General features: G+C 71.7%; 44 protein-coding genes and 6 pseudogenes (2 of these 50 only partly in view). 17 read left to right on the top strand and 33 right to left on the bottom strand.

Going from position 1 to position 57,337, the window contains the following annotated elements:
- Together ACIRP7_RS21415 and ACIRP7_RS21410 are read right to left on the bottom strand one after the other, a co-directional pair.
- Positions 1 to 51 carry the 5' end (the start) of an extracellular solute-binding protein gene (locus ACIRP7_RS21415; protein WP_403661645.1) on the bottom strand. The gene continues 1,359 nt to the left of window position 1, outside the view, so the window shows 51 of its 1,410 coding nt (coding positions 1-51); the start codon lies at positions 49 to 51; its stop codon lies beyond the left edge, outside the window.
- A gap of 187 nt (positions 52 to 238) precedes the next feature.
- The gene (locus ACIRP7_RS21410) at positions 239 to 865 is read right to left on the bottom strand and encodes a hypothetical protein (RefSeq protein ID WP_403661642.1); all 627 of its coding nucleotides are present in this window, start codon (positions 863 to 865) and stop codon (positions 239 to 241) included.
- An 84-nt stretch (positions 866 to 949) separates the two neighbouring features.
- On the opposite strand from ACIRP7_RS21410, the gene ACIRP7_RS21405 reads away from it, so the two are divergent.
- Positions 950 to 1,915 (top strand): TauD/TfdA dioxygenase family protein, encoded by a 966-nt coding sequence (locus tag ACIRP7_RS21405; protein WP_403661639.1) that lies wholly within the window; start codon positions 950 to 952, stop codon positions 1,913 to 1,915.
- Between the two features lie 659 nt (positions 1,916 to 2,574).
- Here ACIRP7_RS21405 and ACIRP7_RS21400 read toward each other — a convergent pair.
- The 3 genes from ACIRP7_RS21400 to ACIRP7_RS21390 form a co-directional block, all read right to left on the bottom strand.
- Entirely contained in the window at positions 2,575 to 3,603 is a 1,029-nt protein-coding gene (locus tag ACIRP7_RS21400; protein ID WP_403661636.1) for an LLM class flavin-dependent oxidoreductase, read from the bottom strand.
- A gap of 103 nt (positions 3,604 to 3,706) precedes the next feature.
- A complete protein-coding gene (locus ACIRP7_RS21395; RefSeq protein WP_403661633.1) occupies positions 3,707 to 5,215 on the bottom strand; it encodes a metallophosphoesterase family protein in 1,509 nt (502 codons plus the stop codon).
- Positions 5,216 to 5,332: 117 nt separating this feature from the next.
- The gene (locus ACIRP7_RS21390; protein ID WP_403661630.1) at positions 5,333 to 6,211 is read right to left on the bottom strand and encodes an MHYT domain-containing protein; all 879 of its coding nucleotides are present in this window, start codon (positions 6,209 to 6,211) and stop codon (positions 5,333 to 5,335) included.
- A 273-nt stretch (positions 6,212 to 6,484) separates the two neighbouring features.
- Here ACIRP7_RS21390 and ACIRP7_RS21385 point away from each other — a divergent pair, with 273 nt between their 5' ends.
- On the top strand, positions 6,485 to 7,267 hold the full coding sequence (locus ACIRP7_RS21385) for an SDR family oxidoreductase (protein WP_403661627.1): 783 nt from the start codon (positions 6,485 to 6,487) through the stop codon (positions 7,265 to 7,267).
- Between the two features lie 12 nt (positions 7,268 to 7,279).
- On the opposite strand, the gene ACIRP7_RS21380 is transcribed toward ACIRP7_RS21385, so the two are convergent.
- The 7 genes and pseudogenes from ACIRP7_RS21380 to ACIRP7_RS21350 form a co-directional block, all read right to left on the bottom strand.
- On the bottom strand, positions 7,280 to 7,459 hold the full coding sequence (locus ACIRP7_RS21380; RefSeq protein WP_403661625.1) for a hypothetical protein: 180 nt from the start codon (positions 7,457 to 7,459) through the stop codon (positions 7,280 to 7,282).
- Positions 7,460 to 7,520: 61 nt separating this feature from the next.
- Positions 7,521 to 7,706, bottom strand: coding sequence for an alpha/beta fold hydrolase (locus tag ACIRP7_RS21375; RefSeq protein ID WP_403661622.1), 186 nt, complete (start codon positions 7,704 to 7,706; stop codon positions 7,521 to 7,523).
- Between the two features lie 139 nt (positions 7,707 to 7,845).
- Positions 7,846 to 8,260 (bottom strand): annotated as a pseudogene (locus ACIRP7_RS21370) (nucleoside deaminase); the annotation flags it as partial.
- Between the two features lie 472 nt (positions 8,261 to 8,732).
- Positions 8,733 to 9,425 carry a 2-phosphosulfolactate phosphatase gene (locus ACIRP7_RS21365; RefSeq protein ID WP_403661619.1) on the bottom strand — a complete coding sequence of 231 codons (693 nt, stop codon included), beginning with the start codon at positions 9,423 to 9,425 and terminating at the stop codon, positions 8,733 to 8,735.
- 177 nt (positions 9,426 to 9,602) lie between these two features.
- On the bottom strand, positions 9,603 to 10,985 hold the full coding sequence (locus ACIRP7_RS21360; RefSeq protein ID WP_403661616.1) for a DEAD/DEAH box helicase: 1,383 nt from the start codon (positions 10,983 to 10,985) through the stop codon (positions 9,603 to 9,605).
- Positions 10,986 to 11,095: 110 nt separating this feature from the next.
- Positions 11,096 to 11,851, bottom strand: coding sequence for a dienelactone hydrolase family protein (locus tag ACIRP7_RS21355; protein ID WP_403661613.1), 756 nt, complete (start codon positions 11,849 to 11,851; stop codon positions 11,096 to 11,098).
- Positions 11,852 to 11,974: 123 nt separating this feature from the next.
- Positions 11,975 to 12,595 (bottom strand): L-threonylcarbamoyladenylate synthase, encoded by a 621-nt coding sequence (locus ACIRP7_RS21350; RefSeq protein WP_403661610.1) that lies wholly within the window; start codon positions 12,593 to 12,595, stop codon positions 11,975 to 11,977.
- 239 nt (positions 12,596 to 12,834) lie between these two features.
- On the opposite strand from ACIRP7_RS21350, the gene ACIRP7_RS21345 reads away from it, so the two are divergent.
- A complete protein-coding gene (locus ACIRP7_RS21345; RefSeq protein WP_352389819.1) occupies positions 12,835 to 13,071 on the top strand; it encodes a hypothetical protein in 237 nt (78 codons plus the stop codon).
- 256 nt (positions 13,072 to 13,327) lie between these two features.
- Here the strand turns inward: ACIRP7_RS21345 and ACIRP7_RS21340 are convergent.
- Positions 13,328 to 13,568: pseudogene (locus tag ACIRP7_RS21340) on the bottom strand (CbtA family protein); the annotation flags it as partial.
- Between the two features lie 16 nt (positions 13,569 to 13,584).
- Positions 13,585 to 13,803 (bottom strand): CbtB-domain containing protein, encoded by a 219-nt coding sequence (locus tag ACIRP7_RS21335; protein WP_403661607.1) that lies wholly within the window; start codon positions 13,801 to 13,803, stop codon positions 13,585 to 13,587.
- Positions 13,804 to 14,017: 214 nt separating this feature from the next.
- On the opposite strand from ACIRP7_RS21335, the gene ACIRP7_RS21330 reads away from it, so the two are divergent.
- Positions 14,018 to 14,635, top strand: coding sequence for a histidine phosphatase family protein (locus ACIRP7_RS21330; protein ID WP_403661604.1), 618 nt, complete (start codon positions 14,018 to 14,020; stop codon positions 14,633 to 14,635).
- Positions 14,636 to 14,695: 60 nt separating this feature from the next.
- On the opposite strand, the gene ACIRP7_RS21325 is transcribed toward ACIRP7_RS21330, so the two are convergent.
- A complete protein-coding gene (locus tag ACIRP7_RS21325) occupies positions 14,696 to 15,574 on the bottom strand; it encodes an alpha/beta fold hydrolase (protein WP_403661601.1) in 879 nt (292 codons plus the stop codon).
- Between the two features lie 116 nt (positions 15,575 to 15,690).
- Here ACIRP7_RS21325 and ACIRP7_RS21320 point away from each other — a divergent pair, with 116 nt between their 5' ends.
- Complete coding sequence (locus ACIRP7_RS21320; protein WP_403661598.1) at positions 15,691 to 17,670, top strand: BTAD domain-containing putative transcriptional regulator; 1,980 nt, start codon at positions 15,691 to 15,693, stop codon at positions 17,668 to 17,670.
- Positions 17,671 to 17,748: 78 nt separating this feature from the next.
- Entirely contained in the window at positions 17,749 to 20,736 is a 2,988-nt protein-coding gene (locus ACIRP7_RS21315; protein ID WP_403661595.1) for a glycosyl hydrolase, read from the top strand.
- 27 nt (positions 20,737 to 20,763) lie between these two features.
- Here ACIRP7_RS21315 and ACIRP7_RS21310 read toward each other — a convergent pair whose 3' ends face one another.
- Positions 20,764 to 21,393: a class I SAM-dependent methyltransferase gene (locus ACIRP7_RS21310; RefSeq protein ID WP_403661592.1), complete on the bottom strand. Its 630-nt coding sequence runs from the start codon at positions 21,391 to 21,393 to the stop codon at positions 20,764 to 20,766.
- 99 nt (positions 21,394 to 21,492) lie between these two features.
- On the opposite strand from ACIRP7_RS21310, the gene ACIRP7_RS21305 reads away from it, so the two are divergent.
- A complete protein-coding gene (locus tag ACIRP7_RS21305; RefSeq protein ID WP_403661589.1) occupies positions 21,493 to 21,945 on the top strand; it encodes a flavodoxin family protein in 453 nt (150 codons plus the stop codon).
- Here the strand turns inward: ACIRP7_RS21305 and ACIRP7_RS21300 are convergent.
- Both ACIRP7_RS21300 and ACIRP7_RS21295 read right to left on the bottom strand, forming a co-directional pair.
- The gene (locus tag ACIRP7_RS21300; RefSeq protein WP_403661787.1) at positions 21,942 to 22,673 is read right to left on the bottom strand and encodes a response regulator; all 732 of its coding nucleotides are present in this window, start codon (positions 22,671 to 22,673) and stop codon (positions 21,942 to 21,944) included. The two genes, ACIRP7_RS21305 and ACIRP7_RS21300, sit on opposite strands and share 4 nt — an antisense overlap.
- Before the next feature lie 172 nt (positions 22,674 to 22,845).
- Positions 22,846 to 24,144, bottom strand: a complete 1,299-nt coding sequence (locus ACIRP7_RS21295; RefSeq protein WP_403661586.1) for a sensor histidine kinase — start codon at positions 24,142 to 24,144, stop codon at positions 22,846 to 22,848.
- Between the two features lie 216 nt (positions 24,145 to 24,360).
- Between ACIRP7_RS21295 and ACIRP7_RS21290 the strand changes: the two genes are divergently transcribed.
- Both ACIRP7_RS21290 and ACIRP7_RS21285 read left to right on the top strand, forming a co-directional pair.
- A complete protein-coding gene (locus tag ACIRP7_RS21290; RefSeq protein WP_403661584.1) occupies positions 24,361 to 25,053 on the top strand; it encodes an ABC transporter ATP-binding protein in 693 nt (230 codons plus the stop codon).
- Positions 25,050 to 27,398, top strand: coding sequence for an ABC transporter permease (locus ACIRP7_RS21285; protein WP_403661581.1), 2,349 nt, complete (start codon positions 25,050 to 25,052; stop codon positions 27,396 to 27,398). Before ACIRP7_RS21290 ends, ACIRP7_RS21285 begins: the two co-directional genes overlap by 4 nt.
- A gap of 3 nt (positions 27,399 to 27,401) precedes the next feature.
- On the opposite strand, the pseudogene ACIRP7_RS21280 reads toward ACIRP7_RS21285, so the two are convergent.
- Positions 27,402 to 28,571: pseudogene (locus ACIRP7_RS21280) on the bottom strand (alanine--tRNA ligase-related protein).
- Between the two features lie 278 nt (positions 28,572 to 28,849).
- Positions 28,850 to 29,149: pseudogene (locus tag ACIRP7_RS21275) on the bottom strand (ANTAR domain-containing protein); the annotation flags it as partial.
- Positions 29,150 to 29,355: 206 nt separating this feature from the next.
- Between ACIRP7_RS21275 and ACIRP7_RS21270 the strand changes: the two are divergent.
- The 3 genes and pseudogenes from ACIRP7_RS21270 to ACIRP7_RS21260 form a co-directional block, all read left to right on the top strand.
- Positions 29,356 to 30,246: pseudogene (locus ACIRP7_RS21270) on the top strand (helix-turn-helix transcriptional regulator); the annotation flags it as partial.
- Positions 30,176 to 30,619, top strand: a pseudogene (locus ACIRP7_RS21265) (PepSY domain-containing protein); the annotation flags it as partial. The pseudogenes ACIRP7_RS21270 and ACIRP7_RS21265, both read left to right, overlap by 71 nt.
- 75 nt (positions 30,620 to 30,694) lie before the next feature.
- A complete protein-coding gene (locus ACIRP7_RS21260; RefSeq protein WP_403661578.1) occupies positions 30,695 to 32,407 on the top strand; it encodes a hypothetical protein in 1,713 nt (570 codons plus the stop codon).
- Positions 32,408 to 32,472: 65 nt separating this feature from the next.
- Here ACIRP7_RS21260 and ACIRP7_RS21255 read toward each other — a convergent pair whose 3' ends face one another.
- From ACIRP7_RS21255 to ACIRP7_RS21230, 6 genes are all read right to left on the bottom strand, one after another.
- Positions 32,473 to 33,114: a cutinase family protein gene (locus ACIRP7_RS21255; RefSeq protein ID WP_403661575.1), complete on the bottom strand. Its 642-nt coding sequence runs from the start codon at positions 33,112 to 33,114 to the stop codon at positions 32,473 to 32,475.
- Between the two features lie 81 nt (positions 33,115 to 33,195).
- Positions 33,196 to 34,428 carry a PucR family transcriptional regulator gene (locus ACIRP7_RS21250; protein WP_403661572.1) on the bottom strand — a complete coding sequence of 411 codons (1,233 nt, stop codon included), beginning with the start codon at positions 34,426 to 34,428 and terminating at the stop codon, positions 33,196 to 33,198.
- A gap of 122 nt (positions 34,429 to 34,550) precedes the next feature.
- Positions 34,551 to 35,474, bottom strand: coding sequence for an alpha/beta hydrolase (locus ACIRP7_RS21245; RefSeq protein WP_403661569.1), 924 nt, complete (start codon positions 35,472 to 35,474; stop codon positions 34,551 to 34,553).
- A gap of 22 nt (positions 35,475 to 35,496) precedes the next feature.
- Positions 35,497 to 39,471 (bottom strand): beta-ketoacyl synthase N-terminal-like domain-containing protein, encoded by a 3,975-nt coding sequence (locus tag ACIRP7_RS21240; RefSeq protein ID WP_403661566.1) that lies wholly within the window; start codon positions 39,469 to 39,471, stop codon positions 35,497 to 35,499.
- Complete coding sequence (locus tag ACIRP7_RS21235; RefSeq protein WP_403661563.1) at positions 39,468 to 41,180, bottom strand: fatty acyl-AMP ligase; 1,713 nt, start codon at positions 41,178 to 41,180, stop codon at positions 39,468 to 39,470. Before ACIRP7_RS21235 ends, ACIRP7_RS21240 begins: the two co-directional genes overlap by 4 nt.
- Positions 41,181 to 41,205: 25 nt before the next feature.
- Positions 41,206 to 42,747 (bottom strand): acyl-CoA carboxylase subunit beta, encoded by a 1,542-nt coding sequence (locus tag ACIRP7_RS21230; protein WP_352389798.1) that lies wholly within the window; start codon positions 42,745 to 42,747, stop codon positions 41,206 to 41,208.
- Between the two features lie 453 nt (positions 42,748 to 43,200).
- On the opposite strand from ACIRP7_RS21230, the gene ACIRP7_RS21225 reads away from it, so the two are divergent.
- The 3 genes from ACIRP7_RS21225 (at position 43,201) to ACIRP7_RS21215 (ending at position 46,013) form a co-directional block, all read left to right on the top strand.
- Positions 43,201 to 43,650, top strand: coding sequence for a DUF485 domain-containing protein (locus ACIRP7_RS21225; RefSeq protein ID WP_403661559.1), 450 nt, complete (start codon positions 43,201 to 43,203; stop codon positions 43,648 to 43,650).
- Positions 43,644 to 45,236, top strand: coding sequence for a cation acetate symporter (locus tag ACIRP7_RS21220; RefSeq protein WP_403661556.1), 1,593 nt, complete (start codon positions 43,644 to 43,646; stop codon positions 45,234 to 45,236). Before ACIRP7_RS21225 ends, ACIRP7_RS21220 begins: the two co-directional genes overlap by 7 nt.
- Positions 45,237 to 45,344: 108 nt before the next feature.
- Positions 45,345 to 46,013, top strand: a complete 669-nt coding sequence (locus ACIRP7_RS21215) for a YceI family protein (RefSeq protein WP_403661553.1) — start codon at positions 45,345 to 45,347, stop codon at positions 46,011 to 46,013.
- Positions 46,014 to 46,085: 72 nt separating this feature from the next.
- On the opposite strand, the gene ACIRP7_RS21210 is transcribed toward ACIRP7_RS21215, so the two are convergent.
- Positions 46,086 to 47,483, bottom strand: coding sequence for a cytochrome (locus ACIRP7_RS21210; RefSeq protein WP_403661551.1), 1,398 nt, complete (start codon positions 47,481 to 47,483; stop codon positions 46,086 to 46,088).
- 157 nt (positions 47,484 to 47,640) lie between these two features.
- The gene (locus ACIRP7_RS21205; protein WP_403661548.1) at positions 47,641 to 48,759 is read right to left on the bottom strand and encodes an arabinogalactan endo-beta-1,4-galactanase; all 1,119 of its coding nucleotides are present in this window, start codon (positions 48,757 to 48,759) and stop codon (positions 47,641 to 47,643) included.
- 204 nt (positions 48,760 to 48,963) lie between these two features.
- On the opposite strand from ACIRP7_RS21205, the gene ACIRP7_RS21200 reads away from it, so the two are divergent.
- Positions 48,964 to 50,946 carry a prolyl oligopeptidase family serine peptidase gene (locus ACIRP7_RS21200; protein ID WP_403661545.1) on the top strand — a complete coding sequence of 661 codons (1,983 nt, stop codon included), beginning with the start codon at positions 48,964 to 48,966 and terminating at the stop codon, positions 50,944 to 50,946.
- Between the two features lie 25 nt (positions 50,947 to 50,971).
- Here the strand turns inward: ACIRP7_RS21200 and ACIRP7_RS21195 are convergent, their stop codons facing one another.
- A complete protein-coding gene (locus ACIRP7_RS21195) occupies positions 50,972 to 51,598 on the bottom strand; it encodes a TetR family transcriptional regulator (protein WP_403661543.1) in 627 nt (208 codons plus the stop codon).
- Between the two features lie 111 nt (positions 51,599 to 51,709).
- Here ACIRP7_RS21195 and ACIRP7_RS21190 point away from each other — a divergent pair, with 111 nt between their 5' ends.
- Positions 51,710 to 52,396: an SDR family oxidoreductase gene (locus tag ACIRP7_RS21190; protein ID WP_403661540.1), complete on the top strand. Its 687-nt coding sequence runs from the start codon at positions 51,710 to 51,712 to the stop codon at positions 52,394 to 52,396.
- A 3-nt stretch (positions 52,397 to 52,399) separates the two neighbouring features.
- Here the strand turns inward: ACIRP7_RS21190 and ACIRP7_RS21185 are convergent, their stop codons facing one another.
- The 4 genes in view from ACIRP7_RS21185 to ACIRP7_RS21170 are tightly spaced (at most 24 nt apart) and all read right to left on the bottom strand, a layout consistent with a single transcriptional unit that may run on beyond the window.
- Positions 52,400 to 55,462: an alpha-mannosidase gene (locus ACIRP7_RS21185; protein WP_403661537.1), complete on the bottom strand. Its 3,063-nt coding sequence runs from the start codon at positions 55,460 to 55,462 to the stop codon at positions 52,400 to 52,402.
- A 24-nt stretch (positions 55,463 to 55,486) separates the two neighbouring features.
- A complete protein-coding gene (locus ACIRP7_RS21180; protein WP_403661535.1) occupies positions 55,487 to 56,380 on the bottom strand; it encodes a carbohydrate ABC transporter permease in 894 nt (297 codons plus the stop codon).
- Positions 56,380 to 57,312 carry a carbohydrate ABC transporter permease gene (locus tag ACIRP7_RS21175; RefSeq protein WP_403661532.1) on the bottom strand — a complete coding sequence of 311 codons (933 nt, stop codon included), beginning with the start codon at positions 57,310 to 57,312 and terminating at the stop codon, positions 56,380 to 56,382. The genes ACIRP7_RS21180 and ACIRP7_RS21175 overlap by 1 nt, the downstream gene beginning before the upstream one ends.
- Positions 57,309 to 57,337, bottom strand: the end of a protein-coding gene (locus tag ACIRP7_RS21170; protein WP_403661529.1) for an extracellular solute-binding protein. The gene runs 1,351 nt beyond the window's last position; only the last 29 of its 1,380 coding nucleotides appear in the window; its start codon lies beyond the right edge, outside the window — the gene reads right to left on this strand; its stop codon occupies positions 57,309 to 57,311. The genes ACIRP7_RS21175 and ACIRP7_RS21170 overlap by 4 nt, the downstream gene beginning before the upstream one ends.

Below are 57,337 nucleotides of genomic sequence, written 5' to 3'. Positions count from 1 at the left end.
ATAGGTGCCGTACCGCAACAGGGTGCGACGGGTGACGTGCGAGTCGGTCATCCACAGGGCCTAACTCGTGTTAGTCAGAGTCTGATGCCCCAGATGATGGGAAGCGGGTCATGGCGCTGTCAAGGCTCGTGAACACATCACCTTTAACGAGTTAGGTCTTTCGCCGACGAGGTCCGGGTACGGGCACTCCTCGGAGGCGCTCGGCTAGCTGGTCGACACCTGACTCGCGGCTGAGAGCTCAGCCTCCGAGGACGTGGGCGGTGCCGCCGTCCGCGGCCAGGGCGGCGGCGATCTGCCGATGCGCCTGCCGGCGCTCCTCGTCGGGCACGGGCGGCAGGAGTTCTTCCCACACCGCGAGGAGGGTGCCGCGCAGCTGCAGCAGCCCCGCGGGGCGGGCGAGCAGCCAGAAGTGGAGGTGGGCGGCTCCGTCGCCCCAGCGGTTGACGTGGACGCGGGCGACGCCGTCCAGGCCGAGCACCGCGCGTTCGGCCCGCTGGAGGAGGGGGCCTAGTTCGGCGGCTCGCTCGGTGGGCAGATCGCCCAGGTCGTAGTGGCCGCGAGGCTGGAGCATCACGACCGCCGGGAGCCGGGACTCGGTTCCGACCGCGTCCAGCCGCCAGTGATCGTCGGCCCAGAGGGATTGCGTCACCGGCTTGAGGCACGTACGGCACTCGTCGGGGCGGCTCCCGCCCTGACGAGCGGGTTCGGGCAGAACGGGAGGGTGCAGGGGCTTGACCCGTAGGTCACCCTCGAAGGGGAAGGTCTCCCAGTCGGCCACCGAGTCGGCAGGCAGGGGCAGCCGTTCGCCCGCCGGCAGGCGTCGGACGAAGGCGCTGGGGTCCTGAGGCGTTGAGGCGGTGACCACGATGGGCAGTCAACCATGGGTGACGGACCCCGTGGGGCACGTCACCCCGGACAGGTACGGACGCCGGCGAACATCGGAGCACGCATGACGACGGACAAGGGCACGGCGGAGCGGGACGCGGGCATCGAGGTGAACCCGGTCGCCGGGCACATCGGTGCCGAGATCACGGGGGTCGAAGTGTCGGGTGACCTCGACGACTCGGTGGTCGCCGCGATCCGGGCCGCGGTGCTGCGGTGGAAGGTGGTGTTCTTCCGGGGACAGCAGCTCGATCACACCGGGCACGTGGCGTTCGCTCGGAAGTTCGGTGAGCCCGTCGTCCTGCGCAGGCGCGGCAGTGCCTCGCCCGCCGGCTTCCCGGAGGTGGAGACGACCGCCGACCGCCTGGAGCTGGGCGGGAAGTTCGGCATGGAGCACGAGGAGTGGCTGCAGCGCCGACGGCACACGCTGCTGCGCGGCTGGCACTGCGACCACGGTGCCCGGATCGACCCGCCCGCGGCGACGATCCTGCGCGCCGAGACCGTGCCGCCGTACGGCGGCGACACCCAGTGGTCCAACCTCGCCGCCGCCTACGCCGGACTGTCCGCGCCGGTGCGGGAGTTCGTGGACGGCCTGCGCGTGGAGCACCGCCTCGGCGTCGGCTACCAGCCCCGGCCGGGCGACGACGCCTACCTCCGGCACCTCCTGGACCACCAGGTGGCCTCCCTGCACCCGCTGGTGCGGGTCCACCCCGAGACAGGGGAGCGGATCCTCTACGTCAACGGCTACTACGTCGAGCAGATCGCCGACCTCTCCCGCGCCGAGAGCCGGGCCGTCCTCGACATGCTCCTCGAACAGGCGGTCCGCCCCGAGTACACGGTCCGCTTCCGCTGGGAGCCGGGCAGCGTGGCCTTCTGGGACAACCGCGCCACCATCCACCTGGCGCCCGGTGACAACGCCCACCTCGGATTTCCCCGCACCATGCATCGCGTGATGCTGGCGGGGGACGTGCCGGTGGGGGTGGACGGGAAGCCGTCGGAGGCGGTGACGGGGACGGAGGTGGGGCGTTGGTGACGGGGGTGGGCTGCGGGGGTGGTGCCGGGTGGGCGGATCGGGGGTGCGGGCCGGGCGTTCGTGGGCTGTGATCGAGGTCGGTCGTGAGCTTGCGAGGCTGCGTCGCGGAGGGTGGTGACCGGGTGGGTCGGCTCAGGGCTTTGGGCGGTGCGGTCCTGAGCGATCGTGGGCTGTGCCATGTCGACGGTGGGCCAGCGAGGTTGCGTTGCATGAGGCGGTGTCGGATGGGCCGTCTCGGGGATGCCGGACGTGCGTCTCGGTGGATCAGCGGCGGCGGTCCATGACGGCCGTCGCTGGAGAGGCCCCCCTGGCAGGGGCGGTGTCGGACCGGTCGCCTTGCGAGGTCGGTGGCTCGGTGCGGGTGATGGTGGGCTGTGTGGCTCACGGTTCGCCCTGTGTCGGCTGCCGGGAGGTGGTCGATGTGCCTGTGCAATGGGGGCTGAGCGGCCCTTGGCGCCGTCGGGTTGCCAAGCCCCCTCACGGGACGGTGCCTGATCGGCCGCCTTGTGGGGTCGGCTGTCGGTCCGTGTCGTCGTCGGCATCCGAGAGGGGGCACGGCAGCAGGGGCCGGTGGCGTGTCCGATCCGTTGGTGTGCGAGGCGGCGCCCGATCGGGCGGCACCCCGGCTGAGCCGACCGCCCGTCACCCGTTCCGTCGGTCTATGCGCCCGGTCGCCACCCCAGCGCCGGGCCCAGCTTGGTCGCCATGTCGGAGAGGATCTGTACGTAGTCCTCGTGCTCGAAGGTGAACGGCAGTGCGAAGGCCACCTCGTCCACCTCACGGAACGCGGCGTGCGCGTGCAGCCGTTCGGTGATCTCCTCCGACGTGCCGACGATGTCCGGCGCGAACATCAACCGCGCCGGACCCTGCGGTGCCGCGGTACGAGGGGTGCGCTTCGCCGCGTACTCCTCGTACCGCGCCCGCTGCTCCGCCGACGCCGAATCGGTGGGGATCACCACGAGACCCTGGGACACCCGGGCCGCCTCACCGTCCGGATGCGCGGCGCGGAAGGCGCGGATGTGCGACAACTGGATCTCCGCGAAGTCGTACGGCCCCTCCGGACTTTCCGCCTTGACGACGCTGCTGGTCAGGAAGTTCATGCCGTGCTCACCGGCCCAGCGCGCCGAGCTCACGCTGCCGCCGCCGTACCAGAGCCGTCGGCCGAGGCCCGGCGAGTGCGGCTGCACCCGGTCCGAGAAGACCTCGAAGCCCTGCACCCCGCTGAAGTCGCTGGCCGGCTCGCCGCGCACGAGGTCCAGCAGCCGCCGTACCCGCTCGTAGGAGAAGTCCTCGGTGTCGGCCGTGTCCGGGTACAGCGCCCCCTTGACCTCGTCGAAGTGCGTCGGCGGACCCACGCTCACGCCGGGGTTGATCCGGCCGCCGGACAGGATGTCCACGGTCGCCAGGTCCTCGGCCAGCCGCAGCGGGTTCTCCCAGCCGAGCGGGATCACCGCCGTGCCGAGCTCGATGCGGCTGGTGCGCTGCGAGGCCGCCGCCATGACGGCGACGGGGGACGAGATGCCGTACTGGAGGTGCCGGTGGCGCAGCCACGCGCTGTCGAAGCCGAGCCGTTCGCCCAGCTCGATGATCTCCAGCGTGGACTCGTGCCCGCGCCGCGGATCCGCCTCGTCGAACAGGCCGATGGTCAGGAAGCCCAGCTTGCGCAGGGGGCGGGGGGTCGGCGGCACGGGCTCCTCCGGGTTGTTTGACGTATCAAGTACTACGGCTGTGCCAACCCGGCCGTCAGGCGTGATGTTCCCGCTCGCCGGGCCGTGAAGGTCAAGGAGAAGGTCAAGTTCGGGTCAGGGGAACGGTCACCTCGTCCTCGACCGGCGGGTCGATCTCCTGGGCGAGGTTGCCGGTGGCCGCGAAGCAGCGCAGACGCACCGCCTCCGGGGTCACGTCAAGCCGCAGGAAGCACTTGAAGAACGGTGGGCTGTACGTCGCCGAGCTCGGCGAGAACAGCTGGGTGTAGATCTTGCGCACCGGGAGGCGGAACCGCGAGGTGCGGTCCGGCCGACCGCCCGCGCCCAGGAGACTGGCCACCAGTCGGATGCGGAATGTCATGCGCGGCGCCTCGCCCGGAACGCGCGTCGGCGGGATGCCGAGGCGCTCGGCGATCACCGCGGTGGCCTCGGCCTCGGTGAGGGTGAAGAAGCGGCGCAGGTGCAGCCGGCGGCCGTAGAGCCTGCTGTAGAAGGCCAGGGAGTCGCCGCGCAGGGGGTAGCAGCGGAAGTCCTTCTCGGTGACGTCGGCGATCGAGACGTGCGGGATGGTGTGCGTGGCGTGCATGAACGCGCCGCCGCCGCCCGAGACGACGTACTGGATGGTGCGGCCGTCCACGTCGACCGGATAGCGCTGGTAGTTGTGGATGTCGCCGCCTATCGCCGCGACGTAGTGGTGGTCCGGGTCGCGCACGATGTCGTCGACCGTGCCGCCGCCGTCGATGGCGCAGGGGTGGTGCTCGCCGTCCACGTACAGGGGCGAGCCCGTGATGAGGATCTTCGGGCGCGGGCCCCGGGAGACCTCGCGCAGCCAGGCGCCCTGTTCGGCGTCGATGGTGCCGAGCAGGCCGGTGTCTATGCCGATGATGCGCAGCGGGCCGGCGTCGACGGCCCAGTACGGGCCTGGCTGGACGGCCTGTTGGGACGGCTCCGCACGCAACCGGCGTGCCTCGTCGAGGTGTTGACCGTCGTCCGCGCGCGGTCGGTGCCACAGCAGGGAGCGCAGCCAGGCGCGGGTCACGGGGCGCGGCCCGGGTTCGGGGTCGAGGGGCGGGGCGTCACCGCAGAAGATGCGCATGAAGGCGCCGAGATCCTCGTACCAGTCGTGGTTGCCGGGTATCGCGTAGATCGGCGCCGGATAGTCCCGGTACGGCCGGAAGAACTTCGTGCCGTAGTCGTCCGCGCTGCCCACCGGGTAGATCACGTCACTGGCGACGACCGCGAACCGGGTGTCCTGACTGATCTTCAGAAACCCTGGTACGACGGCGTACTGCGGGTCGTCGCCCTCGCCGGTGTCGCCTATGACCATGAACGAGAAGCGCTCCGGGTCCGCCCGCCGGATCACCTTGTCGGCGGGTGCGCCGGCCGCCGCGCGCTGGGCCACCCAGCGGCTTCGGGTACGGCCCGTGGGGTCCCCGAACCAGAAGGCGACCACGCCGTTGCGGGCGGCCCACAGCGTCCTGGGGTTCAACCACGAGATCTTCTCGACCTTGGGCGGCATCAGCCGCTTGTACTCGCCGAGTCGGGTGGAGCCCCAGCCGGCGCCTTCGGCGGTATCGCGTGAGGAGTCTGACACCGGTGCACCGTAACAACGATCTAGAACGGGCCCGGAGGGGGGAGTGCCGTACAGCACTCCCCCCTCCGGGCCCGACCGGACCTCACCGGATGCGTGGGTACTCCAGGGGGACGGCTCTCAGCTCTGCGGGGTGTGCGGTGCGGCCCACTGCGGATCCTGTGGTGCGCGGGCGTGGATCACCCGGACCTCCTGGTCCTCGACGAGCGACCCGGACGGCGGTGCGGTGGGCGCGGCCGAGGGGGACGGACGGTTCCAGTCGCCGTCGCCGAGCACCAGGAGCGGGTCGAACATGACCACCACTCCGGCCAGCAGCAGAAAGATCGCCGGTCCCAGGAGCATGGGCAGCAGCAGCGAGGTGGGCGAATCGCCCGCCCACGAGCCCCCGGTCCTGTCGTGCACATGGACGCTGACCGCGGACATGCCCGTGTAGTGCATCCCCGTCACGGCGACGCCCATGATCAGGCTGGCGCCGAGGCTCGTCAGGAAGCCCCGGATCGTGACGGCCGCCCACAGCGCGGCGGTCGCGGCGACGATCGCGATGACCACGGAGAGCGTGACGACGGCCGCGTCGTACCGGATCGTCCCGTTGACGTGCAGCGCCGTCATCCCGAGGTAGTGCATCGCGGCCACGCCGACCCCGGTGATCACGCCCGCGAACGACAGGTTCAGGGCGCTGGCGCCGCGATAGCCGACGATGAACACGCCGATGCCCACGACGACGATGGCCACGGCGAGACTGAGGACAGTGAGCCCGGTGTTGTAACGGATCCGGGTCTCCACGACCTGGAAACCGATCATGGCGATGAAATGCATCGTCCAGATTCCGCAGCCGATCGATGCGGCGCCGAGCGCCAGCCATCCCGCCTTCCATGACTGGGTGCTGAGCAGGGTGCGCACGATGCAGCGCAGCCCCAGGGCCCCTCCCAGGCACGCCATCAAATAGGCGGCCACCGGGGTCACCGCGCCATAGCGGAACCCGTCAACCGTGCCTTCCATAAGCCAACTCCCCCCAGAGGCTTGGCTGGTTGTTGAGGAAGGGTTACGGCTGGCGATCCGGTAAAGCAAGGTATTACCGGAGGTAAGCGGTTATCTCTCCAGGAGCGCTGTTGAACTTTAGTCACATGGGGACGAGTTTCGGCCAAGCGGCCTCCAGCGGCTCGCGCGTGCGCCAGAGTTGAGCAATTTTCAGCATTGCCGCGGTTCCGGCGAACCTGTTCGATCGGGAAAAAGCGGTTGTCGGTTCGCCGCCGTTCGTGAACGATTCCGCCCGTGACCCCGCGCACCGATCAGCCGTCCTCCACCGCCCGCCCCCTCGCCCTGATCACCGGTGTGGGCCGCACCGCCGGGATCGGCGCCGGCATCGCCCAACGGCTGGCGGCCTCGGGGTGGGACATCGCGTTCACCTACTGGAACCCGTACGACGCCCGCATGGCCTGGGGCGCCGAGCCCGGCGCGACCGAGGCGATCGTCAGGAGCCTGTCCGAGCGGGGCGCGGCCACCGCTGCCATCGAGGCGGACCTCGCCGACCCCGAGACCCCGGCCCGGGTCTTCGACGAGGCGGAGCGACGCCTCGGGCCCGTCACCGCGCTGGTGATGAGCCACTGCGAGTCGGTCGACTCCGGCCTGCTCGACACCACCGTCGAGAGCTTCGACCGCCACTTCGCCGTCAACACCCGCGCGACCTGGCTGCTCATCCGTGAGTTCGGCCGCCGCTTCACCGTGGAACGGGGCACCGGGCGGATCATCGGCCTCACCAGCGACCACACCGTGGGGAACCTGCCGTACGGGGCGAGCAAGGGTGCCATGGACCGCATCACCCTGGCCGCCGCCCAGGAACTCGGCCACCTCGGCGTGACCGCCAACGTCATCAACCCCGGGCCCGTGGACACCGGTTGGATGACCGAGGAGGTCCGCGCGCACTGTCTCGGTGCCACGCCGCTCGGACGCCTCGGCACCCCGCAGGACACCGCCCACCTGGTGGACTTCCTGTGCTCGCGGGAGGGCCAGTGGGTCAACGGGCAGCTGCTGAAGAGCAACGGGGGCTTCGCGTAAGGCGGTTGCAGCTCAGCCGCCGTCCCTCATGAACTCGCCCAGGAGCGGCACCATCTGGAACGTCCGCTGCATGAGGGCCATGTGCGTGGTGGCGGGCAGGACGGCCAGCGGTGCGTGCGCGGCCGCCGAGACCTTGGCGAGGAAGTCCTGGAAGCGCTCGGGGGGCGCGAGGGCCGCGTGTGTGTCGGCCATCTCCTGGAAGTCGTCCTGGCTGGGCAGTCGGGGCGAGCTGTAGTCCGGGACGCGGACCTCGTCATGGGCCCCGGTCCTGGGTGTACATGGTGGCGGCGAGCGCGCGCCGTCCCACGCGCTCCGGGTGCCGCACCGCGATCTCCGGCGCGGTCAGCCCGCCGAGGCTGAACCCGAGGAAGTCGGCCTGCGCAATGCCGAGTTCGTAGAGCAGCGCCACCACGTCCGACGCCGGACCCGACACCGTCATCTCACGGTCGGTGTCGGCGGTGTGGCCGTGCCCCTGCAGTATGGGTGGGTGCCGCCCCTTTGGAGAGGCGAGCGTACCCAGGTGCGTTCCGCTGGTGGCGGGCTCTGACCTGGGCTCGGCGGTCAGCGGTAGTAGGGCTCTCGACCGCGGCCCGCACCTCGTCGAGCAGCGCGGGGCCGTCCTGCGGCACGGGCGGTCGGCTGCTGCCCGGCCTGATGTCCAGGAGCTGTTCGTTGGACAGGGCGAACACCACTCGCCGCAGTCCTGCCCATTGGATGACGGCATTGCACATCCCGCACGGCTGGCAGCTGGTGTACATGGTGGTGCCTGCCGCCGTCTGCGCGTCGAGTTCTCTTGCGGCCCACCTCGCCAATTTAAGTTCCGGGTGTGCGGTGACGTCGTTGTCGGTGAGGGGTGGTGTTGTGCTCCTCGGCCAGGATCGTCCCGTCCGGTCCTGCCAACAGAGATCCAAAGGGTGGGTTGCCGCTCGCGCGTGCCTTGGCCGCGAGAGAGATGACCCGTCGGAGCAGGGTGTGGTCGTCGGGTGTGGTCATGACTGCTCCCTCGTGGTGCGGGGTGGGGTGCTGGACGGGAGAAGGCGCGCGGCCACGGTGGCGAGTGCCTGCCGGGCCGCCTGCGGGTGACATGTCGCGTGGGGGTCGCCCCGAAACTGCGGGACCTCGCCGTCCGGCGCCCTGTGCGCGAGGGCCCTGCGCTGGGCCACCGCCTCGGGGGGCGGATTGACCAACGGGCCCTCGGATTCCGGCGTCGACGCTGCGGATTGGGAGCCACCCGGAGCCATCCCACCAGCGCGGACGCCCCCGCCTCCGTCACCCGGTCCCACGGGATACCGAGAAACCACAGCAGCCGGAACCAGCGCTGGAGGTCGTAGCCGTAGCTCCTGACGGTCAACGGCCGGTTGTCGTCCAGGGTGAGACCCAAGCCGTTCTGCGGAAGTCGTATGCAGTCGTATGCAGTCGTATGTGAGGAAGACCCTTCGCGGCCGCGGAAGTCATCGGCGTGGTGTCATCTGGGCGGGGCGGGCACCGGCCGCAGCACCATCAGGGGGCCTTCGCGCCCCGCGAGCATCGCGAACGGGAACCGGTCGGCCTCCAGACAGAGGCCGACGTCGTCCAGGTGGACCCCCGGCAGTCCCCGCCGCGCACCCTGCGCCAGCTCGGCCGCCCAACGGGACTCTCGCGCACGACGGAGATACGGTTCCGCGTCCACCTCGGCGGACTCGACGCGCCGCCCGATGTACTCGGCGCACGCGCGATCCTCCTCGGCCCGCCCCTCCTCGCCGGTGACGACGAACGTCACCTCTCGCGCGCCAGAATCCCGCAACAGCCGCGCGGTCGCACCGGCCACGACGAAGCTCGCGCACAGCAGCAGCCGGGCGTCGGCCACGGCCAGGGCGCCCACCGTCCCCGAGGTCGTCTTCTGCACGATCGTGCGGCCGGCGAGGTCGTGCGTCGCCAGCATGGCCGGGGAGTTGAACGCGTCGAACCCAGGCGCGGGCGCACCGTCCTTGAGGGCCAGCCAGCCCGGATGACGGGCCTTCAGCTCCAGGGCCTCCTCCTCCGAGGAGGCCAGGACGATCTTCTCGGCACCACCGTCGAAGGCGCATGCGGCCACCGTGAACGCGCGAAGAACATCGATGACGACGGCGACGGCGGGAGTCCGCGTCACCTCCGGAATACCGAGGAAACGAGAGCGCATCCGGCTCATACTGCCCGAGCGCGGCCGTACGCGGTCACGAATATCACTGCGCGCACAAGCCGCCGCCACGCAGCGACGACTGGTCGGCCGCCGCCGCCATCCCGCCGGTTCGGGTTTTCGGGTCGACCGGAGGCCACTCCCGAAGCAGAGACGTTCCGACGCCGAGCAGCGGCGCGCTCAGCCGCCGCGGCGCACCTGGGCGGCCCTGCGGGCCTCTGCGAGCTTGCGGGCCTCGCCTGCCTTCCGGGACTTGCCGCCGGTGCCGCGCGAGGTGTCCTTGCTGGTGCCCAGCCCGCGGAAGGGGGTGTTGGTGTTCTTGGGCCGGGGCGCGGCGGGCCCGCGGTCGAGCGGGGTGCCGGAGGGCGCCTTGGCCCCGGTGATCCGGCTCAGCTCCGCCTCGCCCGAGCGCACCTTGGTGACGGTGGGCTCGATGCCGGCCTCGGTCATCACACGGCTCGTCTCGCGTCGCTGGCCCGACAGCACCAGGGTGACGACCCTTCCGGACTCACCCGCCCGGGCGGTGCGGCCCGCGCGGTGCAGATAGTCCTTGGCGTCGGTCGGCGGATCCACGTTGACCACGAGGTCCAGGTCGTCGACGTGCAGGCCGCGCGCCGCGACGTTGGTGGCGACCAGGACGGTGACCTGCCCGTCCTTGAACTGAGCGAGCGTACGGGTGCGCTGCGGCTGGGACTTGCCGCTGTGCAGGGCCGCGGCGTGCACCCCGCTGGTCCGCAGATGCCGGGTGAGCTGGTCGACGCCGTGCTTGGTGTCCAGGAACAGCAGTACGCGGCCGTCGCGGGCGGCGATCTCCGTGGTGATGGCGTACCGGTCGGGGCCGTGCACGACCAGGAGGTGGTGGTCCATCGTCGTGACGGCGCCCGCAGACGGGTCGACCGAGTGGACGACGGGGTCGCTGAGGTAGTCGCTGACCAACTGGTCGACATCACGGTCCAGGGTGGCCGAGAACAGCATCCGCTGCCCCTCGGGCCGCACCTGGTCGAGCACCTCCGTGACCTGCGGCAGGAAACCCAGATCGCACATCTGGTCGGCCTCGTCGAGCACGGTGATCCGCACCCGCCCCAGGCGACAGGCCTTGCGCTCCACGAGGTCGTGCAGCCGGCCGGGGGTGGCGACGACCACCTCGGCGCCCTCCCGCAGCGCGGCGATCTGCCGGCCGATCGACATACCGCCGACGACCGCGGCCATCCGCAGCCGGAGCGCCTCGGCGTACGGTGCCAGTGCCTCGGTGACCTGCTGGGCGAGCTCCCGGGTGGGCACCAGGATCAGCGCGAGGGGCTGCTTCGCCTCCGCGCGCTGCCCGGCCGTCCGGACGAGCAACGGGAGACCGAACGCGAGTGTCTTGCCCGATCCGGTACGTCCCCGCCCAAGGACGTCACGTCCCGCCACGGCGTCGGGCAGCGTGGCCGCCTGGATCGGGAACGGCTCGCGCACACCGCGCTCGGTGAGGGCGCGCAGCACCTGGTCCGGGAGTGCCAGGTCGGCGAAGGAGACGGTGGGGGACGCCGTGCCGGGGTGGTCCGGGTGGTCGGGGTGGTCCATGAGGAGCCTTCCGCAGAGGGGACGTACCGAGGAAGGCCCGGCAGGAAGTCATGAGCGCGCAAACGTTAAACGGTAACACAAAGTGATGGTGGGGTCGGGTGCATGAACGTCTAGAACGTCCGCTTGAGCAGGTCGAGCAGTGCCGCCCAGTGCCGTTCGTCGCCCTCGGGGTGGTACGAGGCGGTGTCGGCCTGGGTGAAACCGTGCGGGGCACCGTCGTAGACCTCGCAGCGGTGGCGGACCCCGGCCTCGGTCAGTGCCGCGGCGAGGCGCTCGATCTGCTCCGGGGGCAGTGACGGGTCGTCGTCGGCGTGACCGAAGTACAGCTCGGCGGTGACGTTGCCGGCCACCAGGTGCGGACTGTCCGGAGCGTCGGTCGCCAGGCGCCCGCCGTGGAAACCGGCCGCCGCGGCCACCCGGTCCGGATAGGTGCCGGCGGTGAGAAGGGACAGCCGTGCGCCCATGCAGTAGCCGGTGAGAGCGACCGGACCGTCGGTGGCCTCGGGGCGGTCGGCCAGCCGGCGCAGATAGGCCCCGGCGTCCCGCATCGCCAGTTCGGGCGTCAGTGCCTGCATGACCGGCATGATCTGCTTGAAGATCTCCGGCCGCGCGCCCGGGTCGATGAACTCGGGCAGCTCGAAGACCGGCGCGCGCCCGTGACGGTAGAACACGTTGGGCACGAGGACCGTGTAGCCGGCCCCGGCGAGCCGGTCGGCCATCGACCTCAGCTGGGGGCGCAGCCCGAAGGCGTCCTGGAAGAGCAGAACGGCCGGCCGTGGCGCACCGTCGGCCGGGTGGGCCAGATAGGCGTCGGCGGTGCCGTCCTCGGTGGGGATGTCGACGGCGGTTCCCTGTACGGAGGTCATGGGGGTACCTCTCTGCGCATGGCAGGGCGAGCAGGTCGCCGACCCGGCGGAACCGGGCCGGGGCACATGGTTGCACGCATCATCCACCCGGCCGCCGCGGCCCCCTCCCGCTTGAGCGCCGCTTTACTCGAACCGGCTGGTGTCACCCGCGCCGTGCCGGACGATCTCCGCCTCGCCGCCCGAGAAGTCGATCACCGTCGTCGGTTCGGTACCGCAGTCCCCGGAGTCGACGACCCCGTCCAGCACATGGTCGAGACGGTCCTTGATCTCCCAGCCCTGGGTCATCGGTTCCTCCTCGTCCGGCAGGAGCAGGGTGCTCGACAGCAGCGGCTCCCCGAGCTCGGCGAGCAGCGCCTGGGTGACGACATGGTCGGGGATGCGCACGCCGACCGTCTTCTTCTTCGGGTGCTGGAGCATGCGCGGCACCTCCTTCGTCGCCGGGAGGATGAAGGTGTAACTGCCGGGCGTCGACGCCTTGATCGCGCGGAACACGTCCTTGTCGACCCGTACGAACTGGCCGAGCTGCGCGAAGTCCTGGCAGACCAGGGTGAAATGGTGGCGGTCGTCCAGACGCCGGATGGTCCGGATCCGGTCGATGCCGTCGCGGCTGCCCAGCCGGCACCCGAGCGCGTAGCAGGAGTCCGTCGGATACGCGATCAGCGCGTCCGAGCGGATGCTCTCGGCGATCTGGGAGATGATGCGGGGCTGCGGGTTGTCGGGGTGCACGTCGAAGTACTTCGCCATCCGTCGAGCTTATGCGGTCGGCGCACGGCGGCGACGCAGACCCGGGGTGGCGGCGACCGGCGCCGTCGAGACTGAGCCGCCCGCCCTCCCTTTCCTTCGCACCCGCCCGCACCTCCGTACCGTGCACCGCGAGGGACCGGTCGCGTTCCCGTGGCGGATTTTCTGCCCCGGCGTGGACTGACCTGCGCACGGCGGGTACTCGTCCGGCTCCGGAACGACTACCGCTCGAGGAGGCCGGAATGACCAGCAGCACGGAGACCGGCGGCGCGACCGGCACGCCGGACAAGGACTACAACCTGATCTGGTATGTGGAGGCGTGCCTGAGCAACGCGCTGCGACTGGAGAGCTACATCGAGGACGCGGAACGCGGCAAGGACACCGAGGTCGCCGACCTGTTCCGCAAGGCCCAGGCGGACAGCCGCAAGGGCGCCGAGATCGGCAAGAAGCTCCTGCGCGCCCGCCTGAACGGCGGCTGACCCGGGAGGTGCGGAAGGGCCGGACAGACGGGTGTCCGGCCCTTCCGTCGTGCCCGGAGAACGTGTTGTCGTGCCTCCGGCCGAAACCGACGGGCAGGGGAACACGGTCGTCCCGAGTCGGGCGGCGCCCACAGCGGCCGAACAGCGGTAACCGGTCTTCCGTACCCCAGGGGGGAGGCGTACGCCGACCGGATACGGAGAGGCTCGTGCCGCGACGAGGACGACACCGCCAGGACCCGGCGGCCTCGAAGTGCTCCGCGGCGCCGCCGATGGCGACTGGCGAAGACGAGGACGCCGGTGGCCGGCCCGGCGGTCGACTGCACGGAACGGCTGACCAGTTCCTCGCCGTGTTCGTGGGAGCCGGCCTCCTCGAAGGCGATGGCCGCGTCCACCGGGCCCTCCCCGACCAGGTGGGCGAAGACGAATGCCAGGACACCGGCGCCGAGCCCGGCGAGCATGCCGCGCGCCAACAGGGTACGTACGACTGTGGAGTTCATGAGGGTCCGCCCCGCCTCAGTGGCAGGGGAAGCCGAGCAGGTGGCGTGCGTCGTGCACCCACTCGTGGACGCCCTCGCCGGAGACGAGTGCGGTGGCGCCCTGTTCGGCGCCGACGAAGTACAGCAGGACCAGCATCAGGACGCCGAAGAGGACGGCCCAGGGGACGAGCGCCCGCACCGGCAGTGGTGCGAGGGCAGGGGTGGTGGGTGTGGGGGCGGCAGTGGACTGCGCCATGGCGAGACCTCCTCGGGAACAACGCGTCCCGTGTCATGTGGGGCACTCGACGACGGCGTGGGGTCTGACTCACCACACCTCGTCGGCCGAGGGGTGGCACACAGTGGCGCGACCGTGCCGGGACTGCACCGGACTTCCGTGGCGCCGTCGTCCTTGTCGTCCCAGGTGGTAGGGGCAATGCGCGCCTCGGCCAACAGGGCGTACGGCACCTACGATGAACCACCCCAGGCGACTCGTCGAAAGGGCCCGTATGACCGTCCGGCTCACCCTGCTGTGCGCCGCAGCCCGTACGGAACGCGCCGTCCGCTTCGCCGACGACCCCCTCGACGAGCGCGCGCTGCACCGGGTGCGGGCCGTCGCCGGATCCCTCCCGCAGGCCGCCACCCGCTGCATGGCACCCTCCCGGCGCTGCACCGAGACGGCCCGGACCCTGGGCTGGGAGTCCGTCACGTCGCAACCGGCGCTGCGCGACCTCGACATGGGCTCCTGGTACGGCCGCACACTCGACGAGATCGCGGCGGGCGACGCGTCGGGGCTGGCCGGTTGGCTCGCCGACCCGGGGGCGGCGCCGCACGGCGGGGAGAGCGTGACGCAGCTCTGCGACCGCGTGGCCGCCTGGCTGGACGCGCTGCAGCCCGACGTGGGGCGCGTGCTCGCGGTGGTCGAACAGGCGGTGGCGCGGGCCGCGGTGGTGCACGCGCTCGGGGCACCTCACCAGGCGTTCTGGAGAGTCGACGTGCCGCCGCTGTCCACCGTCGAACTCACCGGCCGCGGCGGCCGCTGGAATCTGCGGATGGCCGAGCTGCCGTCCACCCCGCGTCCACCGTGGTGAGAGCCGGGTCAAGTCCCGGCGCAGGATGGTGCGCCCCTTGCCGCCGACTCCGAGGCACGGTCAGCGAAGAACGAGCTCCCGCAGGGCCTTCACCACGTCCCCCGGCGCCTCCTCCGCCATGAAGTGACCGCAGGAGACGGTCGTATGACGAAGGTCGTCGGACCAGGCCTCCCACAGCGCGGTGGCGTCGTAGCCGAGCGCGGACCCCCAGTCCTGCTGGAGCACGGTCACCGGCATGCCGAGCCGGTGCTCCGCGGCCCGGTCGGCCTGGTCGTGCTCGACGTCGATGCCCGCGGAGGCGCGGTAGTCGGCGACGATCGACGGCACCGCCTCGCGGCAGGCCCGCAGGTACTCGGCACGGACGTGGGGCGGGATCGCGTCGGGCCGGTTCGCCCACAGGTCGAGGAAGTGGCCGAAGAACGCGTCCGCGCTCGCGGAGATCATCCGCTCGGTGAGGCCGGGCGGCTGGGCCATGAGGTAGAGGTGGAAGGCGACTGCCGCCGACGTGCCGTGCAGGGCGTCCCACATGTCGAGCGTCGGCAGGATGTCCAGACAGGCCAGGTGGGAGACCGCGTCCGGGTGGTCGAGGCCCGCGCGGAAGGCGACCAGTGCGCCCCGGTCGTGGCCGGCCAGCGCGAACCGGGGGTGCCCGAGGCGGCGTGCGAGGGTGACGATGTCGTCGGCCATGGTCCGCTTGGAGTAGGTGTGGGGGCCGTCCTCGCGCGGCTTGTCGCTGTCGCCGTAACCGCGCAGGTCGGGGCAGATGACGGTGTGGTCGGCCGCCAGGTCCGCCGCGACGTGGCGCCACATCAGATGGGTCTGCGGGAAGCCGTGCAGCAGGACGAGGGGTGTGCCGGTGCCTCCTACGGCCGTATGGAGGGACACGCCCTCGGCGACGGACACGCGGTGGTACTCGAATCCGGGGATGACGGTTTTCACGGTAGGGCTTCCTTCGTTGGGGCTGTACGGGGGAGACGTCCGGGCCCGGAGTCGCCCATGTGCTCAGCGTCCGGGGAGCGAATGAGCAATGGATGAACGCGTGTACGTTGAGGTGCGTGCGCGTGGTCGAGTTCGGAGTCCTGGGGTCCGTGGCCGCCTGGGGCGAGAGCGGGGAACCGATCGCCCTCAAGGGCCCGAGGCACCGCGCCGTGCTGGCCCGTCTCCTCGTCGCCCGCCGCAGGGTCGTGCCCGTCCCCCGTCTGGTGGAGGACCTGTGGGGCGGGGAGCCGCCGGCGGACGCGGTGGGCACGGTCCGGACCTTCGTCGCCGGGCTGCGCCGCGCGCTGGAACCCGAGCGGCCCCGCCGGTCCCCGTCCCGTCTCCTCGTCACCGAGGGCCCCGGTTACGCCCTGCGCGCCGAACCCGCCCACGTGGACGCCTGGCGGTTCGAGCACGCCGTCGCCGCCTCGGCGGATCTGCTGCCCGCCCAGGCGGTGGCCCGGCTGACCGAGGCTCTGGAGCTGTGGCGTGGCCCCGCCTACGCCGACTTCGCCGAGGAGCCATGGGCGCGCGCGGAACGCTCCCGGCTCGCCGCGCTCCGGCTGACCTCCGTCGAACGCCGGGCCGAGGCCCAGCTCGCCCTCGGCGCCGCCGCCGACGCCGCCGCGGAGCTCGACGCCCACGTGGCCGAGCACCCCTGGCGGGAGGACGCCTGGCAGCTGCTCGCCCTCGCCCTGTACCGCTCCGGCCGCCAGGTCGACGCCCTGTCCGTCCTGCGGCGCGCACGGCAGCTGCTGCGCGAGCACCTCGGCGTGGAGCCGGGCCCGCGGCTGCGCCGGACCGAGCAGGACATCCTGCGGCACGCCGACCACCTGGACCCGGGCCCCTCGGACACGGCCGCACAGGTGTGGGCCGAGGCCTCCGCGTCGTACGAGAGCATGGTCCCGCCGCGGGCCCGTACCCGTCTGGAGTCGACCGCCGGGCTGATGCGTGATCTCGCCGTCACCGGGGGCGGCGGCCTGGAGGCGGCACGACGCCACCGCGCCGCGGCCGTGGCGGCGGCCGAGCAGCTGGGCGATCCGGAGCTGACGGCCCGTGTCATCGGCGTCTACGACGTCCCCGCCGTCTGGACCCGCTCCGACGATCCGGCCCAGGCCGAGCGGCTGGTGGGCGCGGCGGAACGCACCCTGCGCCTCCTGCCGCCGGGCGCGCCCGAGGCGGCGAGGGCCCGGCTTCTGGCCACCGTGGCGGTGGAGTCCCGCGGCACCCTCCCCGACGGGACACGCGCCCTCCAGGCGGCCCACCAGGCCGTGGCCGGCGCACGCCGACTCGAGGACGCCAACCTGCTCGTCTTTGCCCTGAACGGCCTGTTCATGCAGACCTTCGAACGCGCCGGACTCGCCGGCCGGCGGGACGGCATCGGCGCGGAGATCACCGAAGTGGCCGCGCGGCACGGCCTGTTCACCTACGAGGTCCTCGGCCACCTCATCCGGCTGCAAGCCCACTGCGCCACCGCCGACTTCACGGCCGCCGACCGGCACGCGGCCGCCGCCGACGCGCTCGCCGAACGCCACGCACTGCCCCTCGTCGCCGTGTTCACCACGTGGTACCGCGCACTGCGCACCGCGGCGACCGAGCCTCCGCACCTCGGTGAGTCCGCGTACCGCGCCGCCGCCAGGTTGCTTGACGGCGCCGGCATGCCCGGCCTGGAACACGGACTGCTGCCGCTGGCCCTGCTGTGCCTCCGGCTGCACCACGGCCTCCCCGTCGCCGCCGACCCGCACACCGACTGGGGCCCGTACGAGCCATGGGTACGCCCCCTGTTGGTGCTCGCCGAGGGGTGCGACCAGGACGCCGTACGCCTGCTGGCCGCTGTCCCCTCCCCGCCGGGGGACCTGCTGTACGAGGCCCTGTGGAGTCTGCTCGCCCGCGCGGCCGTCCAGGTGGACGACCGCCCGCTGATGCGGCGCGCCCAGGAGGCACTCGGCCCCGCCAGGGGTGAACTCGCGGGCGCCGCGAGCGGGTTGCTCACCGCCGGTCCCGTCGCGGACCATCTGGACGCCCTGGCCGCCGCGTTGGCGGTGCACGCATCTTGACCTTGGTCGAGACGGAGGCTTAGCGTTCGGGCGTTCACCGTGATTGAAACGATTCAATATCCATCTGGGGGCGCTCACATGCATGAAGCCATCCCGCAGCGCGGTGGGATATCCCGACGCGCGGTCCTGGCCGCCGGGCTGACCGTCGGCGCCGTCGCCGCGCTCGGGGTGGCGGTCCCGGCCGCGGCCTCGGGGGCGACCGCCGACTGGTTCGCGGCCCCGGTGAAGTCCGTGCGGCCCATGTTCCGTTGGTGGTGGCCGGACGGTCTGGTGGACCCGGACGAGATCGCCCGCGAGATCGACCAGATCGCGGACGCGGGCTTCGGCGGTGTGGAGATCGCCGCCGTCCACCACAGCATCAGGGACAAGTCGGTCCTGGACACCGCGCACCACGGCTGGGGGAGCGGACCCTGGCGGGACGGTGTCGAGGCCGCGTTGCGCCGCGCGGCGAGACGGGGGCTCACGGTCGACCTCACCCTCGGCCCCAGCTGGCCCGTCGCAGTCCCCGGTCTCACACCCGACGACGAGGCCGCCGCAAAGGAACTCGCCCACGGCCGTGTCTCGTTGACCGGCGGGAGCACCTACCAGGGACCGGTCCCGCAGCCCGTCCATGCCCCGGCCGCAGGGGTGAGCCGCCAACAGCTCCTCGCCGTCCAGGCCGCCCGGGTCGAGCCCGCCAACTCGACCCGCAAGGAGACCGGCCTCGACCTGGACAGCGTCCAGGACCTCACCGCCACCGTCACCGACGGCGCACTGACCTGGACCGCGCCCGAGGGCGGCGACTGGGTGCTCATCTCCTACTGGGTACGTGGGTCGGGCCAGCAGCCCGAGTCCGGACCCCACTCCACCCCGGCCGCCTACGCCGTCGACCACTTCAGCCCGGCCGGCACCACCGCGGTCACCTCCTACTGGCAGGACCACCTGCTGACACCGTCCCTGCGGCGCCTGCTGAGAGCCGCGGGCGGCTCCTTCTTCGAGGACTCCGTGGAGCTGGAGACCGACGGCCTGACCTGGACACCCCTGCTGCCCGAAACCTTCGAGAAGCACACCGGACGGCCCCTGCTGCCGTACCTGCCCGCCCTCGTCCTGGACAACGGCAACCAGGTCTTCGCCTTTGAGGCCCAGTTCACCCGCCAGATCCGGCACGACTTCTGGGAGACCGTCTCCGGTCTCTTCAACCGCAACCACCTGACCGCCCTGCGGGACTGGGCACACACCCTCGGCATGACCCTGCGCTCACAGCCGTACGGCCTCCAGACGGACGCCATCGCCGCGGCCGCGATCCTCGACGTCCCCGAGGGCGAGTCGCTCGGCTTCAAGAACCTGGACGACTACCGCTGCCTGGCCGGCGGCCGGGACATGGCCGGACGGACCGTCCTGTCCTGCGAGGCGGGCGCCTACAACGGATCCGCCTACAGCACCACTTGGGACCGCTTCCTGCGGACCATGGGCGGCGCCTACGCGGCCGGCGTCAACCAGACCGTCGTGCACGGTTTCTCCTACGCCACCGCCCCCGGCGCCAACTGGCCGGGGTTCGCGGCCTTCAGCCCGTACAACGGCACCGCGGGCTACGGCGAGTCGTGGGGCCCGCGCCAGCCCACCTGGCGGCACGTCGAGGACATCTCCGGCTACCTGGGCCGCGTCCACCAGGTGCTCCAGAGCGGCACCGCCAGAGCCGACGTCGCCGTGTTCCGGCAGACCGGCTACACCGCCACCGGCATCGGCGCCTCCTGGTTCACGGCGACCGGTGTCCCGCTCGGCTGGACCCACCAGTTCCTCAGCGGCCCCCTCCTCGACCTGCCCTCCGCCACCGTCTCCGGCGGCCGGCTCGCCCCCGAAGGGCCCGCCTACAAGGCGCTGTTCGTCGAGGGCGACTTCTTCTACGGCTCCACGCCCACGCTCGCCGTCGAGGACGCCCGCAGGATCCTCGCCCTGGCGGAGGCGGGGCTCCCCGTGGTCCTGTTCGGCGCCTTCGACCAGGTGCTGACCCCCGGCGTCCCGGACCAGGGCGAGACGGACCGGCTGCGCGGGCTTCTCGGCCGGTTGCTCGCCCTGCCCCGTGTCGTGCGGGTCACCGACAAGGCCGCGGTCGGCGACGCCCTCACCGCACTGGGCGTGAGTGCCGACGTGCGGCACGCGACCGCGTCCACGCTCCTCAACGCCCACCGGGTCACCGCCGACGCGGACTTCTACTACCTGTGCAACGGCAAGCACGCCGAGACGGTCAAGCCGCCCGTGGCCGCGATCGACCACGACGTCACGCTGCGCCGCACGCACGGCCGCCGGACGGTGCCGTATCTGCTCGCTCCCTGGACGGGCGAGGTGACCCGGCTCGCGCGCTACACCGAGGACGGGGACGATGTCACCCTGCGGGTGACGCTCCAGCCGGGTCAGACGATGATCGTCGCCCTGGGGCGGCCGGGCCTGTTCGGCGACCGGCACGGCGGCAGCCCCCACGCCGAGGCCACCGACGCCGACGCGGTGCTGTTCACCGAGAGCGGGCTGACCGTGCGCGCCCGCACGGCCGGTACCTGGACCACACGCCTGTCCCGGGGCCGCACCGTCACCACGAGGACCCCCGCCGTGCCCGCGCCGATCACCCCGGCCCGCTGGGAGTTGCACGTGGACGACTGGTACCCGGGCCCGGACGCCATCCGGACCGCACACGTCCGGCGCAGCCTCACCCTCGACACGCTCAGGCCCTGGTCCCAGATCCCCGAGCTGGCCGACTCCGCGGGCGTCGGCCGCTACCGCACCACGGTCACCCTGCCGGCCGACTGGACGCCGTCCCACGGTGCCGAGTTGGAGCTGGGCCAGGTCAGCGACACGTTCCGGGTGAGCGTCAACGGCCGGCGGCTGCCCGCGGCCGACCGGCTCCACCCCGTCGTCGACCTCGGCCCCTTCCTGCGGCGCGGTGCGAACACCCTCGAGATCGAGGTGACGACCCCGCTCATCAACCGGCTCAGGGTCGAGCAGCCCACCGTGTTCGGCGGGGTCGCCCGCCAGGACCACGGTCTGGTGGGGCCGGTGCGGCTGGTGCCGTACGTGCAGGTGGCCGTGCGCTGACCGACCGATGAAGGCGTACTCGCAGTCCTACGGAAGAGTGCAGTAGAGGAACACATGCGGTTCGGTGGCGCCCTCGGGGTGGTCCGGGGTGAACTCCGCGAAATGCTCGGACTCCACCGTCAGACCCGCGTCGCGTACCACGGCGGCCACGTCCTGGGCGGCGAAACTGGTCGCCCGGACGGGCTGGCCCATGAACTCGACCGCCAGGTCCTCCACGTCGGCCGGCACGGTGGCGAGTACCAGAGTCCCACCCGGCCGCAGGGCCCGGGCCAGCCGCCCCAGCACCTCGGACTGTTCGGCGCGGGTCATCTGGAGCAGCGAGAAGTACACGCAGACCGCGTCGAACGAACCCTCCTCCAACGGCAGTTCACGGATGTCGGCGCGACGGAACGTGGCCTGCGGCACCTGCCGCGTGGCGAGGTCGACCATGACGGGGGAGACGTCCACCCCCAGCACCTCGTGGCCGGCGGCGGTCAGCGTCGACGCGGTGGGCCGGCCGGTGCCGCTGCCGACGTCCAGGACCCTGCTTCCGGGAGCCAGCCTTCCGAGCAGCCACTCCAGCGAGGCCAGGTGAGCCTCCGAACGGGCGAAGGCCTTCTCGTACGCCAACCCCAGCGCATCGAAGACCGCTGCTGCCCGCTGCCCTTTGTCGGCCATGACTTCGCTCCCCCGTCGCGGTTCCCGGCATCGTAGCCCGGCGGTGCCCGGCCAGGGCACGGCTTGCGGACGAAAGCCGGGGCAGGGCAGGGTTCGACCGTGGCCACCTTGCTGATCGTGCATCACACGCCCTCGCCCAACTGCCAGGCGATGTTCGAGGCCGTCGTCTCCGGGGCCACGGCGCCGGAGATCGAGGGCGTGCGGGTCGTACGGCGCGCGGCCCTGTCCGCCACCGCCTCGGACGTGCTGGAGGCGGACGGCTACCTGCTCGGCACCCCGGCCAACCTCGGCTACATGTCCGGCGCCCTCAAGCACTTCTTCGACCAGATCTACTACCCGTGCCTCGACGAGACGCGCGGCCGTCCCTTCGGCTGCTACGTGCACGGCGGCAACGACGTCACCGGTGCCCTGCGCGGCATCCAGTCGATCACGACCGGTCTCGGCTGGCGGCGTGCGGCCGAACCGGTGACCGTCACCGGCGAACCGGGCAAGGCCGACATCGAGGCGTGCTGGGAGCTGGGGGCGACGGTCGCGGCCGGGCTGATGTCCTAGGGGTCCCGCGAGGCGCCTTCCGCGGTACCGCCCGGCGTGATCAGCCCGCTCTCGTAGGCGAGGACGACCGCCTGGACGCGGTCGCGCAGCTCCAGCTTGGACAGGATCCTGCCGATGTGCGTCTTCACCGTGGTCGGGCTGAGGAACAGCCGCTCCGCGAGCTCGGCGTTGCTGAGCCCCGTCGCCAGCAGCCGCAGCACCTCCAGCTCGCGCGGGGTCAGCCCGGACAGGTCCCGGTGCAGCTCGGCCGAGGGCACCGCCTCCTCCCGCTGGGCGAAGCGCTCGATCAGGCGACGGGTGATCGTGGGCGCCAGCAGGGCGTCCCCGGACCGCACCAGCCGAATGGCGGCCACCAGATGCTCGGGCGTGACGTCCTTGAGGAGGAAACCGCTGGCCCCGGCGGTGAGCGCGGCGTAGACGTAGTGGTCGAGGTCGTACGTGGTCAGGATGATCACGCGGATCTCGCCCGCGGTGTCTTCGGCCAGGATCCGCCGGGTGGCCTCGATGCCGTCCATACCAGGCATCCGGATGTCCATGAGGACGACGTCGGGGCGGGTCCGCCGGACCGCGGCGACCGCCTCCGCCCCGTCCGCCGCCTCCGCGGTCACCTCGATGCCGTCCGCGGTGAGGATCATCCCGAACCCGGTCCGTACGAGGGCCTGGTCGTCGGCGATGACGGCCCGCAGCCTGTCGCCGTCGAGGCCGGTGCCGGCGTGGATGCCGTTCATGCCGTCCGTCACCGCTGCCACTCCTCGCCCGTGCCGTGCGCCGACGACGCGGCCCGACCGAACCGCCGGTCCGCCGAGGAGGCCGTGCCTCGGGTTCGCGGGGCTGTCGCCGGGGCCGCTGCGCCGCTCGGTCGGTCTGGCGACCCGACAGGGTGGGCCCGGCCGTGGCCGTTCACGTCGTCCGCCACGGCACCTCCGCCCTGATTCGGAAGCCACCGGCGAGGGTCGGGCCCGCCGTCAGCGCGCCACCGTAGACCGCGAGCCGCTCGCGCAGGCCGATCAGCCCGCGGCCGTTCCCGTCCGCGGGCACCCCGTCGCGGACCGCGCCGGTGTCCATGACCTCGATCTCCAGCCGGTCGCCGGACCAGCCGACGGTGACGACGGCCTCGGCGCCGGGCGCGTGCTTGAGGGTGTTGGTCAGCGCCTCCTGGACCACCCGGTACGCCGTGAGGTCCACGCCGGGCGGCAGCGGGTCCGGGGGCAGGGAGACCGCGACGCCGACCGGGGTCCCCGCGGCCCGCACCCGGTCGATCAGGGCGTCCAACTGCCCGAGCCCCGGCTGCGGTTCGAGGCCGTCGGCGGGGGAGTCCGCACGGCCGGTGTCCGGGGCGGCCAACAGGCCCATCACGTGCCGGAGTTCCGCCATCGCGGCCCGGCCCCCGGCCTCGACCGCGAGCAGCGCCTCCTTGGACCGCTCCGGGGCCGCGTCCATGACCTTGCGCGCGGCGCCCGCCTGGATGACCATCACGCTCACATTGTGGGTCACGACGTCGTGCAACTCCGCGGCGATCCGGGCCCGTTCCTCCGCCACGGCCCGGCGGGTCGCCTCCTCGTGCGTCCGTTCCAGCGCCGCGAACCGGTCCCGGCTGGCCGCGAGGCGCCGCCGCCCGAACCGCACCACGCTGGCCAGCACCCCCGCCACCAGCAGCACCACCCCGGGACTCGACCAGCCGGGCAGCACCGGCTCCGTCGACCGGAAGGCCACCCCGGCGAGGACGGCCGCAACGACGAGCCCGGCCATCGCGCCCGCCCGGTGCCGGCTGTGCGTCACCGCGCTGTAGGTGCCGATCACGCAGGTCAGGACGTTGATCCAGGAGGCGTCGTCGCCGATGGCCAGCCCCGCGCAGAGCACCACCGCGAACACGGTCAGCGGAAACCGCCGACGCGCCGCCAGCGGCAGTGCCGACAGCACGACCAGGACCCAGGGCGGTGCGGAGACCGGTTCCTCGATCCGCACGCCCGGGAGCACGGGAGGCCGGGGCGGCACCGGCACGCCGTCCGCGTACCTCGACACGCGCACCGGCCCGTCGCCGGGATAGCGCGACGCGACCACCAGCGCGACCACCGTCAGCAGCACGGCCAGCAGCACGTCGAACCACACCGACCGCCGCGACAGCGCGGCGCCCTTCGCCTCCGGCCGCAGCGCGACACGCACCTGCCGACGCCATCCCCGCAGGTACTCCGTCTCCATGCGCTCATTGTCGCGGCCCCGGTCCCGCCGCGCGTCCGTCTCCACGACCAACACCCCGTTCTACGGGCGTACTTCGCAGGGATGACCCCCGGCCGGGTCCTCCGCACGGAGGGCCGCATGTCGGTGCCCCGGCCGACGCGCCCGCCGCCCGCCCGCCCATACCTTCGCCACGCCGACAAGGACACGACCCGACAAGCGACAGGACGGGCACCTCCCATGACCGCAGTGATCGAACTGAAGGGCGTGGCCAAGCGCTACGACACCGCCGGCGCACCCGCGCTCGGACCGCTCGACCTCTCCGTCGCCCAGGGCGAGGCCCTCGCGGTGACCGGTCCTTCCGGCAGCGGCAAATCCACGCTGCTGAACCTCGTCGCGGGCCTCGACAAGCCGACCGAGGGCACCGTGACCGTCGCCGGGCAGCAGATCGACCGGCTCGGCGAGCACGCCCTGGCCCGGTTCCGCCGGGAAAGCGTCGGCATGGTCTTCCAGTTCTTCAACCTCCTCGACGACCTCACCGTGCTGGACAACATCCGGCTTCCCGCCCAGCTCACCGGGACCTCACGGCGCAAGACGGAGGCCCGGGCACGTGAGCTCCTGGCGGTCCTGGGCATCGAGAAGCACGCCCACGCCTACCCCGGCCGGCTCTCCGGCGGTGAACGCCAACGCGTCGCCGTCGCCCGGGCTTTGGTGAACCGGCCCGCCCTGCTGCTCGCCGACGAACCGACCGGCGCCCTCGACAGCGCCTCGGGCCAGGACGTCCGGGAGCTCCTCGTCGACCTGCACCGCGGCGGCCAGACCATCGTCCTCGTCACCCACGACCCGGCCCTGGCCGAGGCCTGCGCGAGCCGGACCGTCCACCTCGTCGACGGCCATGTCGCTCTCGACTCCCGCGCCGGGGCCGTGCGATGACCGGCCCGCTCGTCCGCGTCGTACGTTCCGGGGTGAGCCGGCGCCGGGTGCAGACCGTCGTCATCTCCATCGCCACGATGATGGCCGTGGCAGCGGCCGTGGTCGCCGGTTCCCTCATGGTCGTCTCGAACGCGCCCTTCGACCACGCCTTCGCCGAGCAGAACGGCGCCCATGTCACCGCCGAGTTCGACCCGGCCAAGGTCAGCGCCGAGCAGCTCGGGGCCACCGGGAAGCTGGCGGGTGTCACGGCGAGCGCGGGACCGTACCCCACCACGATCCTGCGGGCGACCGACTCGTCCGGCCGCCGGCCTCCTGCCATGACCCTGGTCGGACGCCCCGGCCCGCAGGCCGAAGTGGACGATCTGGACCTCACAACCGGCCGGTGGGCGAGGAAACCGGGCGAGATCGTGCTGAGCTCCTCCTACCAGGGGCCCGCCTTCCAGGTGGGCGACACCCTGACGGCCTCCGGCACGACTCTCACGGTCGTCGGCTTCGCCACCTCGGCCGGCAGGACCGCCGACGCGTGGACAACTCCCGTACAGGTCACGGCACTCGCCGCGAAGGACACCCCGGTCAACAGCCAGATGCTCTACCGCTTCGACTCGGCGGGCTCGAAGGGCGACATCGCCGCGGACCGCAAGAAGCTCCTCGCCGCCGTCCCGACCGGGGCGCTCCTCGGTACCCAGTCCTACCTCGACACCAAGCGTGCCGCCGACCGGGGAGCCGCCCCGACCATCCCCTTCCTCGTCGCCTTCGGGGTCCTCGGCATCGTCATGTCGGTGATCATCGTCGGCAGTGTCATCAGCGGTGCGGTCGGTACCGGCCTGCGCAGGATCGGCATCCTCAAGGCCATCGGCTTCACCCCGCGCGAAGTCGTCCGCGCCTACGTGGCCCAGGCGCTCATCCCGGCGACCGGGGGCATCGCGCTCGGAGTCGTCCTCGGCAACCTGCTGGCCGTCCCCCTCCTCGACGACACCGAGCAGGCGTACGGCACCGCCACCCTGTCCGTCGCCTGGTGGGTGGACCTCGTGGTGCCCGCCGGCGCGCTGCTGGTCGTCGGGATCGCGGCCTTCGTCCCCGCGCTGCGGGCCGGGCGGCTGCGCACGGTAGAGGCCATCGCCGTCGGCCGGGCCCCGCGCACCGGGCGGGGCCAGTGGGCGCACCGCGCGGCGGGCCGGCTGCCGCTGCCCAGGGCGGTGACCTACGGCCTCGCCAGCCCCTTCGCCCATCCGGTCCGTGCCGTCGCGATGCTGCTCGCCGTGGCCTTCGGCACGATCGCGGCGACCCTCGCCGTCGGACTCACCTCCTCACTGAACGAGGTCAACGCGGTACAGGACCCCGAGAACCGTTCCGCGGTCACCGTCTTCACCGGCGGCCCGAGCGTCGCGGGCGGCGAGCACGTCCCGGCGCCGGGCACCCCGGAGCCCGAGCCGGCCGACCCGGCGAAGGTGAGCGCCGCCATCAAGGCGCAGTCGGGCACCGCCTCGTTCTACGGGATGGGCCAGCAGGACGCCACCGTGGCCGGGGTCTCCGGAATCGTCCGGGCGACCCTGTACCAGGGCGACTCCAGCCGCGGCGGCTACGCCATGGTCTCCGGGCACTGGCTCACCGGCGCGGGCCAGGTCGTCGTGCCCGGCCAGTTCCTGGACACCACCGGCAGCGAGATCGGCGACACCGTACGCGTGACCGTCGGAAAGGAGACGGCCACCTTAAGGATCGTCGGCGAGGCCTTCGGCACCTCCGACGACGTGATGGAGATCCAGGCGAACCTCGCGGACTTCCCCGCGACCAGGCCCCAGGTGTTCCTCGTCGACGTGAAGCCGGGCGTCTCCCCGGTCGCGTACGCCGAGAAGCTCGCCGCGCGGATCGAGCCCCTCGGCGCCGACGCCCGGGCCAACGCCCCTTCCCAGGGGGACAACTTCGTGGTCATCCTGAACGCGATGGCCGCGCTTCTCACCCTGATGCTCGTGTCCGTCGCGGCCCTCGGCGTCCTCAACTCCGTCCTCCTGGACACCCGGGAGCGCGTCCACGACCTCGGCGTGTGCAAGGCGCTCGGCATGTCGCCCCGGCAGACCGTGGGCCTCGTCCTCGCCTCGGTGGCCGGCATCGGCGTGCTCGGCGGTCTCGTCGGCGTCCCCGCCGGATACGCGCTGCACGGCTTCCTGCTCCCGGTGATGGGACACGCGGCGGGCACCGGCCTGCCCAGGTCCGTCCTCGATGTCTACGACACCCCGCAGCTGCTCCTGCTGGGCCTGGCCGGTGTCGTCATCGCCCTGCTGGGCGCGATGATCCCGGCGGGCTGGGCGGCGCAGGCCCGCACGGCGACGGCCCTGCGCACCGAGTAGCCGTCACCCCTGTCGGCGCAGGCTCAGCACCAGGTCGCGCGGCAGACCGTGGGTGTCGTGGAGGTACTCGTAGTCCTCCTCGTTCAGCGGCCCCCGGTACCGCGGCCCGGACAGCAGACGCCGGCCCCGCTCCAGCAACCCGTCGAACCGGCGTTCCTCCTCCAGCAGCACGTCACGGACGAACCCTGTCCCGCAGTCCGTGCGGAAGTGGTCCAGCGTGTGCTGGAGGAGCTCGACCGGCAGGTCGGAGAGGGTGCGGGACGGGTCGTCGCGCCGCAGGGTGGTGAGCAGGCGGCGCACGACGCGGCGCAGGACGTAACCGCGGCCGGTGTTGGACGGCCGTACCCCGTCGCCGATGACGACGACACCGGAGCGCAGATGGTCGCAGACCAGACGCAGCGACGGCCCGTCGAGTCGCCACAGGGACGGCAGCAGTCGCAGCCATGGTTCGAACAGGTCGGTGTCGTAGACCGAGTTGCGGCCCTGCAGCACGGTGACCAGGCGTTCCAGTCCCATGCCGGTGTCGATGCCGGGGCGCTCAAGGGGCTAAAGCGAGCCGTCCTCGAGGCGCCGGTAGCGCATGACGACGTGGTTCCAGATCTCCACCCAGCGCGGGTCGGTGGTGGGGGTGCCCCGCGGCGGGGTGCCGCCGGTCCACACGAAGATCTCCGAGTCGGGGCCGCACGGGCCGACGGGCCCGTTGGACCACCAGTTGTCCTCCCCGGTGAGCTCCACGGGGACCTCCAACTCCTCCCAGGTGCGCAGGGATTCGAGGTCGGGGCCCACCTGCTCGTCACCGCCGAAGACCGTGACGTGGAGTCTGTCGTGGGGGATGCCGAAACCGTCGCGGAGCAGCTCGTACCCCCAGCGCAGGCTCTGCGAGTGGCCGTAGTCGCCGAGCGACCACGAGCCGAGCATCTCGAACACCGTCAGGTGCGTGGAGTCACCGACCTCGTCGAGGTCGGTCGTCCGCAGACAGCGCTGCACGTTCACGAGACGGCGGCCCCGGGGATGCGGGCGGCCCTCCAGATAGGGAGTGAGCGGATGCATCCCCGACGTGGTGAAGAGCACCGGGTCCCCGGGCGGGGGCAGCAGTGTGCTGCCCGTGATCAGGTGATGTCCGCGCTCGCGGTAGAAGTCGGTGAAGACGCCTACGGTCCGGTCCGTGTCCATGGCGGTGGTCCTTCGGTCTCGTGGGACCGGAAACGACCACGGCAGCAGCGCGAGAAGAGGCCTTGCACCGGCGGTCCGTTTCCGGCCGCCGGGGGAGAGGGGGGAGGTCAGGCGTCGGCAGCCGGTGAGCTGGTCGCTCGCGCGTCTGCGGTGTGGGTACGGCTGATGACCTCCATGTGATCAACGGTACGCACAGGTCTCCTGCCCGTCACCCGATTTTCCCGGGGAGGGCGATGCCGGGACTCGTGTACCGATGTACCGGCCGACGATCGACCGGCCCCGTGCTCGGCCTGTGCCTCGACCAGCGCCCTGCGCAGGGCCCGGCGGATCTCCGCGGGCAGGCTGCCGGCGTCGGGCCAGCGCACGACGTGCCGGGCGACATCCCGCAGCTTGATGTTGGTGTGCTGGGACACGGTCTTGAGAACCTCCCACCCCTGCTCGGGGCGGAGACCGCTGACGGCGAGGACGACACCGATCGCCTGATCGACGACGGCGTGCGAGACAAGGGCCTGCCGGAGCTGGGCGACTTCCGCCTGGAGTTCCTCGATCTTCTCGACCAGCTCTTCGCGTTCCGTCATGTACGGCCTGTCGCCCTCTTCGCCCATTGCCCGGCGACTCCGGCGGTCGCCGCCCGTTCCAGCCTGCACACCGCTGACCGGGCCTGACGAGCCGACGGACGCACACCTCGTGACCTGCCAGGACAGAAAACGAAACGCGACCGGCAGCATCGCGGCATTCGCGGGTACGTGCGAATGAGGAGCGGAGACCGGGAGGCCCTGGCGCGATGGAGACGCTGACGTTCGACAGCGAGGATCTGGAGCGGACCGAGGAGTTTCTCAGTCATGCCTACGCGCGGATGCGCATCGGCAACGGCACCCCGGACAGCAGCCGGGCGCGGATCCACCGCAGCGCCATCGACTCGGTCAGTGTCGACGAGCTCGACCTGGACTTCGACATGAGCTACGCCGTCACCCCGCTGGGGCGGATCTGCCTGTGCGTGGTCCACGAGGGCACCATCGAGGACCACGTCTACCAAGGAGTCTCGGACTCCTTCGGCCCCGGCGACGTGGTGTCCTTCGCCCCGCCCGAGCTGTCCTACGCGGGCCGTGTCCACGCGGCCCGCTACAACATCACCATGCTGGACCCCGACCTGCTCACCCAGGTCGCGGCGACCGCGGACAACCGAAGACCGGAACCGGTCCGGCTCACCGGCCACCGACCGCTCAGCCCCGCCGCGGGCAACCGGCTGCGGGCGACCATCCGCTACGTGCAGGACCACGTCCTGGCGGACGCCGCCGTCGCCGACGAGCCGCTGGTGGCCTCCACCGCCGCCCAGCACCTGGCCGCGGCCGTCCTGGCCGCCTTCCCCAACACCGCGTCCACCGACCCCACCGGCTCCGACCGCCAGGACGCCCACCCCGCCGCCCTGCGCCGCGCCCTCTCCTACATCGACGACCATGCCGACCAGCCCCTGACCGTCGCCCAGATCGCGCAGGCGGCCCACATCAGCGTCCGCGCGCTCCAGTACGCCTTCCGCCGTCACCTGGACAGCACCCCGCTCGCGCACGTCCGCCGGGTCCGCCTGTCCCACGCCCACGACGAACTGGCGGCCGCCGACCCCGAGAACGGTGTCACGGTCACCCACATCGCCGCCCGCTGGGGCTTCTCGCATCCGGGCCGCTTCGCCACCCTGTACCGGCACACCTACGACCGCTCACCGCGCCATACCCTGCGCGACGGCTGAGGTCCGCGGCGCGCTGGAGCAGCACGGCTCGACCGGCGCACTGCCGCTGCGCACCTGGATCGACGAGTTCCACCGCGACCTCCACCTCGGCGAGCGCGGCCGCCCCCTGCAGCGAGTTCGCCACCGGCCGGCTGTGGTGATCGCGGGCGGCGGCATCGTGCCGTGGTTCTCCCGCCGGCACGCCCTGCGCAAGGTCCGCGGCACCAGCGGGCGACGCCGCACCCTCGGACTGCGCGGCAGCGGCGGCGTCCGGGCCGCGGCCGGCTTCGTCCTCCTGTCGGCGACCGTGCTCTGCGGCTGGTGACAAAGCGTCCACCGGGCCCTGCGTTCTTGTGAGCAACTCCCGAGGGCGTGGCCCGCGCCGCCCTACGGTCCCAGCATGAACACGAGTCGCAGCAGAGGAAACAGGTGGCGCACCGCAGCGCTGGCGGTGCTGCTGACCACCGGGGCGTTCACCGTGTCGTCCCCCGACGCCCAGGGAGACAGCGCGAGAACCGAGACCGCCGTGGGCACGAGCGCCGGCGTCACCGAGACCGTGGTGCGGGTGAAAGCTCCCCTGCCCGCGTCCTTCGGCGCCCGGCCCGCGGCGTGCGACTGGCTGTCGTACCTGCGCTACCGGTCCGCCGACGGCCCCGCCGCATCGGCGGACGCCGACCGGGTCCTGGTCGCCCAGCCGGGCATCCTGGAGGGCGCCGGAGCCTTCGACAGCGTCGCCCGCAACACCGTGACCCGCGCCGCCGAGCAGGGCCGGCACATCGAGTTCTGGGCCCTGGACCGGCGCTCCAACTGCCTGGAGGACCGCACCGGGATCGCCTCCGGGGACCAGCACACCGCCGTCGACTACTACTACCGTGGCAAGCAGGTCCAGGGCCGCACCTTCGCCGGGTTCGTCGGCAACGACAAGCTCGGATGGATGGCGAAGCTCGGCATCGAGCAGACCGTCCGCGACGAATACGACCTGCTCACCGCCGAACTGCCCGACCGGAGCGTCCGCAAGGACAAGGTGCTGTGCGGCGGCCACTCGCTCGGCGGTGTCATCACCGGTTACTTCGCCGCCGCCGACTTCGACGGCAACCCCGCCACCACCGCCGACGCCGGACACAACCAGTGCGCCGGCTACTTCGCCCTCGACACCACCGTCTCCACCTCGCTCGGTGACCTGAGCGGCAGCATCCCGGACGACACCAACCTGCCCGACATCGGCCTCGGGTACGGCGTCGTCCAGACCGGACTCGACAGCGGAGTGCTCCCGCGCTCCCTGTCCGCGCCCGTCCTGCTCAACCCCGAGACCATGACCCTGCTCGCCATCGCGGGCGTGGGTGCCCTGCAGAATCCGGGTGGCGAGTCCGACCTGCCGAGCTATCTGCCCGCCAACACCAATATCGAGGCCACCAACCGCTTCCTGTTCTCCAAGGACACCGCCACCTTCCTCACCGGCTCCCCCGCGGTGAAGGACTTCCGGCTCACCAACCAGGCGGTGCTCGGCTCGCTGATGGACGACCAGTCCGTACCGCTCGCCTTCCTGCAGAGCAGCGTGGGCTTCTTCGACGGCGGTCCCATCACCGACAAGAACTTCCCCGCCGCCAACGGGAGTTCGTCGCAGCCGGGCCTCTTCGGCACCGAGTACAAGGCCATCCCGGCCGTGCCCCACGGTCCGCTCTACACCTGGCGCAACTACGACCGGGTCGGCGATCCGGACGACCCCGGGTACCGCTCCGCGGACGGGACGCCGTTCACCAACGCGGGCAAGGAGGTCACCGACATCCAGGAGCTGGCGCGCAGCATGGCCGCACAGCCGCTGGACTTCACCGAGCAGTACTTCCCGACCAAGCTCGTCACCGACCTCGAACTGTCCACCTCCCCCCAGGTCAAGCGGCTCGTCGTGCACCCGGACGGGCTCACCGCCAACCCGACGCTCACCGTCCTCGCGGGCGACGGACTGCTCGCCGGGCGGGCCCCCGCCGACCTGCACCCCGTGATCGCGGACGGCTACCAGCACCTCGACGTGCTGACTGCGGCGCCGGTACAGAACAACGGCCGGCCCGAGCCGGTGTCCACCGCCCTCACCGAGTTCGCCCGCACACCCCGATAACCACCACAAGGAGGAAGGGCCCGGGAGGAGTTCCTCCCGGGCCCTTCCGTGTGCCGTCGCCCGGCTCAGACCTTGCCCGCGGCGAAGGTCGCCGCCGCGTCGGCGTTCGCCGTGTAGCCCAGATGCGCCAGCGTGTCGTTCCCACCCGCCTCGCAGACGGGGTCGCCCTTGGCACAGAAGTCGATGGTGCGGCTCTGGTACGTGCCGGTGACGCTCTTGCCGATCGCCCGGATCGGGTTGCCGAACAGCAGCACCGCGGCCACGCGTGACTCCAGCGCCGCCGGAATGGTGGCCACAATGGGACTTCCGACCACCGCACCGGCGCTGCTGATGCCGATGGAGTTGTCGACGACGTTCGCGCCCTGCGAATAGCCGACCAGAATGAAGCGCTGGTTCGGACACGAGGACGCCTGGCTGTTCACGTGGTTCACCAGATCCGCGTTGCCCTGTGCGGCCGAGGTGAGGGACAGGTCCGCGGGGTAGTTCACCTTGTAGCTGGTCAGGCTCCGGCCCGTGAGTTTCCTCTGCAGGGAGGAGTACACCGGGTCGCCGACGATCAGACCGAGGTTGCCCGGCTCGAACGTGCCGCGAGCGGAGACGACGTCGATGTCCGAGCAGGCCGCGGCAGATGCCGACGGTGCCGTGACGGTGGCCACTCCGGCTCCGCCGAGCAGCGAGAGCGCGGCGAGGTACAAGCGAATGCGCATGGGGGGATCCTTTTGCGGGTGGGGCGTGTGAAACGCCGTGGAAAGGATGTCCCGAAGGTATTCGCTTGACCAAGCACTGTGTTATGGACGGGAATTCAAGAATTCCTCGTTCTTTTGTGCGGTGGTGAGTGCCAGAATGAGATCCAGACGGGCACCGGGATCGTGCAGGGCGTCACCGAAGATTTTCTCCAACTGACGCAGCCGATAACGCACCGTCTGCGGATGGACATGGAGACGCGCGGCGACGTCGGGCACATTGCTGCCGCTGAGCAGCCACGCAAGCAGGGTCTCGGCGAGCCGCTCCCGCTGCCCCTCCGACACCGTGTCGAGCGGCGCGAGGGCCCGCGCCCGCAACTGGTCGAGCATCGGCTCGTCGCTGTGCAGCAGCAGAGTCGACAGATGGTCCGCGCAGCACACCACCCCCTGCCGGGGAAGGATTCCCCGCCCCATCAACCCCAGTGCCCGGGTGGCCCAGCGCAGCGACTGGGCGGCCTCCGCGAGCGGCACCGTAGGCCCTATCGCGGCCGGCCGCCCGCGCAGCGCGAGGCTGAACGCCCGCCCGCCGAAACGCCCCGAGCCGTCCGGGTCGGGGATCAGCATCCGGGGCGGCCGCGACTCCATGTCCACCAACGCCCCCGCGGCGGCCAGCGGCCAGTCCTCCTCCCGCCGGTCCGGGGCGGCCGCGAGCGCGACGACCGCGACCTGCGGGGGCACCGTCCACCGGGCACCGTGCGCCAGATCCTGCACCGCCGCCGGCGCGACCGGCCCGTCGCCGAGCAGCAGGTCCAGCAGGCGTCTGCGGCGCCGTTCCAGCTCGTCCGTGTTGTGCGAGCGGGCCTCGGAGTACCCGGCCGCCGCCGCCTCGGCGACCTCGTGCACGGTGCGGAAGGCGAGTTCGCCCAACGCCGTGACCACCGCGGAGTCGAGGCCGAGCTCCTCCGCGGTACGGCCCATCAGCCGCCAGGCGTGCAGTCCCCCGACCCGCAGCGCGGACTGCAACGCGTCCAGGCTGCGCCCCTCCAGGGCCTCGCCGCGCCCGAGTTCGTAGTACGTCGCCGCGATCTCGTCCCCACGCCTGCGCGGGTCGGCGATGTGGTCCACGAACAGGGTCAGCGCCTGCACCACACCGGCTCTGAGGTGTTCGCGGTAGGTCCCGTCGGCCGGGCGCGCGTACTCGGGCACCTGTCTGCGGACCTCCTCCTCGACCACGTCGGCGACGTCCTCCAGCTGCGAGCGCAGCAGTTCGGCGAGGTCGGGCGGTACGGGGGTGGCGCCGAGGTTCTCCGGAGCGCCGTGCGGGACGGGGGTGGCCAAGGGAGGCCCTCCTTTCACCCGGAAGCGGCTCACCCGCGGGCCGTTGCCCGTGGGACGAGGGGTAAGTCCTGTGTTGGACGGACGTCCCCTGCGTTGCGTTCCGTGTCCCGACGGTAGCGACTTCACTGCGGCACCCCCAGCCCTCGCGCGAGCATCGGCCACGACGCGGTGAACTCCTGCTTCCAGTAGGCCCAGCTGTGCCCTCCTCCTGGGTAGAAGTGCGTGGTGACCGGGATGCGCAGCAGCGCGAGCGTGTCGGTGAAGCTGTGCGCTGAGGGCCACAGCGCGCTCTCCAGGGCCTCCGGCAGCCAGTCACCCGTGCCCCCCGCCAGCCCGCTGCCGCTGGAGACGTACAGGGCGGTGCCGCGCAGTCCCACCGCACGGTCGCGCGGGTTGAAGTCGCGCCAGGTGAGCAGGTTCAGGAACGGATTGCCCCACAACGAGGTGGGCACCAGGTTCTCGCGGGCCACGATGGCGTCCATCAAGGTCGGCACACCGGGCGCCCTGGTGTCGAGGATCCCGCTGTAGGAGGCCGCGGCGGTGAACATGCCGGGATGCCGGGCCGCGTGCGCCATGGCACCGTAACCGCCCGTGGACACCCCCGCGACGACCTGCACCCCGGAGGCCCGGTAGTCGCGGGCGAGCAGTGCCGGAACCTCCTTCAGCTGGAAGGTCTCGTAGTCGGGGCCGCCGCGCCAGGCGGTGGGAATGCCCGTGGGGCCCGCGTCGGGCATCGCCACGATCAGGTCCCGGCCCGCGGTGAAGGCCTCGATGTCCGTCTCCCGCGTCCAGGAGGTGTAGTCGTCGTGGGCGCCGTGCAGCAGGTACAGCACGGGGTAGGTGCGGGTGGCCCGCGCGTCGAACCCCGACGGCAGGATCAGCCGCACCGGGGCGCTGCGGCCCAGCGCGGCCGAGGACACGGACACGTCGACGGTGCGGGACCCGAGCGCGGAGGCGGTCCGGGCGCCGAACAGGACGGCCAGACCGGCACCTGCCGCGGCCTTGGCGACGGTACGGCGGGACACTCCGGTACTGCGACGGTGCATGGCGGCTCTCCTCGGATCACGTTCAGTGGGTCCCTGCGGCGAGCTCGCGCCCCAGGTGGGCGGCGATCTCGTCGACGTACGGCGGGTCGAGCAGTGACAGGTGGTGTCCCTCCACCGGTACGACGGTCAGGCGCGGGCACACCTCGTCCCAGCCCAGCGCCTGGTCCTCGCGCTCGTAGGCGGGGTCGCGCACGGTGTGCGGAGCGGGCTCCGTGGCCCGGTACAGGACCACCCGCCCGTCGTACCGGCCCGGCCGGTGGGCCTCGCCGATCCTCAGGTCCAGATAGGAGGAGCGCTGGTGCTCCAGGGCGGCGGTCGGCACATCGGCGGACGCGCGCAGGATCTCCAGCACGGTGTCGATGCGTTCGGCGTCGTCGTCCATCGCGACGAGGTCGTCGTACGGCAGCTCCAGGGAGACCCCGTAGGCATCACGGACGTGGTGGGCGAACCCCTCGAAGTGGGCACGCAGCCGGCCGGCCGGTGTGCGGTCCGGCTGGGGGAGGGGCCGTACCGAGTCGATGAGCACCACGCGCTCCACGTCCCGTCCCGCGGCGGCCAGTTGGCGCGCGATCTCCTGGGCGACGAAGCCGCCGAAGGACCAACCGCCCAGCAGGCAGGGCCCGTCGGGGTGGACGGCGGTGATGGCCTCGGCGTAGCGGCGCGCCTTCTCGGCCACCGTCGGGGCGTCCTCGAGGCGTTCGAGACCGTACACGGGCCGCTCGTCGCCGAGGCGTTCGGCGAGCGTCCGGTAGACGTCGGTCGTTCCGCCGGCGGCGTGCACGAGGAAGAGCGGGGGACGGCTGCCGGTGACGCGCAGCGGGCGTACCGGGCCCGTCCGGACACGGTCGGCCACGTCCTGGACCGTGGTGGCGCCGAGCAGGTCGCGCAGCGGCAGCTCGACGGCGAACTCGCGCCGCAGGGCGGCGCGGATCCGGACCGCCATCAGCGAGTCGAGCCCGAGGTCGGCCAGCGCGGTGGCGGGGGTGATGCGACCGCCGGGGTGGCCGGTCACGGTGGCGATGTGATGGCACAGGCGGGCGACGACGGAGGTGTCCCCGGTGTCCTCGCTCTTCTCGGGCACCTCCGTCGGCACCTCGGTGCGTACATTGGCCGGCGCCTTGGACGGCATTTTGGCGGGCGACGCCCCCCGTCCGTCCGTCCACCAGTGCCGCACATGCTTCCAGCGCGGCACGGGCAGGTCGACGACCCGCCCCGGCGGCAGCGGCAGCCGCCCGCCCGCGCAGTACAGGGCCCCCACCTGGGTGAGGAACTCGGCGCATCCGCCGGCGTCCCGCCGCAGTGTGCCGATCGCGAGGGCACCGGGCACGTTGTCGGTGACGGCCCGGGCCAGGACCGGGTGGGGGGAGATCTCGACGAAGGCGGTGTGACCGTCGGCGGCGGCCGCGGCGACGGCCCGGTCCAGCCGTACGGGCCGCCGCAGGTTCGCGGCCCAGTGCGCGGCGTCGAAGACACAGTCGCCGCGCGGATCGTCCAGGACGGTGGAGTAGACGGGCACCCGAGGCGCTCTGCCTCCGACGTCGGCCAGGGACTCGGTCAACTCGGACAGCAGCGGCTCGACCTGGGGCGAGTGCCCGGCTCCGACGACCCGCATGGACCGAGCGGTCCGCCCCCGCTCCTCCAGCCACCGCACGAGTCGGGCCACCGCCGGTTCCTCACCGGTGACGACCTTCTGCCCGGGCGAGGAGTGGACGGCGACATGCACACCGGGGAAGTCCTGGGCCAGGATGTCGAGTTCACCGTCGCCGAGGTCGACGACCGCCATGGCACCGCCCCGCAGCCGGCTGAGCAGCCGGGCCCGCACGGTGACGATCCGGGCGCCCTCCGCCGCGTCCAGGGCGCCCGCGCACACCGCGGCGGCCACCTCGCCCAGGGAGTGGCCGATGACCGCGGCGGGCTCGACGCCGTAGGAACGCCACAATTCGGCGAGCGCCACCTGGAGTCCGAACAGGACGGGCTGGGCCACTTCCAGCCGGTCGAGCCCGCTCCCGGACGCGAGACGGTCGGACAGCGACAGTCCGCACTCCGCGTCGAGCTTCTCCACGGCGGCGGCGAAGGCGGGCTCCTCGGCGAGCAGCCGGCGTCCCATCCCGGCCCACTGGCTGCCGTACCCAGAGAAGACCCACACCGGGCCGGGACCGACGAGATCACCCTCGCCGGTCACGACCTGCCCGTGCGGGCGTCCCTGCGCCAACGCTGCCAGCCCGTCCGCGAGTTCGGCACGGTCCCGTGCGACCACCGCGGCCCGCGCGCCTCCGCGGCCCGTCCGTCCGGCCAGTGTGCGTGCCACGTCGGCGGGGTGCGCGGCCGCTGTCGGCAACCAGTCGGCGAGCCTGGACGCGGTGTCCCGCAGCCGCTCCTCGTCCACGTCGGACAGGAGGTGGAGGCGGGCACCGGGTTCTTCGGCCGGGTGCGAGGGCAGGACGCCGGGGCGCCATTCCTCCAGTACGGCATGGGCGTTGGTGCCGCCGAACCCGAAACCGGAGACCCCGGCGACGGCCGTACCGCCGTAGCGCGGCCAGGGCTCGTCCTCGGTGACCACGCGCAGGCGTACGTCGTCCAGGGCGCTGCCCTCGGCGCAGTGCAGGGACGGCGGGATGACGTCGTGGTGCAGGGCGAGCACGGTCTTCACCAGTCCGGCGATGCCCGCGGCGGACTCCAGGTGCCCCAGGTTCGACTTCACGGAACCGAGCAGCAGCGGCTGGTCGGGGTCGCGGTCCGCGCCGAGCACCGCGCCGAGCGCGCCCGCCTCGATCGGGTCGCCGAGCGGGGTGCCGGTGCCGTGCGCCTCGACGTAGTCGACGTGGGCGGGGGCGAGTCCGGCCCGCGCGTACGCGGTGGTCAACAGGGCCTGCTGGGCGGCCGGGTTGGGGGCGAGGAGGCCGTTGGAGCGGCCGTCGGAGTTGACGGCCGTGGCGCGGATGACGGCGAGCACGCGGTCGCCGTCCCGCTCGGCGTCGGACAGCCGCTTCAGGAGCACGGCCGCACAGCCCTCACCGCGTCCGATGCCGTCGGCGTCCGGCGAGAACGGCTTGCACCGCCCGTCCGGCGCGAGGGCCCCGGCCCGCCGGAACGCCATGGTGACGGTGGGGGAGAGCAGCAGGTTGACGCCTGCGGCGATCGCCGTGTCGCTCTCGCCGGTGCGCAGGCTCACGCAGGCGTGGTGCACCGCGACCAGCGAGGAGGAGCAGGCGGTGTCCACGGCCATGCTCGGCCCGCGGGTGTCCAGCACGTACGCCAGCCGGCCCGCGGTCACGCTCAGCGCGCCGCCCGCCGGGGCCCAGGGATCGACGGCCGCCGGGTCGGCGCCGGTGAGCGAGCCGTACTCCGGGGCGGAGACCCCGACGAAGACACCGGTGGCGGTGCCCGCGAGGGAGGCGGCCGGGACGGCGGCGTGGGCGAGGGCCTCGTGGACGACCTCCAGGAGGATCCGCTGCTGCGGGTCCATCACGGCGGCCTCGCGCGGGGTGATCCGGAAGAAGTCCGCGTCGAACCCGGCGACGTCGTCGAGGTAACCGCCGTACCGGGGAGCGTCCTCGGGCGGGAAGGGCGTGAAGTCGCGCCAACGCTCCTCGGGGACCCGTCTGATCGCGTCGACGCCGTTGGTCAGCAGCCGCCAGTAGTCCGCCGGGCCGTGCACCCCGCCGGGCAGACGGCAGCCGAGGCCGATGACGGCGACGGGCTCCGACGGGGGAACCACCGTGGCGGGCACCGGCGCCGGCGGCGCACTCTGCGACGGCGTCCGGCACAGGTGCGCCACCAGCGCCTCCCCGGTGGGCGCCTCCCACAGTAGCGTCGGCGGCAGCTCCCGGCCCGTGAGCCGGGCGAGGTCCCCGGCCAGCACGACCGCGTCCCGCGAGGACATGCCGAGGTCGGCCAGCGGCCGGTCCATCGGAACCTCCGCGACGGCCGTACCGGTCCACCCGGCGACGCGCTCCGCGACCAGCCGGCGCACCGCGCCCGCGTCCACGGCCCTCACGCGGCGCCGCCCGCCCCGTAGGCACCCGCCAGATACCGCTCACGCGTCAACGCCCGCGACACCTTGCCGCTCGACGTCCGCGGCACCGTGCCGGGCGGGACCAGGAGCACATCGGCGAGCCGCAGCCCGTGCCGCCCCGACACGGCCGCACGCACGGCCCGCACCAGAGCCGGTACGTCGATCTCGGCGAGGCTCGTGGTCCGTGCGTGCTCGGCCACCACGACCACCCGCTCACCGGAGGCGCCCCCCACCCCGAACGCGGCGAGCCGGTCACGCCGCACCGCCGGATGCGTGTCCTGGACGGTGGCCTCCAGGTCCTGCGGATAGTGGTTGCGTCCGTCGACGACGATCAGGTCCTTCAGCCGGCCGGTGACGATCAACTGCCCCTCCAGGACCGTCCCCAGGTCACCGGTGCGCAGCCGGCCGTCCGTGCCGAAGACGCGCCGGGTCTGCTCGTCCCGGTTCCAGTAGCCGCGGCCCACGTTGGGACCCCGCACCTGGATCTCACCGACCTCGCCCTCGGACAGATGGGCGCCGGAGACCGGATCGACGATACGGACCTCCTGCCCCACCGGAGTACCGCAGCCGGCCAGCAGCACGGCCCGGGGATCGTCGGGCCGCGCGGGCAGCGCCTTCCCCTCGGCGAGCGCGTCCCGGTCGAGGGCGAACCGGCGCACCGGCTCCCCGGGCCGGGCGGCGCTGACGAAGACGGTTGCCTCGGCGAGCCCGTACGACGGGCAGTGGGTCTCCGCGACGAGCCCCTGAGCGGCGAAGGCGGCCTGGAACCTGTCGGCCGTGGTGGGGCGGACCGGCTCGCTGCCGTTGATCAGCGCGACGACCCCGTCCAGCCGCAGATCCGCCTTCTGCGCCTCGGTCACCGTCGAGGCGCAGTAGTCGTAGGCGAAGTTGGGTGCCGCGCTCAGCGCCCGCGGATGTGCGGACAACAGCCGCAGCCAGCGCGCGGGTTCGTGCAGGAAGGCGACCGGGTCCATGAGCACCGACAGCACCCCGCGCACGACGGGGGCGGCGACACTGAGGACGAGCCCCATGTCGTGGTAGAGCGGCAGCCAGCCCACACAGGTCACCGGGTGGACGTCGGCACCGTAGGCGCCCAGCGCCTGCCGGGCGTTGGCGACGACGTTGGCGTGCCCGATCTCCACCCCCGCCGGGGTGCGCGTCGACCCGGAGGTGTACTGGAGGTAGGCGATCTCACCGTCGGGCGGCGGCAGTTCCCTCGCGGCGGCGTCGGGCACCTGGTCCACGGCGACGACCCGCGCGGCGGTGTCCCCGCACAAGTCCCGCACCTCGTCGAGTACCTGACTGGCCGTCACGACCACTGCGGGGCGCGCGTCCGCCAGGACGGCCGCGAGCCGGTCGCCGTGCCCGGGCAGACCGGGCGGATACATCGGTACGGCGACCATTCCGGCCGCGAGCGCCCCCAGGAACCCGGTGACGTACTCCAGCCCCTGGGGGCACAGCACGGCGACCCGGGCCCCGGGCTCGGCCTCCTCGGCGAGCCGGGCGGCCACCGCCCGCACCCGCACGTCCAGCCGGCGCCAGGTCAGGGTGCGGTGGACACCCCGCGAGTGCGGGGCGGGATGACCGACGAAGGTGAAGGCCCGGCGGTCCGGGGTGGTGTGGGCCCAGTGGCGTACGTACTCCGGCAGACTCCGGAACGCGGGGGCGAGCGGGGGACGGGGCATGTCCATCGGGCAGGTCTCCTCGCGAGGCAGATCAGAGCGGGATGTTGCCGTGCCGGCGCTCCGGCATCGGGGAGCGCTTGCCGCGCAGCGCGCGCAGCGCACGGCAGATGTGGTCACGGGTGTCGCGCGGGGCGATGACGGCGTCGACGTACCCGCGCTCGGCGGCGAGGTAGGGCGTGCCGTGCGTGCTCTCGTAGGCGTCCACGAGACGGGCCCGCAACGCCTCGGGGTCGTCGGAGGCGGCGAGTTCACGCCGGTGCAGGACGCCCACCGCACCCTCGGCGCCCATCACCGCGATCCGCGCGGTGGGCCAGGCGAGGTTGATGTCGGCGCCCAGGTGCTTGGAGCCCATCACCGCGTACCCGCCGCCGTACGCCTTGCGCACCACCACCGTCACCTTCGGCACGGTCGCCTCGGCGTACGCGTACAGCAGCTTGGCGCCGCGCCGGATGATCCCGGCCTGCTCCTGGCGGACCCCGGAGAGATAGCCCGGCACATCGGCGAAGGTCAGCAGCGGAATGCCGAACGCGTCGCAGAACCGCACGAACCGCGCGGCCTTCTCGGAGGCGTCGATGTCCAGCACCCCGGCCGCGTGCAGCGGCTGGTTGGCGACGACTCCGACGGACGTGCCCTCGACGAGGGCCAGCGCGCAGATGATGTTCGGCGCGAACAGCTCCTGCACCTCCAGGAGTTCACCGTCGTCGACGACCGCCCGCAGGATGTCCCGCATGTCGTAGGCCTGCCCGAGCCGGTCCGGCACGATCTCGTCGAGCGGCACGTCGGTAGGGGGCGGCAGCGGGGCGTACTGCGGGGGCCGCTCCAGGTTGTTGACGGGCAGGTACGACAGCAGCTCCCGTACGGTGTCCAGGGCCTCCGTCTCGTCGGCGGCGAGGAAGTGGGCGTTGCCGTTGAGGGAGTTGCTGGTGCGGGCGCCGCCCAGCTCCTCGGCGCTGGTGCGCTCCCCGGTGACGGCCTCGATGACGTCGGGCCCGGTGACGAACATGTGCGAGGCACCGTCCACCATCACGGTGAAGTCGGTGATGGCGGGGGAGTAGGCGGCCCCGCCGGCACACGGGCCGAGGACGACGGAGATCTGCGGGATCACCCCGGACGCCTGGACGTTGCGGCGCACCAGCTCGGCGTAGAGGGCGAGCGAGACGACGCCCTCCTGGATACGGGCGCCGCCGCCGTCGTTGAGCCCGATGACCGGGCACCCGGTTCGGAGGGCGAGGTCCATGAGCGCCACGGTCTTCTGGCCGAAGGCCTCGCCCATGCTGCCGCCGAAGACCGTGGAGTCCTGGGAGAAGACGCAGACGGGACGCCCGTCGACCGTGCCGTACCCGGTGATCACGCCGTCGCCGTAAGGGCGGTCGGCGTCGTCCCCTGCCGGTCTGGCCCGTACGAACAGTCCGGTCTCGGTGAACGAGCCGGAATCCAGCAGCAGGTCGATCCGCTCCCGGGCGCCGAACTTGCCGCGTCTCCTCGGCCGGTCCGCGGCCACGGCCTGCGCCCGGCGGGCTTCGAGCGCGAGGACGCGGTCGGCGGTGCGGTCGGGCAGACGTGTCGTCGTCACCTCTAGTGTCACAGCCACCTCCGAAGTGGCCTTCGAATATGGCAGCGCCTCCGGCGCGGGCCGAGCCCAACGCCGTTCTGTTTGCGCGAGGTGAGTCCCGGGAGGCCGGCCTTAGTCCGTGCGTGACAAGGAACGGTGCGCGGCGGGAGTCTCCCCAGTGCACTGCATTTGAGACAACCTGGTCGGAGGAAAGGTGCAGACCTGTTCCGGAGGTCGGCCTTTTTGCTGGCCGCGGGATTCCGGGTACGTGAATCGAAGCATGCGAATGAGTCAGTTCCCTGATTCGGTTCGACCGTCCCGTTGATAGTTCAACGGGGGCGCTGCGACAATCCCGGTCCTGGCCTCGGTGCCATCCCGCCACGCGCATTTCGGATTCACGAATCCCCCACACGTCCGCACAGCGCATGACTCCGACATGCCTTTGACGCAACGACCGGCAGTGAAGAAGCGGCAGTGAAGAAGGTGCATGTGTCACGGCACTCCATGGGGCTCGGCGGGCCGCCGACCCCCTACGAAGCAGACCCCGGACCTGCGGACCGGCAGTCGGTGGCCCGCCAGCCCGCGTACCAGTCGCTGCGCGGCCGGCACCGGCGCTTCGGTGTCCGGGCCACGGCTGCCGCCGTCGGCGGCTTCCTCCTGTACGTCCTGCTGTCCAGCTTTGTGCCCGGCCTGATGAACACCTCCCTGAGCGGCCATCTCACGGTCGGACTGGCCCTGGGGCTGGGGCAGTTCGTGCTGATGGGCGTGATCGTGTGGCGTTACCTCGTGTACACGCGCACCCAGGTCACCCCGGTGGTCCGCGGGCTGCGCGGCCTGGCCCGCCACCACGAGAGCACGGAACGCGAACGCGCGGCCTTCGAGGCGCGCACGACCCCCCGTGACGAGGAGTACCGCCCGTGGTGACGCTCGGCGCCTCCGTCGTGGACCGCCTCAGCCTCCAGCTGACGCTCGTGCTCTTCCTGTCCGTGGTCGTCGTGACCCTGTTCACCGCGCTGCTGACCGCGCCCCAACGCGACGAGATCGGCGAGTTCTACCTCGGCAACCGTGCCATGTCCCCGCTGCGCAACGGGCTGGCGATGTGCGGCGACTACCTGTCGGCCGCGACCCTCCTGGGCAGCACCGGCCTGGTCGCCCTGACCGGCTACGACGGACTGCTCTACCTGTGCGGCACCGCGGTCGCCTGGATGATGGTCCTGCTGCTGATCGCCGAACCCCTGCGCAACACCGGCAAGTTCACCCTCGGCGACACCCTGGCGATCCGCCTGTCCCGTATGCAGCGCCCCGTCCGCCTCGCCCTTGCGCTGTGCACGCTGACCATCACCACCCTCTACCTCGTGGCCCAACTCGTCGGAAGCGTCGCGTTGTTGACCCAGTTCACCGGTGAACCAAGCGCCGCCACCCGCACCCTGTGCGTCGTCGTGATCGGCACCATCGTCATCGTGTACGCCGCCATCGGAGGCATGCCCGGCGCCACCTTCATCCAGGTCGTCAAGGCGGTCATGCTCATCTGCGGCGTCACCGTGGCCGGGGTGATGGTGATGCACCGCTTCGACTGGAACTTCGAGAACCTGCTCGCCGCGGCCGCCGACAACAGCGGGCAGGGCGCGCGCTTCCTGGAACCCGGGCTGCGGTACGGGGGCAGCGCCACCAGCAAACTCGACTTCTTCAGCCTCCAGTTGGCCATCGTGCTCGGCCTCGCCGCCCTCCCGCACGTGATGATGCGCCTGCTCGCCCCGAAGTCGGTCGACGTCCTGCGCACCTCGGTGGTGTGGGCCATGGGCCTGGTCAGCCTCGTCTGCCTCGTGGCCGGCATCCTCGGTCTCGGGGCCACCGCCGTCCTGGGCAGCGACACCATCGCGGAGAACGACCGCACCGGGAACGCGGCCGTCCTGCTGCTCGCGCACGAGCTGGGCGGCGCCGTCCTGACCGCCCTGCTGTCCTGCCTCGCCTTCGTCACCCTCCTCGCGGTCGCCGCGGGCCTCACCCTGGCCGCCGCCTCCTCGCTCGCCCACGACCTGTACGGCGAGGTGATCCGCAAGGGCAGGGCGACCGAGACGGAGGAGCTGGCCGTGGCCCGGCTCGCGGCGGCAGTCATCGGCGTTCTCGGCATGCTGCTCGCCCTGGTCTCCTGGGGCGTCAACTCCGCGACCCTCGCCTTCCTCGCCTTCGCCATCGCCGCGTCCGCCATCCTCCCGACCCTCGTCTACAGCCTCTTCTGGCGGCGGTTCACCGCGCAGGGAGCTCTCCTCAGCCTCTGCGGGGGACTGCTCACCTCGGTCCTCCTCGTCGTCTTCTCCCCGGTCGTCTCCTCCGCTCCCGCCTCGCTCTACCCGGACGCCGATTTCGCCTGGTTTCCCTTGCAGAATCCCGGAATCGTCTCCATCCCGGCCGGCTTCCTGCTGGGCTGGATGGGGTCGATACTCGGCCGTCCCGAAGCAAAGGAGACATACGAGGACTTCGAAGTGCGCGCCCTTGTAGGAGCCGACTAGCTGTTTAGCCCTCACTTTTCCGGGAAACGTGTGGCGAACACGTGGATATTCAGTCGACTGTGGAGCACGGCTTGCGGCAACAAGTCCCGTGCAGTAATTAGGTGATGCATGAACTTGTTCAACCGTGGCACCACGTTCCGTCGCACCGACCGCACGGAACCCGCCGACGTTTCCCAGCCCCCCACCGGGTCGTCGGCCACCGCCACAGCCGTCCTCACCGATCCCGGACTGGCGGCCCTGACCGGGGAATGGACCATCGACCCCGCGCACAGCAGGATCGGCTTCTCGGTGCGCCACGCCATGGTGACCACCGTGCGCGGGGCGTTCCTGGAGTACCAGAGCCGCCTCTACTTCGACGGCCGTGACCCGTCCCGTTCGAAGGCGGAGATCATCATCGCGACCGGCAGTGTCGACACCGGTGTGGAACAGCGTGACGGGCACCTCGTGGGACGGGACTTCCTGGACGCCGCGACCTACCCGCGCATGCGGTTCGTCAGCACCGCCGTGGAAGTAGTCGGCCCGGACGTGTACCGGATGGCCGGCGACCTCACCATCAAGGCGATCACCCGACCCGTGGTCCTGGAACTCACCTACATAGGCCATGTCACCGACCCGTTCGGCTACCAGCGGGCCGGCTTCGACGGCACCACCACCATCAACCGCTCCGAGTGGGGCCTCACCTACAGCAGCAGGCTCGCCGAGGGCGGCGCCATGGTCAGCGAGAAAGTACGCCTGCAGTTCGACATCGCCGCGATCCGCACCCCTCCGGTCGGCTGACCGGGTCCCGCGGCACAGGGCGGGCCACGAACTCCTCCGAGTCCGTGGCCCGCTGCCCTGTTCCGGGGGGCGTCAGCGCCCGCGCACCAGGCCGGCCAGGTAGCGCCACAGCGAGGAACGCGGCCGTACGGCGGACTCGTCGGCCAGGGCGGGGCCGGCCGTGGCGGGCAGGGGCGGGAGAGGGGGCACCGGCACGGCCGGCGTGCCCGAGAGCGTGTACCGCACCGGGAGCGACCGCAGACCGCGCATGAACGGCGAGGAACGCCAGGGCAGTTGATCGACCGGCAGTGACAACTCCAGCCCCGACAGCCGCTCGAAGAGCCTGCTCACGCCGATCGCCGCCGCGCCCCCGGCCAGTTCCCGGGCCGGGCACTGCCGCGGGCCGGCACCCCAGGACAGATGGGCCCGGGTGCTGATGGTCGACTCGGGGCAGACCTTCCCCGCGAAGGCCGGATCCGCGTGCGCGGCGCCGACCGACACCCACACCGGATCGCCCGCCGCGATGGTGTACTCGCCGAGCCGCATGTCCTTCAAGGGGAACCGCGGTACGAAGTTGATCAGCGGCGGCTTCTGCATCACCACCCGGTTCATGGTCTCCCTGATGAGCCCCGCCGACAGGCTGGCGCTCGCGGGGAGGTTGCCGGTGATGACCTCGACGACCGTGTTGGAGATCAGGATGCCGACATGGTCCGAGGTCATGCCGAGCAGCATCATCAGCTCGCGGGACAACTCCTCGACGCCGAGGCCGGGATGGGAGGCGAGCAGATAGGAGGGGAAGTCGTCGCCGGGCTCCTTCATCTTCCACGCGCCGAGCTCCGACAGGGTGGCCAGCAGCCGTTCCAGCGCGGGCCCCGCGTCCGGCCCCGCGTCCAGGACCCGCCACATGTCCATCAGCGCGTCGTCGTGCTGAGAGCCCGGAAAGCCGAGCAGATGACTGGCGACCATGAGCGGCAGCGGCCGCGAGAACTGCGCGGACAGATCCGCCCATCCGGTGCGCCCGCCCTGCGTGAACAGGGAGATCAGCTCGTCGGCGTCACGGGTGATCTTCGCCTTGAGCCGCTTGGCGACCGGGTGCCGGGGGTCCTGGAAGGGCCGTAGCGCCGTGTCCCAGGCCACCTTCAGCCCGCGGTAGCCCTCACCGCCCTGGATCAGCACGTGGTTGACGTCCAGCGACGGCGCGAGCGGCCAGTCCGCGGGCAGCCGTCCCTCCCTGCGGGCCCGCCAGTTCTCGAGCCCCTTCGGCCAGGCGTGGTCGTCTCGGAGGACCTCGTACGCCTCCTCGTAGCCCAGCACGAGCCAGACGGGCACCCCCAGCAGGTCGACCGGCGCGACCGGGCCGTGCGCCCGGCGCAGCCGCTCGTACACGATCGCCGGGTCCCGTTCGTAGTCGCGGGTCATGAGCGGTTCGAGGCTCATCGACTCCAGCGACTCGTGACCGGCTGCCGATCCGCTGTTCAGTTGAACCCCCATGGCTTCCTTCCCTCGCTCAGGCGCTACGCCAGAGTAATGTGACCCCCTGCGCTGCCTCCATGGCGGGGGGTGATTATCGCCCCCGCGCTGCGGGAGGCCGCGGGAACGGCGAACGGCACCGCCCGAGGACGGTGCCGTTCCTGTGTGAAGTGGTCCCCTACGGGGTCCACTTGATGTTCGGGTTCACATTGCCGGTCCAGTTGAAGACGGCCATGTTGTCCCAGCCGTTGCCGCTGTTGCCGATGTCGGCCGGGTCCCAGCCGTTGCCGCTCACCGCGTACCAGGTGGGCTCCCAGTAGAAGACCCCGATCGCGCCGTTGCTGCGGGCCGTGTTCTGCACGGCGGTGAAGTTGTCCGCCTGGCCCTGCCAGCTGAGCGGGTAGCCCGAGCAGCCCGTCGTGATGGAGTTGGCGGTGCTGTCCGCGTTGGCCGAGGTGAACGGGTAGGCCGTCTCGGCGATGATGACGTCCTTGCCGTAGCGGGACTTCATGTCGGCCACGACACTGCCCATGTTGGCGATCGTGCCGTGCCACGGGCAGTAGTAGGACAGCCCGGTGATGTCCCAGTTGACGCCCTTGGCCTTGATGCCGTCGTAGAACCAGCGGGCGTTGGCGTCACTGTCGGCGTCGGCGGTGTGGATGATCACCTGGGTGCCGCTGTTGCACGCCTTGGTCGCGTTGTAGCCCGACTTGAGCAGCAGGCTGAGGTTGGTGAAGTCGTTGTTGACGACCTTGCCCTCGTTCCACAGCATGCCGACGTTGATCTCGTTGCCGATCTGCACGCTGTCCGGGGTGGTGCCCTGCGACTTGAGGCTGTTGCAGACGTCGTACGTGTAGTTGTAGACGTCGGTCTGCAGCTGGCTGATGGTGTGGCCGGCCCACGCCGCGGGCTTGTTCTGGTTGCCCGGGTCCGCCCAGGTGTCCGAGTAGTGGAAGTCGACCAGCAGCTTCAGCCCCTTGGCCTTCACCTGCTTCGCGTACGACAGCACCTTGGCCTTGTTGTTGTAGCCGCTGGCGGGGTTGTTCCAGACCCGCAGGCGGACGTAGTTGACGCCGAGGCCCTTGAGGATGTCCAGCGGGTCCTTGGCGGTGCCGCTCGCGTCGTAGTACTTGGCACCGAGGTCGAGTGCGCGCTGGGCGGTCGACACATCGGCACCGCGCATGGTGAGCGTCCCGGCGGCAGAGGCGCTGGGCGTGGTGAGCAGGGATGCGGGCAGGGCGAGGGCCGCCAGGAGCATGGCGACCCTCACGAGGCGGCGTGGACCTTTGACGGTCATCCCGACCTCCTTGTCTGACATGACCATGTGGATTAGTTCTGGGAACGCTCACAGTACGAGGCGTGATGGGGGCTGTAAATACGTATGTCGGCAGTATTTCGGCGAGGTTAGAGAGGTTTCCATGAGGAAGATCAAGTGTGTACGTACACAGCTTCACTAGAACTCGGGTGCGCTGCCTCGGAGGCAATGGGCAGGATGCCGCCCATGGCCAACGCTCCGAGCACCTTCCACCAGCGCCTCGTCGAACAGCCCCGCCCGACCGGCCTGGCCCTCGCTCCCGACGGCACTCGCCTGGTGGCGTCGGTCCAGAGCCTCGACGAGGAGGGCTCGCGGTACGTGTCGGAGCTGTGGGAGGTGGATCCGGCGGGCCGGCGCGACCCCCGGCTCGTGACCGGGTCCTGTCAGGGCGACCGTGCCCCCGCCTTCACCGTCGACGGCACTCTGCTGTTCCTCTCCGAGCGTGGCCCGCAGGAGCCGCCGGGAGCGGCGCTGTGGGCGCTGACCGCGAACGGTGAGGCCGAGCGGATCGCCCACCATCCGGGCGGAACAACCGCGTTCACCGCCGCCTCTCGTTCGGCCACGATCGCGTGGACGGCCGCTCTCCTGCCGGGCGCCGTGGACGCCGACACCCACGCCGCCCTGCTCCACGAGCGCGACCGGCAAGGCGTCACCGCGGTCCTGTACGAGGCGACCCCCACCCGCGCCGACGGCGCGGACCTCGGCCCCGCCGAGCCGCACGCCTTCGTCCTTCGCGGCGATGCCCCGCCGATCGACGCGGGCGGCCAAGGACTCGCGGGCGCCGGCGACATGGCCCTGTCCCCGGACGGTTCGGTGGTCGCCTACACCCGGGCGCCGACGAGCGCCGCCCCGGACACGAACGTCGTCGTGATCGCCGACGCGTCGACCGGCGCGAAGCGCCGCACCTTCTCCCGCCCGGGCCACCAGTACTACGGCCCGGTCTTCACGGCCGACGGCACCCGCCTGCTCTGCGAACGCCAAAAGGAGGAGACGTACGACACCGAGTGGCAGGTCACCCTCGTCGCCCTCGACCCCGTCTCCGGCGAGGAGACGGACCTCCTGCCGGACTTCGACAACTGGCCCTGGCCGGGACGGGTGATCCCCTCACCGGTTCCCGGGGACACCACGCTGTGGTTCACCGGCGACGAGCGGGGCCACTGCCCGGTCTTCCGCCGCGACCCGGACGGCACCGTCACCCGACTCACCGCCTCCGGTGCCTACACCTCCCTCTGCGTGACGCCCGACGGAGCCGCCCTGTACGCCCTGCGCAGCGCGCTCGACAGCCCGCCCCGGGCGGTCCGACTGGACGCGGGCAAGCCCGACCAGCACCCCGTCTTCCTCAAGACGCTGGGAGACCTCGGCCCTCTCCCCGGCACGCTGACCGAGGTCCACGCGACCGGCGACGACGGCTTCGCACTCCGCGCCTGGCTGGTCCTGCCCGAGGGCGCGGGGCCCGACGACCCCTCACCCCTCCTTGTCAACGTGCACGGCGGACCCCAGGGGTCCTGGAGCGACTGGCCCGGGCAGTGGAACCCGTGGCCCTTCGCGGCCCGCGGTTACGCCGTACTCCTGCCCGACCCGGCCCTGTCCTCCGGATACGGGCAACGGATGCAGGAACGCGGCCGTGGCCAGTACGGCGGCCGGCCCTACCACGACGTCATCGCCCTCACCGACGCCGCACTGGCCCGCCCCGACCTCGACGCGAGCCGGACGGCCCTCGCCGGCTGGTCCTTCGGCGGCTACCTCGCGGGCCGCGCCGCGACCCGCACCGACCGCTTCAGAGCGCTCGTCTCCCACGCCGGGTTGTGGAACCTGGAGGCCTTCCAGAGCGAGACCGACATGCACACGTACTTCCGCGAGATCTTCGGCGACCCGCGCACCCGGCGGGAACGGTACGAGGCGGACTCGCCCCACTTCAACGCGGCGAAGCTGACGACGCCGATGCTGATCGTGCACGGCGGCAACGACTACCGGGTTCCGGTGAGCCAGTCGATGGCCCTCCACCACGACCTCCAACGCCAAGGTGTACCCGCCAAGTTCCTGTACTTTCCCGACGAGGGCCACGGCATCGAGGCCCCGAACCACCTGCGCCTCGTGTACGAGACGGCCCTGAACTTCCTCGACCACCACGTACTCGGCGCGGAGTGGAAGCAGCCCGGGCTCCTGTGACCTCGCCGAGCACGCGACCGGCGCTTCAGTCGAGGAGGATGTGGCGCAGCATCCGCGTGAGGTAGGCGGTGAGCTGTTCCGGCGGCATCGAGGCGAGCGGGTCGGTGCGCGCGATGTACCGGCTGAAGGCGACGCCGATCATCTGCGCCCCCACGAGTGCCACACGGGCGTCCAGGTCGTCGTCCGGAGCCGCCGTCCCGTCGGGGCGGAGCACGGACCGGTAGACGGCGGCACTGCGCTCCTGCATCGCGGACAGCAGGTCGGCGGCCGCGCGTTCGTCGGATGCGGCGCCCCGTACGAGGGCGACGAGCGGGTCGCCGACGGCGTCGGTCTCCATCCGCCGTACGAAGGCTTCGGCGATCCGGTCGGGCAGTGTCGCCGGGTCCCCGGCCGTCACCTGCTCCAGGTCGCGATGGCCGGGCACCGCTGCCAGGAAGAGCCGTTCCTTCGAGGCGAAGTGGCGGGTGATCAGGCCGTGGGTGACACCGGCCCGTCCCGCGATGTCCCGCAGGGTGGTGCGGGCGTAGCCGCGCTCGGCGAAGGCGTGGCGGGCCGCGTCCAGGATGGCGGCCCGGTGCCCCTCGGGGTCCCGCCGACGTCTGCGCGGCGGACTCCCCGGCCCTTCCCGGCCCTTCTCGGCACCCTCATCCATGTGATCACTCTACTTCCGGCCCGCAGCGTCGTTTCTGATCCCGCTATGATTAGTATCCAAGTGGATATTAAGAGTTGGGCGCGCCCGACCGACATCTGAGGGACGGTCCGTATGACCAGCACACTCGTCGTAGGCGGCAGCGGTGGACTGGGCGAAGTGATCGCCCGGCATTTCGCCGACCGCGGGGACGACGTCATCGTCACCAGCAGGGACAAGGCACGGGCGGAGGCCACCGCCGCCCGGATCGGCAAGGGAGCCCGGGGCTTGGCCCTCGACCTCGGCCGACCGGAGACGATCGGTGCCGAGTTGGCCGAAGTGACGGCGGTCGACCATGTCGTCATCACCGCGGTCGGCCAGGCGGCGAACTCTTTGGCGCAGTTCAACGTCACCGATGCCGTGGCGGCCGTGACCATGAAGCTCGTCGGCTACGCAGAGACCGTCCGCGTGCTGCGCGACCGCTTCAACCCCGGCGCCTCCGTCGTCCTCTTCGGCGGGCTCGCCAAGGAACGTCCTTACCCCGGCTCGACCATCGTCAGTACCTTCAACGCCGGGATCACCGGCCTGGTGCGGACCCTCGCGGTGGAGATCGCCCCGCACCGCGTCAACGCCCTGCACCCGGGCCTGATCGGCGACAGCCCGAAGTGGCGGGACGTTACCGACCCGCCGCACTCGGCGCAGACGCCGATCGGACGACTGGTGACGATGGCCGAGATCGCCGACGCCACCGAGTTCCTGCTCCGCAACACCGGCGTCAACGCCCACGACCTGCACATGGACGGCGGCCTCCTCGCCACCTGACCCTCAGCCGTCCGACGCGGGCCGCAACCGCAGCGTGAGGATCTGGAACGGCCGCAGCGTCAACCGGACACCGTCCTCCAGCGGTTGGTGGCTCGAGGGGTCGTCCAAGGGGCGCTCCAGGAGGTCGGTCACCAGGGACGAGGCCAGCGGGAAGCCGGTGGTGAGGGTGGCCGCGGCCCGCGCACCGCGGGACTCGTAGAGCCGTACGACGACGTCCCCGCTGCGGTCGTCGGCGAGCTTGACCGCCTCCACGACCACGCCCTCGTGGTCCACCGACACCAGCGGGGCGACCGTCGCACTGCCCGGCACCACCCGCTCGGGCAGGTTGAAGCGGTACCCCTCGCGCCGCGCGTCGCTGACATCGGCGCCGATCACCAGGGCGTAACCGAGCCGGTGGGTGCCCTGGTCCTGGTCCGGGTCGGGGAAGCGGGCGGCGCGCAGCAGGGAGAGGCGCACCGTGGTGGTCGTACCGCCGTCGGGGCGCACGTCACGGGTGACGTCGTGGCCGTAGGAGGAGTCGTTGACCAGGGCGGCTCCCCAGTCGGGCTCGCCGACGTGCACGAAACGGTGGGCGCACGTCTCGAACTTGGCCGCGTCCCAGCTGGTGTTGGTGTGGGTGGGCCGCTCGACGTGACCGAAAGGGATCTCGGCCGTCGAGTGCGCGGCCCGCACGTCCAGGGGGAAGGCCGCCTTGAGGAACTTCTCCCGCTCGTGCCAGTCGACGACCGTGTCGATCACCGGACCGCGTGACCCGGCCGGCAGCATCAGGGTCTGCTCGATCCTGGACGCCCCGAAGACCCGGACCACCCGGACTCCGTCGGCGGTCGCCGTGACGGACTCGGCGTCGGTGAGGTCGCGCACGGTGTTGCGGTAGAAGGCGTCGACGTCCCAGGCGTCCCACTGGTTGGGGAAGTCCTGGTGCAACTGGAGCAGGTTGCCGACCGCGCCGGGAGCCAGCGCCTCCCGGCCGGCGGTGTGGTCGTAGGCGGAGGTGATCAGACCGCGGGCGTCCAGAACGACCCGGACCAGACCGTTGTCGAGGACGAACCCGTCCCCGTCCGGCACCGGCGTCGCCGGCGCGTCGACGGGCCCCGAGCGCGGGCCCGCGCCGAACGCCGCGAGGCCGCCCCGGGCGTGCGGCGCGGAGTTGAAGACGACCGTGCCTCCAGGATCCCCGGCCAGCGACCCCTGGGCCGCACCGATCAGCTCCTCCAATTCACGGGCCACGGCCGCGTACGTCTCCTCCGCCTCCCGGTGCACCCAGGCGATCGACGTCCCGGGCAGGATGTCGTGGAACTGGTGCAGCAGCACCGTCTTCCACAGCCGGTCCAGCGCCTCGTACGGATACGGCGACCCGTGCCGTACGGCCGCGGTCGCCGCCCACAACTCCGCCTCGCGCAGCAGGTGTTCGCCGCGCCGGTTGCCCTGCTTGGTGGCGAGCTGGCTGGTCAGGGTGCCCCGGTGGAACTCCAGGTAGAGCTCCCCGGACCACACCGGCGCGCCGCCGTTCGCCTCGTACTCGTCGTGCGCGCGACGGAAGAAGTCCGCGGGCCCCTCCAGCTCGATACGCGCCGAGCCCTCCAGGTCCCGGAGCCGGTCGGCCCGCGCCAGCATCTCGCGGGTCGGACCGCCGCCGCCGTCACCGTAACCGAACGGGATCAGCGAGTGGTTTGCACCCGCCTTGTCCTGGAAATTCCTTACGCTGTGGGCGACTTCGGCACCGGAAAGCTCGCCGTTGTAGCTGTCGACGGGCGGGAAGTGGCTGAAGATCCGGGTGCCGTCGATGCCCTCCCACCAGAAGGTGTGGTGCGGGAACTTGTTGGTGGTGTTCCAGGAGATCTTCTGGGTCAGGAACCACTTCACCCCGGCCAGCTTCATCAGCTGTGGCAGGGCCGCGTTGTAGCCGAAGGTGTCCGGCAGCCACATCTCCTCGGTCTCGACGCCGAACTCCTCCAGGAAGAACCGCTTCCCGTGGACGAACTGGCGCACCAGGGCCTCGCCGCCGCTGATGTTGGTGTCCGGCTCCACCCACAGGCTGCCGGCCGGCAGGAACTGCCCGGTCTTCGCCTTCTCCTGGGCCCGCGCGTACACCTCGGGCCGGTGCTCCTTCAGCCAGGCGAGCTGCTGCGCCTGGGACATGACGAACCTGAACTGCGGGTGATCGTCCATGAGGTGGGTGACGTTGGAGACCGTCCGGGCCACCTTGCGCACGGTCTCGCGCAGCGGCCACAGCCACGCGGTGTCGATGTGCGCGTGTCCGACCGCCGAGACGCGGTGCGCGCTCGCGTGCGCGGGTGACGCCAGTACGGGGGCGAGAGCGGCCCGGGCCGCGGCCGCGCTGCCGCTGACGTCCTGCAGATCGATGGCGTCCAGGGCGCGCTCGACCGCCCGCAGGATCTGCCAGCGGCGCGGGGAGTCGGGGGACAGCTCCGGCATCAGCTGCCCCAACACCTCAAGATCCTGGACGAGTTCGTGGACCTGCCGGTCGAACACGGCGAGGTCCAGACGCCGTAGCCGGTAGAGGGGTTCACCGGGGTCGGCGGACGGGTCGCCCAGCCACGGCGCCCGGCCGCCCACCGAGGTGGGTCCGAAGGTGAGCTCGCCGGGGGCGCTGTGCATGACGACCGGATTGGCGGCGGCCTCGACGTAGGCGACGAACTCCTCGCCGCCCACGGCCCGTTCGGCCACCGGATGCCAGATGTTGCGCGGGTTGAGCGCCTTCACCGCGGTGCCGTCAGGGCGGTAGACCAGCCCCTCGGCGGAGAAGCCCGCGGAGTGGGTGGCGAACCCGAGGTCCAGCACGGCCTCGACCGTCTCACCGGCCCAGTCCGCCGGAATCGTGCCGCTGACCTTGAACCAGCTCGTCGACCAGGCCGGCCCCCACCACTCGCCGACCCGGGTCGGCCGGAACGGGGCCGCGAGGCCCTCGCCCACCGGCACCGGCTCACCGGCGACGCTCCACACCTGCACCTCCAGGGGGACGGACCGGGCATGGACGGCGGGCCGAATCCGCTCGTCGAGCACTCGGGCGAGCCGCTGTTCGGTGAGGTCACGGTCGTTGTGCATCACTTCTCCGTACAGGTGGGGGAGTCAGCCCTTGAGCGCGCCGCCGAGCGCGAAGCCGCCGCCGACCTTGCGAGCCAGCAGCAGGTAGAGCATCACGACGGGCAGGGAGTAGAGGAGGGAGAACGCCGACAACTGCCCGTACTGGGTCTGGTCGTGGGCTGAAAGGAAGGTGAACACGCTGACGGACGCGGGGAGTTTCTCCGGGGACAGCAGCAGGATGAACGGGACGAAGAAGTTCCCCCACATGCCGATGAACGTGAAGATGGTGACCACGACGACACCCGGCCGCATCAGCGGCAGCACCACCCGCCACAGCACCTGCATGGTGTTCGCGCCGTCGATGCGGGCGGCCTCCTCCAGGACGATCGGGACGCCGTCCATGAAATTCTTCATCAGCCAGATCCCGAACGGCAGCGCGGACGCGGCCAGGAACAGGGTCGTACCCGGCATCGAGTCGATCAGGTCGACCTGCACGAACATGCTGTACACCGGGATCATCACAGCGGTGATGGGCAGCCCGGTGGAGAACAGGATCGTGTAGAGGAACGGCCGCCGCGCCCGGGACCGGTAGCGGGAGAGCGGGTAGGCGCACAGGACCGACGCCACCACGGTCACCGCCGTGCCGAAGCCGCACAGCAGCAGGCTGTTGAGCATCGGACGGTAGGTCGTGTCGACATTGAGGACCGCGTCGAAGTTGTCCAGCGTCAACGCCGAAGGCCACTTCAGCCGGAAGGAGTTGGTGTCGCTCACCGAGGCGAGCACCATCCACAGCAGCGGCAGGACGTACAGCACCGATACGGCGAGCAGGACGAGGTTGACCGCGAGGCGACCGGGCCGCACGAGGCGCCCGCGTGGGTGGCTCGGTGCGACGGGCACCTTGTTCACGGTCCTGGTGGGCGGGGTGGCGACGGCGGCCATCAGTCGTCCTCCAGTTTCAGCAGCCGGATGTACACGACGGAGAACAGGGCGCCGACCACCAGCAGGACCAGGGCGATGGCGGTGCCGTAGCCGATCAGGCTGTTCTGGAAGGCCTGTTGGTACATGAAGATCGGCAGGGTCTCGCTCTTGTTGCCGGGTCCGCCGCGGGTCATGGTGTAGATCAGCCCGAAGACGGAGAGCGTCTGAAGCGTGATCAGCATCAGGTTCGTCAGGATCGACGGTCTGATGACCGGCAGGACGACCCGCCACAGCCGCTGCCAGGGGCCCGCGCCGTCCATCTCGGCGGCCTCCACCAACTCCTGCGGTACGTCGTTGATGGCGGCGGTGAAGACCATCAGCGAGAAGGCGGTGCCGCGCCACACGTTGGCCAGGCACACCGCGAGGATCGGCATCGTGTAGAGCCAGTTCTGGTCCGGCAGATGCACGGCGTCCAGAAGCGAGTTGAGCGAGCCCTCGTCGTAGAAGAAGGCGTACATCAGATAGCCGGCGACCACCTCGGGCAGCACCCAGGCGGCGATCACCACGCCGTTCACCAGGGCCCGTACCGGCTGGGTGGCCTTCTGCATCAGGACGGCCAGCGCGAGCCCGAGCGTGTTCTGCCCGATGACCGCGGAGCCGACCACGAACAGCAGGGTCAGCCACATCGCGTTGAGGAAGTCCGCGTCCTTGAACGCCCGGGTGAAGTTGTCGACGCCGACGAAGTCGGTACCGGCGGCCCCGGTGAGCTGCATGTCGGTGAACGCGTAGTAGACGCAGTACGCGATCGGACCGGCCAGGAACACCGCCAGCAGGACCACGGCCGGGACCGTCGGCAGGCCGCGCAGCAGCGAGCGGACGGCGGGGGCGGCCGCCCCGCGGGACCGGCGGGGGTGACCGCCGGTCCCGTGAGGCGCCGGAGCGAGGGTGGTCACGAAGTACCCTCCGCGGCCTTGTCGT

Origin of the sequence: Streptomyces sp. NPDC102270, from assembly GCF_044766405.1 — a bacterium.
GTDB lineage: Bacteria > Actinomycetota > Actinomycetes > Streptomycetales > Streptomycetaceae > Streptomyces.
This window is presented reverse-complemented; position numbering and strand designations above follow the sequence as displayed.

Excerpts from the sequence above, each read along its gene's own strand:
- ACIRP7_RS21405 (WP_403661639.1), top strand. The coding sequence starts at position 950 with ATGACGACGGACAAGGGCACGGCGGAGCGGGACGCGGGCATCGAGGTG.
- ACIRP7_RS21390 (WP_403661630.1), bottom strand. The coding sequence starts at position 6,211 with ATGGAAGGCACGGTTGACGGGTTCCGCTATGGCGCGGTGACCCCGGTG.
- ACIRP7_RS21380 (WP_403661625.1), bottom strand. The coding sequence starts at position 7,459 with ATGGCCGACACACACGCGGCCCTCGCGCCCCCCGAGCGCTTCCAGGAC.
- ACIRP7_RS21375 (WP_403661622.1), bottom strand. The coding sequence starts at position 7,706 with ATGACGGTGTCGGGTCCGGCGTCGGACGTGGTGGCGCTGCTCTACGAA.
- ACIRP7_RS21365 (WP_403661619.1), bottom strand. The coding sequence starts at position 9,425 with ATGCGCTCTCGTTTCCTCGGTATTCCGGAGGTGACGCGGACTCCCGCC.
- ACIRP7_RS21360 (WP_403661616.1), bottom strand. The coding sequence starts at position 10,985 with ATGGACCACCCCGACCACCCGGACCACCCCGGCACGGCGTCCCCCACC.
- ACIRP7_RS21355 (WP_403661613.1), bottom strand. The coding sequence starts at position 11,851 with ATGACCTCCGTACAGGGAACCGCCGTCGACATCCCCACCGAGGACGGC.
- ACIRP7_RS21350 (WP_403661610.1), bottom strand. The coding sequence starts at position 12,595 with ATGGCGAAGTACTTCGACGTGCACCCCGACAACCCGCAGCCCCGCATC.
- ACIRP7_RS21345 (WP_352389819.1), top strand. The coding sequence starts at position 12,835 with ATGACCAGCAGCACGGAGACCGGCGGCGCGACCGGCACGCCGGACAAG.
- ACIRP7_RS21335 (WP_403661607.1), bottom strand. The coding sequence starts at position 13,803 with ATGGCGCAGTCCACTGCCGCCCCCACACCCACCACCCCTGCCCTCGCA.
- ACIRP7_RS21330 (WP_403661604.1), top strand. The coding sequence starts at position 14,018 with ATGAACCACCCCAGGCGACTCGTCGAAAGGGCCCGTATGACCGTCCGG.
- ACIRP7_RS21315 (WP_403661595.1), top strand. The coding sequence starts at position 17,749 with ATGCATGAAGCCATCCCGCAGCGCGGTGGGATATCCCGACGCGCGGTC.
- ACIRP7_RS21310 (WP_403661592.1), bottom strand. The coding sequence starts at position 21,393 with ATGGCCGACAAAGGGCAGCGGGCAGCAGCGGTCTTCGATGCGCTGGGG.
- ACIRP7_RS21300 (WP_403661787.1), bottom strand. The coding sequence starts at position 22,673 with ATGAACGGCATCCACGCCGGCACCGGCCTCGACGGCGACAGGCTGCGG.
- ACIRP7_RS21295 (WP_403661586.1), bottom strand. The coding sequence starts at position 24,144 with ATGGAGACGGAGTACCTGCGGGGATGGCGTCGGCAGGTGCGTGTCGCG.
- ACIRP7_RS21290 (WP_403661584.1), top strand. The coding sequence starts at position 24,361 with ATGACCGCAGTGATCGAACTGAAGGGCGTGGCCAAGCGCTACGACACC.
- ACIRP7_RS21285 (WP_403661581.1), top strand. The coding sequence starts at position 25,050 with ATGACCGGCCCGCTCGTCCGCGTCGTACGTTCCGGGGTGAGCCGGCGC.
- ACIRP7_RS21260 (WP_403661578.1), top strand. The coding sequence starts at position 30,695 with ATGAACACGAGTCGCAGCAGAGGAAACAGGTGGCGCACCGCAGCGCTG.
- ACIRP7_RS21255 (WP_403661575.1), bottom strand. The coding sequence starts at position 33,114 with ATGCGCATTCGCTTGTACCTCGCCGCGCTCTCGCTGCTCGGCGGAGCC.
- ACIRP7_RS21245 (WP_403661569.1), bottom strand. The coding sequence starts at position 35,474 with ATGCACCGTCGCAGTACCGGAGTGTCCCGCCGTACCGTCGCCAAGGCC.
- ACIRP7_RS21235 (WP_403661563.1), bottom strand. The coding sequence starts at position 41,180 with ATGGACATGCCCCGTCCCCCGCTCGCCCCCGCGTTCCGGAGTCTGCCG.
- ACIRP7_RS21215 (WP_403661553.1), top strand. The coding sequence starts at position 45,345 with ATGAACTTGTTCAACCGTGGCACCACGTTCCGTCGCACCGACCGCACG.
- ACIRP7_RS21210 (WP_403661551.1), bottom strand. The coding sequence starts at position 47,483 with ATGGGGGTTCAACTGAACAGCGGATCGGCAGCCGGTCACGAGTCGCTG.
- ACIRP7_RS21205 (WP_403661548.1), bottom strand. The coding sequence starts at position 48,759 with ATGACCGTCAAAGGTCCACGCCGCCTCGTGAGGGTCGCCATGCTCCTG.
- ACIRP7_RS21200 (WP_403661545.1), top strand. The coding sequence starts at position 48,964 with ATGGCCAACGCTCCGAGCACCTTCCACCAGCGCCTCGTCGAACAGCCC.
- ACIRP7_RS21195 (WP_403661543.1), bottom strand. The coding sequence starts at position 51,598 with ATGGATGAGGGTGCCGAGAAGGGCCGGGAAGGGCCGGGGAGTCCGCCG.
- ACIRP7_RS21190 (WP_403661540.1), top strand. The coding sequence starts at position 51,710 with ATGACCAGCACACTCGTCGTAGGCGGCAGCGGTGGACTGGGCGAAGTG.
- ACIRP7_RS21185 (WP_403661537.1), bottom strand. The coding sequence starts at position 55,462 with ATGCACAACGACCGTGACCTCACCGAACAGCGGCTCGCCCGAGTGCTC.
- ACIRP7_RS21180 (WP_403661535.1), bottom strand. The coding sequence starts at position 56,380 with ATGGCCGCCGTCGCCACCCCGCCCACCAGGACCGTGAACAAGGTGCCC.